The organism is Hyphomonas oceanitis (assembly GCF_036964545.1).
Taxonomy (GTDB): domain Bacteria; phylum Pseudomonadota; class Alphaproteobacteria; order Caulobacterales; family Hyphomonadaceae; genus Hyphomonas; species Hyphomonas oceanitis.
Window position 1 is genome coordinate 387,035 of the sequence record NZ_JBALTL010000003.1, and the last position, 55,504, is coordinate 442,538.

Consider the following 55,504-nt stretch of genomic DNA (forward strand, 5'->3'; position numbering starts at 1 on the left):
CCGAAGATTTCGCAATATGCGAATACCCAGAACACGGTCAATGCGGCAGACTTCTTCGCCAATCACCCTTTTCACATTCGAATGGAATCATTTTCGAGAAGACTCTGGGCTCCGGCGCCTGCCGGACAGCAGACGGAAACCAGATGGTACTACGAGCGCGTTCGAGGGCAATATGCCGAGGAACAGACGCGACTCGATGCACGGGGCAAACGGGTATTCCTGCAGCAGAATCCGAAGAGTCAGCTGCTGCGCAAGACCGATCTCGCAAAGTACGACAATATCTGGGACGATGACCCGGTTCGCGTGAATCTCGGTGCCCAGAAGAACTTCGCCCGCTATGCTGTCCGCATCGGCGAGGAATGGAAGGAACACGCTGAAAGGTTCGACGAGGACTATTTCCGGCAGGCCGTGATCAGGGCAATCATCTTCAAATCCAGTGAGCGTATTGTCTCTGCACAGTCCTGGTATGAGGGCGGATACCGCGCAAACATCGTGAACTATGCAAATGCGCTACTATCTCGCGCCCTTGATGCTGAGGACCTGACGCTAGACACCGCTGCGTTGTGGCAGAAACAGCAGATTCCCGATTCGCTGACGGCGATCCTTGTCGGCCTGTCGGAGACGGTCAATCGGAAACTGACGAGTTCGGGGCGTGGCCTATCCAACGTCAGCGAATGGGCAAAGAAGGCAGAGTGCTGGATATCCATTCTTGAACATCTGCCTCAGGCGCGCGAAAGCGTGCGCAAGTCTTCACAGGGCTGGTCGAAGCCTGTTGCGACGTCACGCGGCCTCGCTTCCGGCCTCTAAAACGAGCAGGTCGCGCCCGCTTCGGCGATCTCTATTGCCGCTGGCCAGGAGGCGCCAGACGACATCCGCGATGTTTCGGGCGAGGAACGGGGGGACTGCATTCCCGACCTGCACATATTGCTGAGTCCGGTTTCCGAGGAATACGTAATTGTCGGGAAACGTCTGGAGTCTTGCGGCTTCCCGAACCGTCAGGCTTCTGCACTGAAGCGGATCCGGATGTATGAAATAGTGCCCGTCCTTGGATATGTGGCTCGTGACCGTCGTGGAAGGGCGCGACCAGACCTGTACGCGGAACCTGTCGGAAAAGTGGCCGGAATTCCAGTTTTCATGCAGTGGCGACAGGGACTTCGGGAACTCGCCCGCTTTGGGGGAGCGCTTGTGTACCAGCGCGAAAAGCGAGGCAAAGAGATATCGACCAAGATCGGAGCGTATGTGCGTTCTGGCTTCGTGGTTGTGCGTGCGCCGCAGATCGGGATCCAGTATCCATTCCGCCAGCGCGCCAGGGCAGCGGGATGAAACGCCAGGCACACCCTGCTCGATCCGGCCGAGGGCCGCATTCCGGGAGCGAAAGGAGTCAAGCCGGTCGGCGGCCTTGTCATGGACCTTCGGGTCGGATTTCCTGGTCTCGCGCAGAATCGCCAAATAGGCGGCTTCCACAGCCGAGCGCCAGTTGTCGAGACTGTCGGCCTCCTTGCTGAGGCCCGATCTCAGGTGGGGAAGTCCCTTGAGAACGTCCCGAGACCTGGCGGGCACATGCTGCGCAAGCGCGACCTTGGCGTTCGCGTTCCATAGATCGTTTCGGATGCCGATAATGATCACGCGGTGCCTCGCCTGGGGCAGTCCCCACTCTTCGGCACGCACGACGAAATCCTTCATCGAGAGGTCTTCGGATTCTCCGAACAGGGTGTCTTTGGTGCCCAGCGATACCAATCGATAGCCGATACCCTTGGAGCCTGCATTGCGAAGGTCGTCGAGAATCTGCGATGCAATCGCCTTGCCGTTGACGTTCGAGGAAACGATCCCCTTGACGTTCTCCATCACGAACAGGGCCGGATTCACGCGTCCGAGAATCCTGATGTATTCGCGATACAGGAAGTGTCGCTGGTCCTCCTCCGGCTTGTAGTCCTTGTTGCCGCCGTTCCGGGATCGGCCCGCCAGCGAATATGCCTGGCATGGAGGGCCGCCTATGACGATGCACCGGTCGGCCGCTTGCGCGACAATGGTATCAAGCCGCGCGTCGATGGCGCGATCGGCCGCCTTTTTGCCAAGTTCGAGACATTGCGCTTCTCCCACGGCACTCGCCCATTCATCTGGATAGAGTGCCTTCCAGTCGGGTTGATCGCCCCCACCGTTCAGCCAAGTGTAGTATTCTTCCGGAAAGCTGCCCGAGAACTGGCGAAGAAACGCCCTCAGCAGGAGTGTCTTGTGAGCAGCCGGATCCTTTTCGACGGACAGCGCGATCTTGAACCGACGCGCTCCATCTTCCGAACTTGATGCGCAGAATCCTTCTGCGAGCCCCCCCGGTCCTGCAAACAGATCGATGACGTGATATGGTTCGGGCAACTTTTGCGGTCTCCAGCGTTTTGTGGAGTCTATACAATTCGGCGCGTCGCGCCAGGATGGAAATTCGTTGGTTGATGTAGTTTCTTCGAAGGTCCGGTCCCGAATGATGGCCGGAATTGGGGGGAAGGACACCCGGCCCGAACTCGAATTGCGAAAGGGACTCTTCGCCCGAGGTCTGCGTTACCGGTTGCACGACCGCAAGCTGCCCGGTCGACCAGATATCGTGCTGCCGCGATGGAATGCAGTCGTCTTTGTGCATGGTTGCTTCTGGCATCAACATCCAGGCTGCAGATATGCTTCCACGCCATCGACGCGGGCCGAGTTCTGGATGGACAAATTCGCGAAGAATGTAGAGCGTGACGGGCGCAATATTGCCGCGTTGGAGGCGCTTGGCTGGAGGGTTCGAATCGTCTGGGAATGCGATATAAAGGCTGATCTCGACGCAACGATCCTGAACGTTGAGCGATGGATACGCGACGAGCACTCCGCGTGATTTCGGTTTTACGCGAACGCCCCTCTGGCGAGGGGGCTGTTCGGAGGCTGCGCGCACATCGCCTTGCTGCTGCCGGACTGCGCCCGGCACACCTTCGGCCGGCAGACGAGCGAGACACCGACCTTTCGTCCGGCGATCACGCCCGCCTGCCTGATATGAGCACCGTCTCCGGCCCGGCTCGTCTCCGGTCACGCCGCTGTGCGGCGCGCTGCGGGGGCTCACCGGCTTATCGCCGCGCCTGCGCTTCCTCGCTGCGGGGCAGAGAGGGTCGTAGGCGCGATCCGGACGTCGGATGCGTCGTGTCCCAGGCATTGGGGTGTATTTCCGGAAAGCCGGTCCGGGGCGGACGGCGCGTATGCCAGCGCGCGGCCTGGCCGCAAGGGGGCGGGCTTTGAGGGCCGTCTGTTTCTGTGTGGCGTCCTACCTGTTCCCCTTGCAGCCAGTCCTAGTGCGCTCTGGCTGACGCGTCTTCCGCCGCCCCATCCCGTCTTGCCGGGAAAAGCGACAGGGCGGGAAGGAGGATGACATGGACACCAGCACGACACCCGCACCGACATTGCCCTGCCGGGCAGAACACCCCCGGATCTATGTGGCATGCCTTGCTGCCTATAATGGCGGGCGACTGCATGGCCGATGGATCGCTGCGACCGAGCCGGACGAGGTTCGAGCTGAGGTTCGCGCGATGCTCGCCGCCTCGCCGGAACCGGACGCCGATGAGCACGCGATTCACGACTATGAGGGGTTCGAGGGATGCACGATTTCGGAATGGGCGAGTTTCGACACGGTGTGCGAGCTTGCCGATTTCATAGAGCAGCATGGGCGCCTTGGCGCCAGGCTATATGGCCATTTCGGGAACAGCCTGGACGAGGCCCGCGCCGCATTCGACAATCATGCGGGCGAATATCGCTCCCTTGCCGACTTTGCCGAAGAGATCACACGCGAGAACGGTCCGGAGATTCCTGACGCGCTGCAATACTATATCGACTGGGAAGCCATGGGCCGCGATCTGGAACTGAATGGCGATGTGTTCACCATCACGCTTGGCTTCGATGAAGTGCACGTGCTCTGGAACCAGTGACGGCGATCGCCCGGGGCTGCCTTGTGTTCCCTTTCGCCGGGCAGCCTTTTGGCCCGTCCTGTCCCTGTCTCTTGCCGTATGACCTGGACGGCGCGGCCCGGTCCCGAAACCGGCGGGGCGAAGAATTTTCCTCTGCGCTTTTGCGCATTCACCGCGAAGCAAAATTCATCGCCCCGCCGGTGCTCCGCTTCGCTTTGCCCGTGCCGGTTCAGGGACGGGCCGCGCCGTCCTTGCGGTCCGGCGTCGACAGGGACGAGGCGTCCCTCGAAGTCGGCAGACAACGCAAACGAACAGGAGACCACAATGGCAAACGCACTCGGCTATGTCAGCGAAACCAAGACCGGCTTTTCCGGATCCCTCGCGATGATGAACCTCACCGCCCCCATCCGCATCGAGAAGAACGCAGACAAGAAAGTGCCCGCCCAGCCGGACTACCGCATCTTCACCGGCGACATCGAAACCGAGATCGGCGGCGGATGGGTGGTCCGGGCAAAGGCGAGTGGCAGGGAATACATCTCACTCACGCTCGCAGACCCGCAGATCGGGCTGCGGAAGATCTACGCGAACTTGGCGCCGGTGAAGGGCAAGAAGGGGCGGTACGTTTTGCTCTGGAATCCCAAGAAGTAAGATCGGTGGTGACGACTCCAGCCCGAGCCGTCACCAACCACTCGGTTTCTTCGCGTCGTCTCTGGGCAATGTGTCCCCTACCTCAGAACGTCCATCGAAAAATTGTATCGTTCCGGGCCGCATATCAAAGAACCCGAAACTATCGAGCCTGTTGGCTGCAAAACACCTGCGGCTTTGCATTCATTGAGCGTCGAGTTGTAGGTTGTACCTTTGATATTCACTGCGAACGACAAACGATCTCCCGCAAGATTACCTCGACCGGCAATCTGCGTTGAGTTTTTGCGGTCGAGCGCCGAATGGGAACTAACCGCCAAAAACTCGCCTGTCCCCTTTGCAAACCCAACAACCGAGACATCAATGACACCGCCGACGAAGTCCCAAACTTCATTCTTGTGTTCGGAATCTCTATCGAGCGTAACGAGGTATGATGGTTTGCTGGCGAGAAGATACTCCAAGCTTGCAGACCGCAAATTGTAGTCTGAACTCGACAAAGCTGTCTGTGCAGCGAGCCGCCTGATCGTTTGGTCTTTGGATTCAAATGCGCCTTCCAGAGTGATCAACCGCGAGACTGGATCGGGAGAATTTAGACCATCCACGATGCGTTCGAGAATGGCTGCTCGTTCCGAGCTGCTCTGAGCGGTGGCGCCCGAGTTGACGAAACAAGCCGCCAAAACAAATAATGCCAATCTGATCATGTATCGCCTCCTAACTGGTAAAAATCTGAACTTCGCGGATCACATAGTTCACTCATTGCTTCTCGACGATCGACAGCGAATTTAGCTCGGTCACGCTGCCGACCAGCACGATTTTCAATCGGCTGAGTTTCCAACTACCCAGAGAACAAGAAACGATAGTTGATGCCGCAGAAACGCGGCATGGTCGGTCAGTACCGACCGCGTTGTCTGACACATCAGTCAAGATCACCATGGATGGTGCACTATTGGCTGCAAACTCGAGGCTGACGCCATCGATCGTCTTTGCCTCACCCAGATCGACGATCAGAGCAGGATAGGTCTCTCCCTTGACGGCGCGCCAACCACATCCACGGTCGGGCTTTATGAGGTTCGATGGTCCACATTCGGATGACGGCGTGTCACCGCTGAACTCTGAAATGCTGAAGGTGACCATTTCTTCGTTCGGTGTCGCGGCTGAGCGCGGCACCAGAAGGGATTGAGCACTCGCCCGCACAACATCCATTCGGATCACGTCAACATATCCAGATTCAACGCTGCTCTGATCCGCGATCACCAGGCCAAGAGGCAACCCGGCTTCCAGAACACCGGTGCCCCGCATTCTGATCGGACTTCCACTGTCACTTTGTACGATTGCGTCTTCGCTCACGCGAAGCGGCCGTATGGTGAACGTGCTTGCGGACTCGGATATGGCAACAACCTCGACCGGAACGATGTCTGTACCGAACGCGCCGTCACCAGACGCCCCACCAACCCGCTTTTCGAGTGAGATGGTTCTTCCCTCTTGCAGAAGTTTCCGAAGTTCTGGCCGCGAATCTCGGTCCCCGAGAGACGAAGTCGGACAATGTGTGGCCAACGTTCCGACAATGCGCACGAAAGCCAGATCGAGATCCGGATGTCGCCTTATCTCAACGCCCTCGGCTTGCTGCCCCTCCCTGCCGGCAATCAAGACGCCCGCGTTATCGGAAACGACATGGCCCGCCGTTGCAACCCAGCAGGTCTTTTCCTGCGAAAATACCCATCCTTGACCTTGTGTCTGCCCCGACTGGACCAAGACCGCTTCGGCGTTTGCCGCCGCAAAGCCAAAAAATGCGCCGAAGACGGCTGCGCACCCGACGGCTCTCGATGACCAAACCGACGTCATTCCTGAATTCTTCGCTTTGGAAGCAAGCGACCAAGCAAGCCCACGATGAGAATGAGCGCCGAAATTCCTCCAAAGATCACATGCAGGTTGGGATCGTTCGCCAGCCTCGCGCCAAACGTCATCGATATTGTGTCTGCCAGAAGCGTCGGCGGTGCGCCGCCCTTGGTTTGATTTGAAAGGCGCGGTGAGGGCGCAAATATCGACAGCTCACGTGCATTCGTAGAAACATGCAGTATCATTCCTTCGCCCGGCAAGGCAGTTTCCGGCGAGACGATTTGAACGTCAGCGAAGCCGGCAAAACGCGCGGAACCGCCCTCAAGGCGAGATCCGGCCGGAATATTGTAGGCGCCTGCATTGAACAGCTTGCCTGGCTCAATGGGTGTAAAGGCGGCAAACAAGGAAAGTGGCACGAAGCCGAACACACGTTCGGTCGCGCGGCCATGAATGGTCAATCGACCCGAAAGCAGAGGACGCAACTCAGCCGGTGAAATTTCGCCGCTAGCGGTCATTCCCGCCGTCAATTCACCAACAATGGGCAGACGAAGTGTCCCCCGCCAGGCACATTGTTCACTGCTGGATGCAACAAGAAAATACGCCCCCTCGGGCTCGACGATTTGAGCGGAACTCAAATCGCTCGACCAGTTTGTTTCACCTCCTGTCGCGACGACGAGGCTACCATCGGGTTGAAGCGTCAAAAAGACTTCGGCGCCTCGTTCCACGCTTATTCGGACATTCGAGGCGCAGACGTCGCTTCCCTCCATGACGGTCGAGGCAAGTGGAATTTCCAGGATCATTTGATCCGGGTTGAGCACTCTGATCTCTGCCGACTCTGTTTCCAGTTCGCCGGAAACAAGAACGCTCGGGGAGTCGAGCGTCAACACAAGACCTACGAGTAATCCCGCAAAGCCAATAGCGAAAATGAAGCTGATCCAGCTCAGCAAACCCGGCCCCTCGAATTTGTCAGTGGCGGCGGAACGGTCAACGTCTTCTGACATTGGCTCGCTCAGGAATTGGCATCGGGCAGGTATACGGTGATCCGATCGGTTCGAGATCCCGTCCGCATTCGACGTGACAGTTCGATCTCGCCTTGACCGATCGCTTTGGCATCAACGGCAAACACGCACGTCATATCGAATGCCGTTGACCGCACATTGGAGGTGACTGATCTGGCACATGAAGCTTCGGACACTTCGCCCGACACCAGAGTGAGCCTTGCTTTCCCACTAATCGCGCGTTGCGAGTTGATCATGAGAGTGATTTGTGAATCGCTCCCCCCACTGAACCGGGCTGGAATCGCTGGTGCTTCGGGATCCATCAGGCAATCGTCACCCATTCGGATGATCAAGGCAAAATCAGACAACTGGTAGTCCACAAGTTCCTCGTCGTGTTTCCAGCCTCCTTCGGGATTGAACGCGAATGATTTGTCCCGTCCGGCCGGCAGATCGAATTTGCTTCGCGCCCAGAACTGTCCGTCGCGCGTTTTAGCGACTAGGCATCCTGTGCTGGCGTGAGACGAAAAGTTGGGAATGCGCAGTCTGTTCAGCTCGGTCGCTCCGTCAAATGTACCTTGGATCATGCCGACGAAGAGGTTGCCGGAAACGGAAACTGAGGGTGCGAAATCCTCTTCGATCGGCGCAACGATAGCGCTCTGTGCGCTGGCACGAGCTACAACGATCAACGTTGCCACCAACAACGCCAAGGTTTTCATCGACGCGCGCTCCATGATCAATTAGCTAGCGAAGGAGATCAACTTGAATATCGTATGGGATATCATCGCAGGACATCGTACCTTTCATTAGTGTACCTCCATCCTTTGCGCTCACGCTGCCGCGGCAATTATCTCCTGCAAACCCCCCTACGCTTACATCAAAGGAAATTCGATCACCCGAAATGGCTCCTAGTTTGTATACACGTTGTTTGTCGCGCGAGGTCGCATAAGGCGTCGTGCCCATGAATGTGCCGGTATCTTTGTTAAAATCCTTGATCTGGACTTCAATTGAACCACCAGTCGATTCCCAATAGTCCATTTTGCCTTCGGGACCCGCCACGAACTCAATAACGAACGAAGGTTTTTGCGAAAATGCGGCCTCAACGGCTGCGGTCCGGACGGTCTGGTCCGAACTAGCGAGGGCCGTAGAGATTGCGATTTGCTTGAGGTTCTTGTCCCCGTTTGCAAGCGCATCTTCGAGAGTCACCATCCTTGTCACTGGATCCGGAGAGTTGAGGCCGTCGACGACGCGCTGCATTTGTTGTGCCCTGTCTGCTGCTTGCGCGTTCGCTACGTGGCCGACTGCCGCACAAATCAGGGCGAGAGCGATTAGTTTGTGAGGCATGTGGGATGGCTCCATGTTGGCTGATAACCAACTTTTAACCTTCCTTGAAGGCTTTCAAAAGCGAAACTTTTGGTTGCCGACCGCGCATCTTTGATTTTTCTTCGGAAAAATGTTGTTTGAGCGTCCGGTCGCTGCGCACTCGCAACCTCCCTGAAATCAGGCTTGTAAACTGTATATGCTTCAGGGCGCGGCATTTGTGAACTCACCTCTGCGCTCACCATGACGGGTAATAGGTTCAAGTAACAAATCGAGGAGCGCTACGGAAAATTGTAGAAGTGGGTGTCACACCCCATGCACCTTCGATGCTGACAAATCGCGAGTGATTTTGTCTGAAACACCCACTGCAAAAGGGAAATTCGCCCGCTTGGCCTGTACACGAAAGGTGTACACGGCGATTACAGAGCGTGCCGGTTAGGCGCAAAGTGACCGTCGCAATTGGGCCTGCCGCCGTGTACAATGCGAAGCAGCACATTTTCAGGTTTCGCGACGGGAACGGGCGAGCTATTTAGGAGCGTGCGGAAAGCCCCCCGGCCAGCTTGGAGAATCCTCATGGAACGCGATCCCAACCTTGTCTTCTCGCCCCGGAATGGCCGGGTGACGCGCAATGGAATGACGGTGGAATTGTGCATCGTGCGTCTGGAGCACGGAGATGAATGGACTCTAGAAGTGGTGAACCAGAACGGGACTTCGATTGTGTGGGATGATCCGTTCGATAGCGACGAAGCCGCCTTCGAGGAATTCGAACGGACGATTGCCGAAGAGGGGATGGAGGCTTTTCTTGATGACGCCAGGATCATCCCGTTTCCGCGCCGCTGAGCCATCCGGCAAATCTATTCTGAGCGCAGGTAATCCCGTCTGCTATTCTGCTTCACGTTCGCGCTCAATCCGTCTCTGACGCAGGTTTACCGCGATGCCCGGCATGCCTGTTGACGCGCGCGAGACGGCGGTGATTGCGGTGAGCATTTGTCTCGCTGAAGTAAAGACGCGGCTTGCGGATTTGGTGGCATTGCCAATGCCCGGTTCGGGCGTTTGTTGTTGTTGGGGCGCTGTTTGTAATTGCTGCTGGCGCGCCTTGGCGAGATCGAAGCCGAGCGTTCTGGCCTCTGCCTGCCAGGCCTGGAACAGCGCCGTACGCTCCCGTGGGCGCTTGGCTTGCCTTGTGCGCAGCGCTGCGAGTTCCATGCCCTTGGGAGTCCGGTAGCCGTATACATCAGCCGCCTGTTCGATCGCCTGCCTGCGCTTCGAAAAGGCGCGCTCGATGACGCGGGGGATGCATTTAAGTCTGAAGGAGGTGCCATGGCGCTCGACGGCATGGCCGTCGCGTTCGAGCCGGTTGGCCAAGTGTTCGCGGTAGACTGCGCCAGCTTCCTTCTGGGCCTTGTAGAGGTCGCGGCTGACAACACTACCCCAGGTTCCGTCCCGGCGCGGGGCGGTGTTGAAGATGAACGCGTGTGTGTGGAGCTGGGGATCGAGGTCCCGGCTGGTTTCGTGGTGGAACCGGGCGATGGTGAGCCCTGCCACGGGTTCGCGGACCGAGCCGCCCTTGCCGCGCCGGGTGAACGCGTGATGATCTTCAAGATGCGTGGTGGCGGCATGAACGGCCTGGCGGTGCGCGGCTTCGATTGCCTTGCGGTCCACTGGCGACGAAAGCGCCCACATGACCGAAACCGATTTTGGGGCCGAGAACGTCATGTCCCAGCCAGGTGCGTTCGACTTTCCAATCTGAGTGAGGCGCTCGCCGGTCCTCGGGTCGATGCCGTTAAGGGCCGCCTCGAAGTCAGCCTTCGAGACCGGCCCCTCCAGGGCGAGGCGTTCCGCGCCCCGCCCGTCCCATTCGCCGTCTGCTTCCGCTTCGGCCTCGCCCTGGCCGGTATAGTATTCGTCATGGGCCATGTGCTTGAAATAACTGACAGCAGCCCCAACCGATTTCCGGGCCGAGATGGAGGCGACCATCAGTTCAAATTTCCTGGTTTCGGCTTGCGGATACGGGCGATGTCGTCTGCCGAGAGCAGGCCCGCGTTTTGCGGGCGCTGGATCGGTGAGGCAGGGCGCGCAGGCGCGGGATGGGTGCCCAGAGGTGCGTGATCTGGCCGGGTCCAGTCAGCTGGCACGTTGGCGGGACGTTGAGGCGGAAGGACAGTGATCGGCAGATCGACTTCGTGAACATTTTCACCGAAGCCCAGCACCAGCATTCGGACCTTGCGCCCTTTTCGTCCAAGGCGCGACGAAAGCTCGCTCGGCGTCATAACCGGCCGTAACGAACGTTCGACGGCGACATTGACCGAACTGTTGCCAGCCGAATGCGTCTTGCTGCGCACTTCGCGCTCCAACTCCTGCATGCCGATGGCCCGGCTGATGTCCTCGGCCCCTTCGCCCGGATTCATGCGGCCGATGATGTGGGTGCCAATCATCGACAGCCAGGCATTGGTCCGGTCGCGGCCATACTTGATACGGATCTGGGATGTGTCCTGCGCGGCCGGCACCACGCACACGCCCTTTGATCGCCCGAGGTCCAGCAGGGAAGCCAGGTCGTCCATCGCTTCGAGTTGCGGAAACTCGTCAAGGAAGAGCCAGATGCGGCGCTGGCTGCTTTCGCTGAATGCAGGACTGCAGACATGCGATGACAACAGGCTGACCAGCCCGCCGATCCAGGCATTGGTCAGCTGGGGGTAGCGGCCATCGCGTTGCAGGATGACAGGATTGGTGGCGTGGGGGTCTGTCAGCCAGTTCGCCGCGCTGAACTTGTCCTGATCCTCTGCGCTCCAGGCTTCTGCCATTGCTTCCAGCACATGGATATGTGCCTTGAATGTGGTCAGGATGGACATGGCCGTCTTGCTGGCCGGATCGCCGATCATATGCGCGGCGGCCGGATGATGGATGAGTGCCATGTCTTTCAACGCCTCAGCACTCAGCAGAGCGCGGGCATGAAGATCGCCCCACGACCAGGTGGCGGGCATTTCCCGCTGGAGGCTGACGATACAGGCAACGAGCAGCTCGCGGGCAGCCTCTGCCCACATCGGGTCGCTGCTTTTCGGGATGAACCGGGCCGCCAGCTCCCGCGCATCCTGCTTGGTGACGCAATCGGCTGAGATATCCCAGACCGCTGATCGCTTGTCCTGCGGTGCAATCAGCGTGATCTCGCCCGGCAAGCGTTCGGTCATGTCCCCCTTGGTGTCGAGGATGAGCATCTTGTCGCCCCAGCGCATGGCTTCCAGGATCATGTGCTGGATGGTCTGGGTTTTGCCGGAGCCCACAGACCCAGATATCAGGCAGTGACGCGATTCCCGGTCTCGGCTCATCGCGAGGCCGGGCGGGAAGTCGATCCCCGCGCCGGTCTGCCTGATCTCCTTTCTGCTTGTCTTTCTTATCGCGGCGTATGCTTTTCTTCCGGTCAGGCGCACGGGACCGCGTACGACTTTGGGCGCTGATTTTTCGATGCGAAGGGCGATCAGCGCGCAAGCAAAGAGCAGCAGGGACGCAAGAACCCCAGCCGCAAACACCATCCATCGCAAATGGACCGCCCCGCGAATGCCTGCTGAGCCCAGGACTTCATCACAGTATGCCTGCTGGTCTTTCGCTTCGTCCACGCCAAGACGGGCAAACAATTCTGCCTTCCCGCATCCGGTCATATAGTTGGGATGAAGCGCAATGATTTCACCGGATGGAAGCGGATAAGTCGGCGTGATCCTCAGGAATGCAAGTTCGTGGAAGCCCCATGTCGCCAAGGCCAGAATGCACCCAACACCGGCAAGCGACTTTCTGATACTAGGCATGACGTGCCTCCATAGGTTCGACCTCGCCGCCGAGCGCTTTGAGCAGCGCGTCGAACATGGCTTCAATCTGTCCGAGTGAGTGGGAATGCCCATCGGCTGCGGCCATCATTCCTCGAAGATCCTGAGACAGCACCGCCAGTCGTCGTTCGATTTTGAGGAGCCGTTGGGCCTGCGTGAACGGATCGCCGTCGGTCAGGCCGGACAGGATGAGCTCGCGAGCAACGCCGGTCGGCGTACCGGAAATGCGGCGAGCGCGTTCAGCGAGATGGTCGATGTCCTTGACTGCAAGTCGGATCGACAAGGGACGGGTTGGTTCAGTCATGGATCACCCCGTCGCGGTCGACATATGGTACCTCGCAATCCGACATCCAGGACAGGACGGCGCGGCGGCGGTAGCGCACACTCTTGCCGAGTTTCAAGAAACGTGGTCCGCCGCCTCGACTGCGCCAGGTAGTCAGGGTGCAGATGGGAACGCCCGTCAACTGACTGACGGAGGGAGTATCGATGGCCTCGTCAAGCCAGCCGGGATTGTCCTGGAGTATCTCTTCCAGATCGGGAAAGTTGTGATTGTGGCTGGACATGAACGCTACTCCTCTCGTTGCGAATAAGGAGAAGGCCAGCACGGATTTTGAAGGCAAAAAAGCGAAAGATATCGATCAATATCAAGCGCACATGCGCATATATCGACAATTGTTCGCCCGGGGCGGGGAGGTGGTGTCCGAAGACTCGCGCAATGCGAGAGGCAGCCTACGGATCATTGCGTGTCAAAGAAAATCTCTCGTCGACAATGGCCTTCGCTGTATCCCGAAGCAACTTCATTTGTCGGACAATCGTCGAGAGTGCAAGAATCTCCCGGTCAGGAAATTCATGAGCGAGTGTCGCGTGCACGGTCGAGGCGAGTTCATTGTTGTATCTATCAGGGTTGGCTTGGTGAAGCTCGATTACAAGTTCCTGGATTCGCGGCCAGAGGTCGGAATTCGGCCGCCCGCGGACCGGAAGCGGGCTTGACCCTATGAAGGGTACTGCTCGTAGTGGCTCGTTGCAGTTGGCGGCAGTCTCGTATTCGGGCATCTGGCGGCTGGCATGGTGCTCTGGCGCGGACATCAGGCCTGCGATCTCGAACCAGTGCATGAGGCGGTTCCGCTCAATCAGAACGTCATCGAGCAAGTTGCGCGCAGTTTCGCTGAATTGCTCTATTGGGAGAGTAGCCAGAGCAGCGCAGACTTCTGCGGCCGCTTCCCTGGTCAAATGCTTGGGCGTGTCCATCGGAAGCGCCCCGACTTGATGTAGCGTCAGAGCGACATCCCGGCTTGTCCCATATCTGTAGTCGAAATCGGCCATCCCGCTGGAGCGGACACAGAGCAATCTTGCATCGAACACAGACAGGTCAGGAATTGCGATTGTCTGCGCGTTTCGGAACCGCGCGTGCCCATACCGGGAATGCACAGGCTCGATATCGGGTGGATCGAACACGCCGAGAAAGAGGTCAGACACAAGAAGCTGCATCACCCTGTCGCCGCTGATTCCCACATTCAGCGATTCAAGCAATTCTGCCGGCTCTGCGAGCCGGGAAAACCGGGCTTCTTCGGAAAGTGACAGTGCGAGTTTCGGAATGGCCGACTCCATCAGTGTAGAGCCTTGCCGAAGCACGATTGATGCCAAAAGGGCCGTCTCGGCCCTTTTTTGACGGGATCAATCGTATGCGGCTGCAGGATAGTCCGCGAATGCGACTTGTACGATTTCCTCCAGTTCGGCGACTTCTGCATCGGCCATACTGGCGAAAGCGCCTGTACGTCTCGCCTTGGACAGATGGCCGTTGTTCTGCCGAACGAACATGATGAAATCCTTGGCCAGACGGTCCGGCATTTCGACACGGTTCATGATATTACGTTCGGCGTCATCATGGGCTCGAAGATAGGCGATTTCCTTTGGGAGATCGGTCTTGATGGTTCGCTGGACGCAGGCATACAAGAACTCAGCCACGTCTGTTGCGTCGAAGTAGCGATAGAGATCGCCCGTGTCATTGAGAACTTCGACATTGCGCTCAGGCGTAGCGCGCCAATCGATGAATGGCATCAACGCAGCGGAGTGGGCTTGCAGCGTTGCCCTGTATTCGTCGATCCGGTCGAGCATGACGCTGGAGACCGGAAACACCATGCCCGCAGGGGCAAATTTACGTTCGGCCAGAACATGATGGATCAGGCAGCGGTGAAGGCGCCCGTTTCCGTCTTCGAGCGGGTGTATATAGACAAAGCCGAACGCAATAACGGCCGCTTGAATGACTGCATCGACCTTCGTCACGCGTAACCGATTGTTGCAAGTATTCCATGCCAGCATCAGGTCCGTCAGATCGTCCGGTCTCGCGCCGATGAATTCGGGCAATGGGTCCTGATTGTGGTCGCGTTCACCCAGAAACACTCCGGCAGTCCGATAACCGACCGAGGTAAATCGGTCATCGCCCAGCAGAATATTGTGTAGCCGATAGATTTCCGTCTGGTTCAATGGGCGCTTGCCGGCTTCCTTGATGGCGTTCGCCCAGCGCTCAAGGCGATTGCGCGGGGGCCGTTCGCCCTCGATTGCAAAAGTCGCCTGACTGTCTGCCAGCAGCATGAAGCTGGCGGCTCGGGAAATCAGATGTGCGCCAGTCTGGCCCACGGTTTTCTGCGCCGCCTGTGCAAGGCCGCTGGCAATGAAGCCTTGCAGGGCTTCGGTTCGGCGCACGATCGGGCAGAAACCTTTGCCGCCCAGAAGATTGTCCCTGACGCGGTGGCGCTGTGAAAGATGCGGAGAATCAAGGGTAATATAGTCATCGGGATCAAGCGCATCGATCGCCGCGATGTTTGGCGCGTCGGGGATATTCAGTTTCCGGCCTGTGAACTCTTCGTAGAAGAACCAGAGCCTGCGGGCAAATACGCCTGTTGGCGTGTTTGCAATATAGGCTTCAAGGGGTTCCGGGCCGAGGGCATCGAATGCGCGCTTCAGAATCAGCAGGTCGAATGTTTCATTGCGGAGCGCAAACAGCATGTGGGCGATCGGCTTGTCGCCCGGATGATATCGCTTGTCGAATAGCCGCCAGATTCCTTCGGACCGCTGACTTCCGCTGATATGGGCTGTCGAAACGCAGGCGGGGTCACGTACAGGTGCATCAATCCCAAGGCCATGCACGAGGGCGGCCCATCCAATCAGGCGGGAGTTTTCCGGGAGCAGTTCGCCCTGGAAGCTGGCAGGAGAGTCGGAAAGGAAGGCCATGCGTCGAAAAACTCTTGTTATCGTCGAAATATACTATGAGTTTTGCAGTATCGTCGAAAAAGAATAATTACTCGATAACATCGAAAACCGCAATCGATCGTCGATAATGGCCTCATAGGAAGTTAATTCGTCGAAAAACACATAAAAATTGTGCGAATTCGAGCCAATCATTCCATGGGCCAACTCATCCTGTCGAAACACCCAATGCGGCTGCCACCATGTCCGATACATCATTGGCCGCTTGTCTTGCTGCGATGTCGGTAAGGTGTGCGTAGCGCTGAGTGGTCGATGTATTCTTGTGGCCGAGCAGGGCGCCGATGATGGGGAGTGACAGCCCGTTGGCTGCACCGAAGCTGGCAAAGCTGTGCCGCAGGTCGTGCATGCGAAAATCTTCCAGACCGGCAGCCTCGCGCACCTCGCGCCAGATCTTGGGGAGGCCCTGATAGGGGCCCGTGCCTTTTGCATCCGGAAAAACCCAGGTTTCATGAACGCGCGGCGCTTCAGACAGAAGCTTTTGAGCCGCGCCTGAGATGGGTCGGATAGACTTGCCGGATTTCGTGGCATCTAGCCGAAGGAAGCCGCGCTCGAAATCAATCTCGGACCATCTCAGTTCCATGATCTCGCCCCGGCGAGCGCCGGTCAGGGACAAGAGGCGAATGATGCGGATGGCGCTTGCCGCCTCGCCGCGCGCCTCGAACGAGGAAAGGACTTCTCCCAGCCGTTGTGCCTCAGCTTGAGTGAGATATCGCTCACGCTGCACACCGGGGGGAATGCGGACACCGTGGCAGGGGTTCTTTTCCAGGAGTTCGAGATCCAGGGCATAGGCGAAGACGCTCTTGAGCATCGCGATCGTACGACGCGCGGTGCCCATACCGCCTTTGACTTCCTGAATACCACGAGATTTCGTTTTCCGCTTCTTGGCTGTAGCGCCAGTCGCGATCCCGTCGCGCAGACGAACGATGTCGTGCTTCTTGACCTCGGTAATCGGCATCTTGCCGAGAATGGGGTTCACGTGGACCCGCAACAGCCGGATGTCGTCATTGTACCTTTGCGACTTGCGGGGTGCGCCTGTTCGGCGATTGAAAGGCGCGGCTTCCTTTCCCCACAACTCAATGAGGGCTGACACTTTCATGATGCCGAGTTCGTCGCGCCGGCGTTCGGCTTCGGGATCGAGGCCGATGCGGGCCTCGGACCGGAAGTCCTTAGCCTTGCTTCGTGCCGCTTCACACCGAAGGTCAGTCGTCTTACCGAGGGTAACCATGCGCTCGCGCGCCAGACGCCCCTGGCCGATACGATACCGGATGATGAAGGACTTCACGCCTGTTGGCATCACCCGGAGACCGAAAGCGGCGATCTCGGTGTCCCAAATGATAAAGCGCTTGTCTTCTGGTTCGACTGAGTCGATAAAATTCTGAGTGAGCTTGTGTTTTCGTGGCGACATATTACGGCTCATACCTCCCATATTTTCATCTGCATGCGGCTGTTTCGTGCTCGCACCATGTCCGCACGGGCGGCGCTTTTGTGCGCAAATGCAGTCAAACGCGCGCAGACATTAATATCTTATAACACTTTGTTTTAGTTGTAAAATATCACGCCTCCGCAGAGGTCCGCAAACTTGCGCATAGGAAAAAAAACCTATTCGTAATGCGGGGGTCAGGTGTTCAAGTCACCTTAGCGGCACCATTCCCCAAAATCCTTGGAATTCGCCCGCTCGGTTCAGGACTGGACGACGAACAGTCCGGCGATGATCAGGCAGGCGCCGATCGCATATTTCAGGGTCAGCGGTTCTTTCAGGAAAAATGCGGCCATCAGCGGGACCAGTACGAAGGTCAACGCCATGAAGGAATAGGCCATCGATAGCGGAACCATTTTCAGGACATAGACCCAGGCTAGCGTCGCAACGCCATAGAGGAAGACCGCGACAATGAAGACCGGGTTGAAAAGGATGGAATAGAAGGGCGTGTCAGGCCCTTCCGCGAGCTTTGCGCCTGTCATTTTGAAGAGAACCTGACCGAACGCAATTGTCATGGGCGTCAGAACGAGCAGACCATAGACGGGCGCTGACAGGGCCTTGATGGCGCTCATTGTGCCTTGGCCTTGCTCGTGTCAGATACGGTGTGGTGACCGGCTGGCTGACGGCGCTCGATAAGCGGCGTTGTCCCTGCGTGGTATCGTTCGCCGCGCGATGGCGCCATCGAGAGATAGTGTATGCGTTTCTGTTCAGCCCGGCCTCGGGCGACAGAGTCCAGGATAACACCCGCGATGAACGTCATCATTGAGCCCAGTAGCAGGGTCATGGCCAGCATCCAGGTCGGTATGCGGTCAACAAGTCCGGTCTCGAAATAGTCGCGGACAACCGGTGCCATCAGGAAGATCGAGGCCGCCAAAATGAAGACGGCGATATAGCTGAAGAAAAGGAACGGCCGCGTCTCCTTCATCAGCATACCCATCATACGCAAGATGCGGAAGCCATCCCGGAAGGTGGAGAGCTTGCTGTGCGAGCCTTCCATGCGGCGACCGTAATCGAATTCGACTTCGGAGACTGGCAGTCGGAGGACAGATGCGTGAACCGACATTTCGGTTTCGATTTCGAAACCGGTCGACGACGCTGGAAAACTTTTTGCGAACCGACGGGTAAAGGCGCGGTACCCTGAGAAAATGTCCGTGAACTCGTTGCCGAACAGCGCTTTGTAGGCCGCGTTGAACACACGGTTTCCAAAGGCGTGACCGCTACGTCCTGCATCCTGTTTGATATGGCGGCGCGTGCCGACGACCATGTCGGCATTGTCTTCGAGCAAGACCTGTATCATGCGCGGCGCTGCGGTGGGATCATAAGTGCCGTCGCCATCGGCCATGATGTATATGTCGGCGTCGATGTCGGCAAACATCTGGCGCACGACGTTGCCCTTGCCCTGTCGGCGTGACGGGACAACGGTGGCTCCCGCCATCGCAGCCTGCTCGGATGTGTTGTCTGAAGAATTATTGTCGTACACGTATATTCTTGCGCCCGGCAGAGCCTTGCGAAAGCCGATGACAACAGCTGCGATCGACTGCCCTTCATTATAACAGGGCAGCGTCACGGCTATACTGAGATTGTCGAAAGCACTGTCAGTCACACGCGGGCCACTTTCCGAATTTAGTCATTTCTACACAGGCAAGGGTTAAGGTCCTCTTTCACGCATGCTGCGCGGGGGACGATATGCGACGACCGGCCATCTCGATGACGCCAGACCGCTGGATCGCGGTTGGGTTTGGTGTGCTGATGGTTGCCTCACTTTTGGTGATGAGCGCCTTGTCGGGACACATGTCGGCGTCTGCCATGGAGGCTGACAATGCGATGCGGCTTGTCCAGATTCAGGATTTCCTGAAAGGGCAGGGATGGTTCGATTTGCACCAGGATCGGCTCGGTCTGGAAGGTGGCACGGCGATACACTGGTCACGGCTTGCTGACGTACCGATCCTTATTATCAAATCAGGGCTCGACATATTCCTGCCATCGCAAAAGGCCCTGGAGATCGCCTGTCTTGTCTGGCCACCCTTGAGTGTTTTGCTGGTCGTCTGGGGATTGATGAAGGGCGCGCGCTTCATGGGCGGGCGCGTGGTTCTGGCTTTTGTATGCATCATTGCCGCGACAGTCCTGTTCCGAAACGCCAACTTTCTGAGCGGCAGCATTGACCACCACAATATTCAGCTTGGTTTCCTGGCGATAGCCGCCGGATTTTCGCTGGACCCCGAGAGGCGCCCGGTGAGCCTGGCAATCGTCGGCGCGGCGCTTGCCTCTTCCACTGCCGTCGGTGCGGAAGTCTATCCGTTTGTAGGCATTTTCTGCGCCTTCCATGCGCTGGACTGGGCTTTTGCCGGAGCACCTGCGCGCCGGGGCGTCATAGCCTTCGGGGCAAGCTTTGCGGCTCTGACGGCCCTGTTCTTCGCGGCTTCCGTGGCTCCTGCCAATTACGGCATTGTGCATTGTGACGCGCTTTCGCTGGTGACCCTATCGGCAGCCGTTTCGGGCGGCGCAGGCCTTGCCATTGTGGTTGCGGTCTTGTCGGAGAAGCCTTTCGCCTGGCGTCTCGCCAGTCTCGGCGCGCTTGGTCTGGTGTGCGGACTGTTGCTGACGGCGCAGGCGCCGCAATGCCTTGCAAATCCGCTGGATGGCTTACCGCCGATTGTCCGCACACTCTGGCTGGAAAAAGTGGACGAGGCGCGACCCCTTTTTACCGTCAGGCCGAGTATGGCGCAGGAAGTACCTTTCATGGTCGGGGTGTCGCTGGTCGCCCTCATCGTATCGATATGGCGCGTATGGCGAGGGGTGCAGCGTCGCGCCCACTTGCTGTTTGTCGCTTTGCTGGCCGTGGATCTGCTGCTTACGTTACAGCAAGTGCGGTTCTATTCGTTCGGACATGTCTTCGCGATCCTGCCATTGGGGGCATGGGTGGCGGGCCTTTTCGCGACACGAGAGGACGGGGAGCGAAGCGCCGCTTACCTGCTGGCCCTCGCAGTGTCCCTGCCTTTGGTCTGGGGCGCGCCCGGCAGGATGTTTCGCACGCCGCCAGGTGAACTTGTGGATAATGGTAATGGCGCCTCGGCGTGCGCCAGTCCTGGCATGCTCGCGGCGCTGGATGAATTGCCTGTCGGCCGCGTGCTCTCAGTCGCCGATGTGGCGCCGGATATGTTGCGATACACTCGGCAGAGTGCCCTCCATGGACACTATCACCGCAACGCTGCCGGCATCGAAGCGGCACTCAATATCTTTACGTCACCGGCAGAAGAGGCGTCTGGCCTTATGCGGGAAGCAGGGGTGGATTATATTCTGGCATGTCCCGGACATGCCGAGTTGCGGATGCTTGCAGATGAATCTCCCGGCGACTTCGCTGATGGGCTTAACGCGGGGATTATTCCTGATGGCCTGAAGGTTATCCGCCGGGCCGGTGATGGCGAAACGCTCTACGCCCTTCAGCCGCTGGCTCCGAGAACATAGTCGGCTTCCGCCACATACCGGCTTGGCCCTTTACCGGAATGGCTGGAATAAAGGTGGAAACTGTCTGCCCAGAAGGCCTCACTGCAATAGGCGTGACGCGGCTGCGCCCATGCCGTCACTTCTTCCGGCGTTGCCCCGTGCAGGTAAGCCAACGTGACATGAGGCAGGAAGGGGCGGCGGTCTGGTGACAGGCCGAGGCGCCGGGCCGCCCGCTCGCACTGACCTGAAAGGGCGCGTAGCTCGTCAGTCTCTCGCACCCGTGCCCAGACAGCACTCGGCTCGCGCCGCCCGAACCAGCCAACCCCTTCTAGCCGAAGCTCCATCTCCGGCGCGCGGATTTCCCCCAGCATATCATCAAGGTCGCGGGCATGCTCGTGCGTGAGATCACCGAAGAAGCGCAATGTGATGTGAAAATTGCGCTCAGGTCTCCAGCTTGCGCCGACCAGACCTTTCTGAAGCGCTTTGAGGCCTGTTGTAATGTCCGGGGGCACAGGAAGAGCGGCGAACAAGCGATACATCGCGCCATCTCAAACAGGATTGCAGGCAAAAGAAAACCCGGCTCCACCAAGCCGGGTTCCTTTTCAGCCCCTGGTATCCCGCTTAACTGGCGAGATGGTCCAGCTTTCCGAAATGCTCGGCGAGCAAATAATAGAATGTCACGCGAGACTTGTTGCTTCCTTCTGGTTGCAACTTGTCGCAAACGGCCTTCATCGCTGCGTCGAGGTCATCCTTGGTTTGGGCCAGACCGAGCTTGCCCCGGCACCAGCGCTCTCGCACGCGGTCCAGTTCGCCGCTATCCGAGCATGAGACCAGTGAACTGTCGCGATTGCGTAGTGCAATGCCAAGATGTCCGACGATCTTCTCTGCGGCGGCTTGATTGTAGCCGCTCGCATATTTCTTGATGTTTTCGGCGTAAGCCGATGCGTCTGCCATGATATATCCCCTTAGATTTTCTGGTGCCCCAACCGTTGGAACTACACCAGATCGGCAAAATTACCCTTTGGTTAATCTGAGTCAATGCAAAAGACGAAGACCTGTCGTCTTGAAGAGGCCTCTGATTCAATCCCGTTCACTTGAGAATCCCTGCGCTCCATAAGCAATGATAAAGTAAAGACATTCTGTTCTACGATAATGCTGCAAATGGCGCGGTGTATTCGGCGGGAGGGCAAGCGTCCGCTGGAGGACAAGGCAAGGGATCATGTCCGGTTTTCCTTGCAGTCGCTGATGAGTTTCACCATATTCAAAAGTAACACGCGCGCGTTTACGCGTGGAACCAAAACAGAAGGGTATTAAACCTATGAACGAATTCAATCGGGCCTACACGCCAAGAACCGGCGCCGACTCGATGGACATGTCCGTGGATGCTGGCCTGCGTGCCTTCATGTTGGGCGTTTATCAGAAGCTTGCCCTCGGGATTGCCCTGTCGGGCGCCATTGCCTTCGTGGTTGGCTCGGGCCTGGTGCCGGGGCTGACGCAGCTCCTGCTCGGGACGCCGCTGTTCTATGTGTTCCAGTTCGGACCGCTGGCTCTGATCTTCGGCTCTGCCTTCCTGATGAAGAACCCGTCGCCGCTCGCGACCGGCATCCTTTACTGGACCATCGTTTCCATGCTCGGCGTCTGCCTGTCGATCTGGGTGCTCATGGCGATGTCAGGTAACAGCGTGACGACCCGCGGCGGCGCGTCGATGACCGTCAACTTCCTGATCATGACGAAAGCGTTCCTGCTGACGGCCTCTGCCTTCGGCGTGCTCAGCCTGTTCGGCTACATGACCAAGATGAACCTGCGCCCGATTGGCATCATCGCCGTGTTCGCGCTGTGGGGCATCATCGGCATCTCGCTGCTCAGCTTCCTGTTCCCGCCTTCGGGCATGATGGAAGTGCTGATCCAGGTCGGCGTGCTGGGCATCTCGGGTGTCCTCGTGGCCTTCCAGACCCAAGAGTTGAAGCAGAGCTATTTCGCCTTTGAAGGCGATACCCGCTCGCTGGCCGTGATGACGAATTCGGGCGCCCTGAACTTCTTCATCATGTTCTACAACATGTTCACGATCCTAATGTCGCTGCTCTCGCGCGACTGATCCGGGATCCTGAAGGATCAAGAATGGACGCCCCGCAAGCCAGCCTTGCGGGGCGTTTGCTTATCCGCCGCATTGCACGCTGGCGCCGTGTGGGCTAGGGCTCGCGCGAACCTGTTTCCAGGCCCTTTTTTCGAGGAGAAACACCATGGCCCGCAAGAAAATCGCCCTTATCGGTTCCGGCATGATCGGCGGCACGCTCGCCCACATCGCAGCGCGCGAGGAGCTCGGCGACGTGGTCATGTTCGACATCGCCGAAGGCCTGCCGCAAGGCAAGTCGCTGGACCTCGCAGAATCCACCCCCGTTTATAATTCGTCGGTCAGCCTCAAGGGCGCGAACGACTATGCCGACATCAAGGATGCCGACGTCTGCATCGTGACGGCCGGTGTGGCCCGCAAGCCCGGCATGAGCCGTGACGACCTGCTCGGCATCAACCTGAAAGTCATGAAGTCGGTCGGCGAAGGCCTCAAAGCCAACTGCCCGAACGCCTTTGTCATCTGTATCACGAACCCGCTTGACGCCATGGTCTGGGCGCTGCAGCAGTTCTCAGGCTTCGACACGAAGAAAGTTGTCGGCATGGCTGGCGTGCTGGACTCGTCGCGCTTTGCCTACTTCCTGTCCGAGAAGACCGGTGTGTCGGTGGCTGACATCCACGCCTGGACACTTGCTGGCCATGGCGATGATATGGTGCCGATGGTGCGCCACTCGACCGTTGGCGGCCTGTCGCTTCCGGAACTGGTGAAGCAGGGCTGGATGAGCCAGGCAGACCTCGATGGTATCGTCGAGCGCACCCGCAAGGGCGGCGGCGAGATTGTCGCGCTGCTGAAAACCGGTTCGGCCTATTATGCGCCTGCCGAAAGCGCCATCTCGATGGCGAAAGCCTACCTGAAAGACCAGAAGCGCGTCCTGCCTGTCGCCGCCTATTGCGACGGTCAGTACGGCCTTGACGGTATGTATGTCGGCGTGCCGACCCTGATCGGCGCCGGCGGCGCAGAGAAAGTTGTCGAGTTCGATCTTAACGATGATGAAAAGGCGATGTTCGCCAAGTCGGTTGAGTCCGTGCAGGGCCTCCTTCAGGCCTGCAAGGATATCGACGCCTCGCTCGCCTAGGAGCTGGATGATGGCCATTGGGCCAACCATAGAAACCGAACGCCTGATCCTCCGCCCCCCAAGGGCGGAGGATTTTGACTCATGGTGTGCATTTCACGCCGACGAGGACGTGATGCGCCATCTCGGTGGCGTTCAGGGGCCGGAGCTGACCTGGCGGTCGATGTGCGCCATGACGGGTGCGTGGACCATTGAAGGCTTCTCGATGTTCTCGGTTATCGAGAAGGCGACCGGCGAATGGGTTGGCCGGCTCGGCCCGTGGCGGCCTTATGGCTGGCCGGGAACGGAAGTGGGCTGGGGGCTTGTGCGGTCCGCGTGGGGCAAGGGCTATGCGAGCGAGGGCGCTGCGGCAGCGGTGGACTATGCCGTGGACATTCTCGGCTGGGATGAGGTGATCCATACAATTGATCCGGCCAATGCTGGCTCGATACGGGTTGCAGAGCGGCTCGGCAGCCGCGTGTTGCGTCAGGTCACGTTGCCAGCGCCGCTCATCCTAACGCTGGATGCCTACGGCCAGAGCGCGGATGAATGGCGGGCGCGGCGGATCAAAGGCGCGTGATCGGCGTCTGATCCGGCTCGCAGGCGACCGCCTTTGCGGCTAGCGTCTCTACAAGCGTCCCGAGGAGATTGCCGCCATGATCCGCACTTTGTCCCTTGTTTCCGTACTTGCCCTGCTGCCAGCGACCGCCTGTGGGCAGGAGCCGTCGGAAGAGGCCCTGAATGCCAAGGCTGCTGAAGCCGAAATGGCCATCGAGGCTCGGGCAGAAACGCCTCAGGTTGGCCTGCCGAACGGTGCTGAAGCGCCGGCTGTGAGCCTCGTTGATACCGCAGGCGAGACGCAAACGCTTGAAACGCTGGCGGGACCAAAAGGCACGGTGTTTGCCTTCGTGCGCTCAGCCGACTGGTGCCCCTATTGCAAGAAGCAGCTGCTGGATCTTGAGGCCGCTGCTGCGCCGCTTGCTGCGGCGGGCTGGACGCTTGTGGCAGTCTCCTATGACCCTGTCGAAACGCTTGCAGGCTATAAGGCCGATAAGGGCCTGACATATGAATTGCTCTCCGATGAAGGGTCTGCCGCGATCAAGGCCTTCAACCTGCTGAACACGGAAGTGAAGCCGGGGTCTCGCTATGAGGGCATACCGCATCCCGCCATCGTGTTCGTCAATGCAGACGGTCATGTCGTGAAGACACTGCGCGAGGAAGGCTACAAGACGCGGCCCGCTGTGGATCTGGTGATAGAGACAGCCGAAGGCCTCTAGGCGGGTTTCATTGGTCGGCGCTCTGGCATAGTTTGCCGACAGACAAGCCGGAGCTGACGCCATGAAACATATCCTGACCCCCCTCATTCTGGCGGCGGCTTTGACCGCCCTGCCGGCTATCGCAGATGACACCGCCGTGCTGGACCCCGCGATAAAGGCGCAGGCCGAGGCCCTTATGGCGGCTGGGCTCAAGGATGATGTGGGGCTGGAATTCACTGAAAGCCTGACAACGGAGATCGGCCCGCGACTGGCTGGCTCGGATGCCGAATGGCGCGCGCGGCAATGGGCGATGGTCAAGCTGAAGGACCTGAATTTCCAGCAGGCCTATATCGAGGACTTCAACATTCCCTATTGGGAGCGCGTGACCGAGACGGCTTCAGTCACCGGCGCCAATCCGCAGAATCTGGCCATCACAGCGCTGGGGGGCTCCAAATCGACAGCCAAGGGCGGTGTTGAGGCGGGGGTTGTGCGTTTCACCAGTCTTGCTGATCTGAAGGCGGCGCCTGCGGACTCGCTGAAAGGCAAGATTGCATTCATCGATGAGCGTATGGTGCGGGCGCAGGATGGGTCGGGTTATGGCTACGCTGTGGGAAAACGGAGCGGCTGTGCGCAGGCGGCGGCAGACCTTGGCGCGGTTGCGTGCCTGATCCGTTCGGCAGGCACCGACTCGCACCGCATGCCGCACACCGGCGGCATGGCGCGTGAGGGAGCCCTCGGCGCGCTGCCTGCAGCAGCGCTTGCAGCACCGGATGCTGACCAGCTGGCGCGCCTTCTGGAGCGCGGGCCAGTTGAGGTGAAGCTGAACATTCAGGTCAATACGGCTGACTCGGCGGCGTCAGGCAATGTGATTGCCGAAGTGGGAGGCTCGAGCCTGAAGGAAGAGATTGTGCTGATCGGCTGTCATCTCGATAGTTGGGACCTCGGGACAGGCGCGATTGATGATGCGGCCGGGTGCGGGATTGTGGTGGCGGCGGCGAACCTGATTCAGCAATTGCCGGGCAAGCCGAAGCGGACGATCCGGGTTGTGCTTTACGGCTCGGAAGAAGTCGGCCTGTTTGGTGGCAAGGCGTATGGAGAGGCGCATGCGGATCAGTTGGACAAGCATGTGCTTGTTGCCGAGAGCGATTTCGGCGCGGGCCGCATCTGGCGCCTGACAACGGGGTTTGGCGAGGGTGCCATGGCCTATGCCAAGGCGATGCAGGACCTTGTGGCGCCGCTGGGTGTCGTTCCGGGCGATAACAGTTCCAAGGGGGATTCAGACGTATCTGTCCTCGGGAACGCGGGGGTGCCGGCCATCTCGGCAGACCAGGACGGAACCGACTATTTTGACCTGCATCACACCCCGGATGACACGTTTGACAAGATCGATCCTGAGGCGTTCCGGCAGAATGTCGCTGTCTATGCGGCGCTGACCTATGTGGCGGCGGAAACGGGATGGGATTTCCGCAAGGCTGCGGCGCCTGCGACTGAAGACCAGTAGGCATGATCGCCGACAGGCAGGCGCGCATCGCGGCGAGCCTGGACTCGGTGCATGAGGCCCTGCGCTTTGTGCACCGTGAGCTTGACGGTGTCGCGTCAGATACCCAGCGCTGGAGATGGATTTCGGTCGGCGCGGTCATTGCCCTGCAAGGGGCGCTCGTCGCGGCTCTGAGCGGATACGAGACGGCGGAGGTGGATGATGTTGTCGATCCATCTTACCCGGAGCGCTACGCGCCCGTGACGCTTTTGCTGCGCCGCGCGCGCTCGACAGACTATCTCAATCCTCCGGAAAGACTGGACCTGACCGGGGCGGCCGCGCGCCGGATCGAGCAGGTCATCGCCTTCCGCAATGGGGTCGTCCATGGGACATCGCCGGGCATTCATGGGTATTCCGAGTCCATTCACGGACCATTCCGGGAGACTTTCTCGGCCATTCGGCACGTATTGCTGGTCCATCCCGCGTTCGATCGGGGGCCGCATGGGCTTGTGACTGCCCTGATCGCCGATCAGTTGGCTGCGATCTCGCGCAGGCTTCTCCCCGATGGTTAATGTCCGGGTCATGGTCGCGTGGCATGAATGGCATTCATGCGACCAATCCTTCGCCCCCTCGTGCTTTCGTGCGCCGCCTTTGCCCTGATCGCGGCGGCGCCGGCGACCTTCACGCGCGAGGAGCTTGATGCGCTTGAGGCTGAGCGGCAGGCGGCGATCACGCGTCTCGAGGCCTTGCAGACGGCGGGGCAGGAAACCGAGACGGACCTCCGGCAAATCGACAGCAAGCTGATCTCTGCCGCGATGGAGGCGCGCCGCCGGGAAGAGCAGGCGGCTGCCTCCGAGAAGGCGCTGATCGATCTGGGCACGCGCCGGGTGGTTGCGCAGTCGGCCTTGCTGGAAGACCGGCAGGCGCTGGAAGACCTTCTGGCAGCGCTCGCAGCGGCAAACCGTCGGCGGCCTCCGGCGCTGATCGTGTCGCCGGGCAAAGCGAATATGGCGATCCGGCGGGCGATCCTGATGAGTGAGACAACGCCGCGACTGGCGGCGCGTTCTGATGCGCTCTCGGCCGAGATAGACGAGCTGAACCAGCTGGAGCGTCAGATACGCGGCGAGCGCGCGCAGCTTGAGACGGCCGAAGCGACGCTGGCGCTGAAGCGGGTCGAGATCGAACAATTGGCGGCAGCCAAGCGCGGCAGCTTCGAGGACATAACCGGCGACATAAACGTGTTGAAGCAGCGGGCCGATACACTTGGCCGCCAGGCGGAGACGCTGCGCGACTTGCTGTCGGCGCTGGAATCCAGTGCGCCTTCGGCGCCGGGCGTGAAGCCGGCAATGCGTCCGACTTTGGCTTCGGCGTCCAAGACTGTGTCCCGGCCCAAGGCGCCTTCGCCTGCGCCGCAAAGCAGCCCCGTATCGCGCCCGCTTGGCAAAGCTGCATTGGGCGGACTTACCCAGCCGACAGCCGGTAACGTGCTCTATGGTTTTGGTGACAAGATGCCGACGGGCGGCAAGACGGAATGGATCACGTTTTCGACAAGACAGGCCGCCCAGGTGGTCGCGCCGACCGACGGAAAGGTCGAATATGCGCGTCCATTTCGCAGCTATGGATCAATGTTAATTTTGCGCACAAGTGACGGATACCATGTTATTCTTACAGGTATGAGCCGGATCTATGTCACCGAAGGCCAAACAGTGTCAGCGAACGAGCCAGTCGGGCGTATGCCCGACCGGGCAGATCCGCCGCCTGAGCTGAATATGGAATTAAGGCTTGGCGACAAGGTGATGAATCCGGCACAGTGGTTGCCGAGTGACAGATGAGGTCACGCATGACGGAGGATTGGAATATGCGTTCACTGCTGACGGGTGCCGCGCTTGGCATCGTTCTGGGTGGGTCGGCGGTCGGATTCTCCGCACTGGCCTGGCCACAGGAAAAGCCTGCCGATTCGCGCATGGTGACCTACCAGCAGCTTGAACTCTTCGCTGAAATTCTCGCCCGTGCCCGTCAGGACTATGTGGTCGAGGTTGACGAGAAGGCAGCGATGGAATCGGCCATCAATGGCATGCTCACCTCACTGGACCCGCATTCCGGCTATCTCAATCCGGACGACTTCCGCTCGATGCAGGTGCAGACCTCCGGCGAGTATGGCGGCCTTGGCATCGAAGTGACGATGGAAGATGGCTTCGTCAAAGTCATCTCCCCGATGGACGGCACCCCTGCAGCGCGCGCCGGCATCCAGCCGGGCGACCTTATCACCGCAATCAATGGAAAGCCGATCATCGGCCAGACCCTGAACGATGCCGTCAAGGAAATGCGCGGCGAGAAGGGGACGGACATCCTGATCACCATCCTGCGCGCGGGTGAAGACCCGTTCGACGTGACGCTGACGCGTGAAGTGATCGAACAGAAATCCGTTACCTGGGAAATGGAAAAGAACGATGTCGGCTATTTGCGGATTTCGAGCTTCAACGAGCGCACCACGCTGCTGCTCGAAGAAGGCATCGAAGGTATTTCGAAAGCCACTGGCGGCCGACCCAAGGGCCTGATCATCGACCTGCGCAACAATGGCGGCGGCCTGCTCGACCAGGCTGTGTCGGTGTCCGACATGTTCCTGTCGGGCGGCGAAGTCGTCTCGACGCAGGGCCGCCGGGCCTCTGACGTGGAGCGTTACAATGCGCGCACGGGTGAAGTGTTCAAGGGCGTGCCTATTGTCGTGCTGATCAATGGCGGCTCGGCTTCTGCCTCTGAAATCGTTGCCGGCGCGCTCAAGGATCGTGGACGGGCGACCATTGTCGGCACGACCAGCTTCGGCAAGGGCTCGGTCCAGACGGTGATCCCGCTGGGCGCAGATCGTGGTGCGATCCGCCTGACGACAGCGCGCTATTACACGCCGTCCGGCCGGTCGATCCAGGCATTGGGCATCGATCCCGATATCGAGATCACCAATACGCGCCTGACCGAAGAAGAACTGGCGAAGATCAAGCGCTGGTCTGAAGCCGACCTGCCGCATGCGCTGGCCAATGAAGACGGCGAAACCCGGCACCAAATGGAGATGCCGGACGAGCAGCCGCCGGAAGACTACAAGGGCGAAGACTTCCAGCTTGAACGCGCCGTGCAGATGCTGAAAGAAGGCACTGTAACGGCAAGTGCATTTCAGCGGGCTGGTTAACGAATATTTGTAAATCGTTAACCAGATTACGGCATCTATGGTCGTTCAGGATTCCATTTGTTGATTACATGAGGTCGCCCCATGCCTTATCGGAGAGACGCTGATCCGTCTCCTCTGCGTACCGGACTTGTCCATGCGGGGTTGAGCCTGCTGGTGTTCGGCGGACTTGCTGGCGCCCTTGGTGCCGGTATCCAGTTTTCAGGTGACCCCTCTGCGGCAGGCCCGCGCCAACAGCTTGCCTTGTTCGAAGTGATCGACGAGGGGAAACCGGAACTGAAAACCCGCCTCAAGACGGACGGAACCGAGATGGCGATGCTGCCGCAGGTCGATACCGATGGTTATGCGGAAGTCGAAAGTGGCGACGAACCGAGCCTTGACGTGGCCTATGCCGAGGGCGCCGAAGCGACCGGCACCGGTGGGCCTTCGGATGATGTGATGGCCGATGGCGAGGGTGTTGGTGTTCGCATCAATGGCAAGCTCGTGAAGCCCGGCGAATCCTATGGCGAAGTCACCAAGATCGCGTCGCTGGATGACGCGCCGATTTCAGGCATGACCGAAACGCTGAACGGTGTGCGTCTGCCGCGTATCGCGCCCGATGGCCGGACGCCTTCCGAAGTCTACGCACGCCCGTTTGCCAATCCGAGCCAGAAGCCTGTTGTGGCGCTGGTCGTCGGTGGGCTGGGCATCAATGCCACGCATACGAAATCGGCCATCGAGGAATTGCCGCCCGAAGTAACGCTCTCGTTCGCGCCGGATGCAAACCGTCTCCAGTACTGGATCGACCGGGCCCGCGCTGCCGGGCACGAGGTGCTGATCGAGCTGCCGATGGAAAACTACGATTATGGCCGCATGAAAATGCATCCGCAGACACTGCTGGCCGGCAAAGGCGCCGATGTGAACGTGCCGCGCCTCAATACGCTGCTCGGTCGGGCCTCGGGCTATTTCGGCGTGATCAATTACCAGGGCGCGAAATTCGCCGAGGATGCGGCCGCTGTGCGTCCGGTTCTCGATGTGCTCGGCAAGCGCGGCGTGGCGCTGGTCGAGGATGGCAGCCTTGAGGAGGCCAGCCTCGACAAGGTGGCTGACCAGACGCATGTGCGTTACGCCAAGGCCGCCTCGCCCATCGACACAAAGCTGACGGCGGACGACATCAATCTGGAGCTGATGGAGCTTGAGACCATCGCCAAGGAGAAGGGCGCCGCCATGGGCGCAGGCTATGCTTTCCCGATCACGATCGAGATGGCGAAGATCTGGGCCAGCGAGCTTGGGCCAAAGGGCATCATTCTGGCGCCTGTCTCTGCGCTTGTCGGCACGACGCCTGCAGAATTGGTCGACGCAGAGCGTGTTGCCACTGGCAGCAAGGCGCCGGCTCCTGTAAACCCTGCCGGGTGAAAACATCTATTATTGACCCTGAACGCTATCGCCCGAATGTCGGGCTCGCCCTTTTCTCGAAGGCGGGTCACGTCTTCGTCGGCCGCAGGATAAACGGTCGCGGCGCTTTCCAGTGGCAGATGCCGCAAGGCGGCGTCGACAAGGGCGAATCACCACGCGATGGTGCCCTGCGAGAGCTTGAAGAAGAGATCGGCGTTCCCGAAAAGCTCGTCGATGTGCTCGAAGAGACCGACGACTGGCTTTATTACGATTTCCCGCCGGACCTGAAGAAGCGCCTGCCGGGCCCCTATATCGGCCAGCGTCAGAAGTGGTTTGCCTTTCGCTTCAAGGGATCTGACAGCGATGTGCGGCTCGACCGCCACACGCCGGAATTCGATGCCTGGCGCTGGGCCCCGCTGGAAGAAACCCCGGGCCTGGTTGTGCCGTTCAAGCGTCTCGTCTATTCCGAAGTAGCCGAGCGGTTCAAACCCTGGGCCGAACCTGTGCATGGCGGCAAGATCGCCCAAGGCTGAGGGAGCGATGCATGCCGAAATCCCTGTTGATGATCCATGGAATTGGTTGCGGCGGCGACGCCTGGGACCATATGCGTCCGGGATTCGAAGCGGCGGGATGGACCTGCGAAGCGCCGACGCTTTTTCCGGATCAGCGCACATTGGAGAACCCGCCCGCAAGCCTGCCGGACCTCGGCTTTGATGACTATGTCACGGCCATGCTTGAGGCCGCGCGGAAGATTGAACGCGATACGGGCAGTAAGCCTGCCGTTATCGGACATTCGATGGGCGGCCTTATTGCGCAGTGCCTGGCTGAAAAGGGCGCCGTGTCACAGGCCGTGTTCCTGACGCCGGCGCAGCCCAAGGAATGCGCCAAGATCGGATTGTCCGTCGTCTACACGTTCCTCAATATTATCCTGACGCGTAATCGCCAGAAGGCCTACAAGGTGTGGCGTTCGGGCTTCCGCTTTGGGGTGCTGAATTGTGTGCCGAGGCGGCGTCATGACGCGATCTATGCGCTGGCGCGCTACGATTCCGGGCAGGTCTATGGTGATATCACTGACGGGATCGAGGTGGACGAAGGACTGGTGACAGTCCCGACGCTGACCATTGCCGCATCGCAGGACCGGGCAACGCCGGCGAGCGCCGTGCGCAAGGTGGGCGAGAAATATGCGCGCTCGCCCGTGCCGGGAGACTTCTTCGAGTACCCGGACAATGCACACTGGATCGTTGATGAGCCGGGCACGGATGCTGTCGTGGCTGACATCGTGGAATGGCTGGACGAACCGTTTCCGGCGCGCGGCTGAGCGACCAATCGCTGCTTTCGGACATGAAAAAAGGCGCTCGCGATTAACGAGCGCCTTTTGAATTTTACGCCTGAGCGCGGCGAAGCCTATTGATTGGCGGCGCGCAGGAAGCGGTTGCGAAGGTCTGCATCCGATTTGAAAACGCCCGTGAACTGGGTCGTGATCGTAGTGACATCCTTGTGGTGCACGCCGCGTGTCGACATGCACTCGTGAACGGCTTCGATCAGGACGGCCGTGCCCATTGGCGCGAGGCTGTCCGTGATGGCGTCGCAGATTTGCGCGGTCATCGTTTCCTGCGTCTGGAGGCGTTTGGCAAAGATTTCGACGACGCGGGCGAGTTTTGAGATGCCGACAACGGCGTCCGACGGCTTGTAGGCCACATAGGCCTTGCCGATGAAGGGCGCCATGTGGTGCTCGCAATGGCTCTCGACGTCGATATTGCGCAGGATGACGATGTCGTCATAGCCCTGAACATCTTCGAACGTGCGCGAGAGATATTTGACCGGGTCTTCGTCGTAGCCTGAGAACCATTCCTTGTAGGCATTCACGACACGCTTGGGCGTATCGATGAGGCCTTCACGGCGGGGATCGTCTCCGGCCCAGGCGATGAGCGTGCGAACGGCTTCTTCAGCTTCCTGCACGGTCGGGCGAACGAGAGGTTCCCCCCGCGACTTGTCATTCTTGGGCGTAATGGCGTCCATGGCCATGTTTAAGTGTCCTTCGACTGAGGGACGGAGGTCGAGCCGAGGCTTGGTCTGGGAAACCGGATGGCCCCCTGCCCGGACTTAACGCCCGCCCGAGTTGATACCCTCAGGGCGATGCATGATTAGATAGGCTGGCAATTCAGGCGTTTCCAGAAAATTCTTCCGTGACGCAGAGTAAATCCTTGACTGGAATCGCATTGCCCGCAGCGGTAGCCAGTGGTATCTGCCCCCTCATGAAGCTGTTTCGGACCCTGCTCGCATTGCCAAAAGGCTGTTGCTGTTAAGGCAACTAGTGCCCATTAGGGCATCCGGCCCTGCTGCAGGGCGCTGATTTTACCCCTTTTTCCGTTCGAGCCCGAAATTCCATGACTCTTCGCATTTACGATACCGCTGCCCGCGCAAAGCGCGTTTTTGAACCGCAGGATCCGGCCCGGGTGACGCTCTACGTGTGCGGTCCGACGGTGTATAATTATGCGCATATCGGTAATGCGCGGCCGCCTATCGTGTTTGACGTGCTGCGCCGGGTGGTGGCCAGCCAGTATGGCGCCAAGGCCATCGTCTATGCGCGCAATATCACAGACATCGAGGACAAGATCATTGCGGCGTCGCTTGAAACAGGCGAGCCGATCGAGACGATCACGCACAAGTTTGCGAAAATCTATAATGAAGATGTCGCTGCCCTGAACGTGATGGCGCCCACGATTGAGCCTTGGGCGACGGGCCATGTGCCGGAAATGATCGAGATCATCGAGAAGCTGGTGCGGACGAAATATGCCTATGTTGGCACGCAGGGTGTCTGGTTCGCGGTGGGCTCAATGCCTGATTATGGCAAGCTGTCGGGCCGCAAGCCGGAAGACAATGAAGCCGGTGCCCGCGTCGAGGTCGAGACTGACAAGCGCGATCCGGCCGATTTCGCACTCTGGAAGTTCGCCAAGCCGGGCGAGCCGGAAGACGCGATCTGGGATAGCCCGTGGGGCCGTGGGCGGCCGGGCTGGCATATCGAATGCTCGGCCATGGCGGCCAAGCACCTTGGCAAGACAATTGATATTCATGGCGGCGGAATTGATCTCCAGTTCCCGCACCATGAAAACGAGATTGCCCAGTCGGAATGCGCGCATGGGCAGGTGATGGCCAATTACTGGATGCATAATGGCTTCCTCGACATGGGCGGGGAGAAGATGTCCAAGTCGCTCGGCAATGTCGTGCTGATCCATGACCTGCTGAAGACATGGCCGGGCGAAGTGCTGCGCTTCGCCATGCTGAGCGGACATTACCGCGCTGCGCTCGACTGGAACGAGGACCTGCTGAAACAGGCCAAGACGACGCTTGACCGCGTGTATGGCGCACTGCGCCGCGTATGGGACGAGGAAGGTGGCAGCGCGCGCGACAAGGGCGTGCTGAAGGCCCTGTCGGATGACCTGAATACGCCCGAGGCGCTTGCTGAACTGTCGCGTCTTGCAAGCGAGGCCAATACGGCCGCCGACCACAAGGACCGCGACGCGATGGCGGATGCGCGGGCGAACCTATTGGCGGCCGGCGCACTGCTGGGCCTGTTGACCCATACGCCGAAGGATTGGGAGCAGGGCGGCGACAGCGACGGCAATGCCCGTATCGACGGCCTCGTTCAGGCGCGGATCGATGCGCGGGCGGCGAAGGACTGGGCTGAGGCTGACCGGATCCGGAATGAGCTGGCGGCTGAAGGCGTGGAAATCATGGACGGCGCGGGCGGATCGACCTGGCGGCGCGTTTAGGGCGCGCGTAAATTTCATCGAAATTCGCGCGGCGAACTGAACGCGGCGTTGGTGTGGCCGGTGTATGGTGCCTCATCACCAGTATTTCGAGGGGCCCATGCAAAGGGGCACTGGCCCGTCGTTTACCTCTCAACTAGGGTCTTCCGGTCACTCGGGAGACCCTTTTTTATGTTCCGGATTTTCGTTGTCTGCGCGGCCATGCTCCTTCTGCCCGGATGCGTGGCGACAAAAGTTGCCAAGACGGCTGTTACCGTTCCCGTGAAGGTCGCATGGGCCGGCGGTAAAATGGCGGGGAAGGGCGTCTATCATGCCGGCAAGGGCGTGCTGAACCTTGCGCATGACAATTATGAAGTTGCCGGGGCGCCCGTGGGCTTTACTGACGCGGCCCAGACGCAGAAATCGGATTTCCTGATGCTGCGGGCGGAATTCATTGATCATGACGGGCGCACGCGCGTGCTGGAGCGAAAGGTGCCTGCTGAGTCGCTTGAGGCCGAACTCGCGGCGCTGGAGCGCAAGCTGGATGGCGCGCCCATGGTGGCCGAGGTCGTATCAATCACAGTTGATGTCGTCTGAGAGCGGTATCCTGACGGATCGTTAAATTGACCATAGTGGGCGGCGCGTGGGACGAATGGGTCTCGGGCCTAGAACCCCCGTTTCAATGCACCCAATTCTTTAAAGGTCGTCCTCTTCACACCTGTTGAGGGCGGCCTCTTTTTATCGGCCTCTGGCAGCGCTGCTTGTCATCAGAGCCGCCCAAGGCCATCTGTATGCGTGATGAGCGAACTCTATCACAATCGTATCCTGGAGCTGGCAGCGAACATTCCGCATGTCGGCACGCTTGAAGGCGCCGAGGCCTCTGTGCTGAAGGTGTCCCGTGTGTGCGGGTCGACGGTGAATGTCGAGATCATGCTGGACGAGCGCGGCGATCATGTCGTGGCCATTGCTGTCGACCCGAAAGCCTGCGCCTTGGGGCAGGCGTCGACGGCGATCCTGTCGGAATATGCCCTCGGCGCGCATGTGGATGAGGTTGTCGCTGCGCGCGATGCGCTGAAGGCGATGCTGAAGGACAAGGGCCCGCCGCCGGAAGGCCGGTTCTGGGAATTGCGGCACCTGCAGGCCGTTGCCGACTATCCCCCGCGCCATACAAGCACGCTGCTTGCCTTTGAAGCCGCTGTGGCGGCGATTGAGCAGGCGCGGGCAGCACGCGGCCTTGCGCCCGTCGAGGCGTCTCAGGGATGAGTGGGCTGCGCCGCAAGACGGCCTATGTGCTGCTGCGGGTCTACAAGGCCAGTTTCTCGCTGGTCTTCTACGCGGCGGGCGCGCGCTGCCAGCACAAGCCAACGTGTAGCGAGTATGGCGCTGAATGTGTGGCGCGTCATGGCTGGTGGCCGGGGGGCTGGATGGCGATTGCGCGGTTCATCCGCTGCCGTCCCGGCGGTAGTTTCGGCTATGATCCGGCGCCCGAGACAAAACCTGATGTGCCTGCGTGGCTGCCCTGGCGCTATGGCGACTGGACATCGGGCGGCAGGCACTTCCCGAACCAGACAATTGAAAACCCGCCGGAAGCATGAGATAAGCCCGCCCAATGACATGTTCGAACCGTCTCCTGCTGCCCAGCGGCCTGACCACGCGAACCCGCCGGGGTGCATGATCCCCGCGAGGCTGCGCCGCAGTGCGCGCTTCACGTCTCATGTACCCGGTAAACTCCCTCAGAACCCCGGCACGCCAGCCTGATGTAATCGCCACCTTGAATGGGGTGGGATTTTTAGCGAACTCGCGCTAAGCACACCGCCGCAGGCAGGCCTTTCGGAACAAGACTTTGCCGCGCCCCGTGCGCCAGACCGCTGAAGAAGACTGAAACATGATCAAAGTATCCCTGCCCGATGGATCGGTGCGTGAGTTTGAAGAGGGCGCGAGCCCGTTCGATGTCGCAAGTTCCATCTCGAATTCCCTTGCCAAGAAGGCGATTGCCGCCCGTGTCGATGGCGAATTGCGTGACCTGATGCGCCCGCTGGACGGCGATGCGCGCGTTGAAATCGTGACGCCAAATGACGCTGAGGGCCTCGAGTTGATCCGCCATGATGCCGCGCACGTGCTCGCGCAGGCCGTGCAGGCGCTCTATCCCGACACGCAGGTCACGATCGGCCCGGTGATCGATGACGGCTTTTACTATGACTTTGCCCGCGAGACGCCGTTCTCGACGGAGGATTTCGAGAAGATCGAAGCCAAGATGCGCGACATTGTCGACGCCGACTATCCGATCATCCGCGAAGTCTGGGACAAGGACGAGGCGATCGCGATGTTCCGGAAGATCGGCGAAGACTACAAGGCGCAGATCATCGACGACATCATTCCGCCGGGCGAAGCGATCACGCTTTATCGTCAGGGCGACTGGTTTGACCTTTGCCGCGGGCCGCACCTGCCATCGACGGGCAAACTGCCGAAGGCTTTCAAGCTGATGAAGCTGGCCGGCGCCTATTGGCGCGGCGACTCGAAGAACGAGATGCTGCAGCGCATGTACGGTACGGCCTGGGGCAATGAGAAGGACCTGAAGGCCCATCTCGTACGCCTTGAAGAGGCCGAGAAGCGCGACCACCGCAAGGTCGGTGCGGCGCTGGACCTGTTCCACTTCCAGCCCGAAGCGCAAGGCTCGGTCTTCTGGCACCCGAAAGGCTTCATGATCTGGCGCCAGCTGGAGGCCTATATCCGCCGCCAGCAGGACGCCGATGGCTATGTCGAGGTGAAGACACCGCAGCTGCTGAACTCGGTGTTCTGGGAGCAGTCGGGCCACTGGTCTAAATTCCGCGAGAACATGTTCGTGGTGCCGGACGAGATCCCGTCGACGGAGGATGACGCGCCGATCCTGACGGGCGAAGGCGACCTCATGGCGCTGAAGCCGATGAACTGCCCCGCGCACGTTCAGATCTTCAAAAACGGGCAGCGCTCGTATCGTGATCTGCCGATCCGCATGGCGGAGTTCGGTTGCTGTCACCGCAACGAGGCGCACGGCGCGCTGCATGGCCTTATGCGCGTGCGCCAGATGACGCAGGACGATGCGCACATTTTCTGCCGTGAAGACCAGATTGCCGACGAGACGCTGCGCTTCCTGAAACTGTTCGAGCGCGTCTACGGCGATTTCGGCCTGTCGGAGATTTCCTACAAGCTGGCCACACGGCCCGAGCTGCGTGCCGGTACGGACGAAACATGGGATCGCGCCGAGAAGGCCCTGTCGGACGCCCTGACGGCGGCTGGCATGGAATTCGAGATCGCCGAGGGCGAAGGCGCCTTCTATGGCCCTAAACTCGAATTCCACCTGACGGACGCGATCGGCCGGACATGGCAATGCGGCACCTTCCAGCTCGACTATGTGCTGCCGGAACGCCTTGATGCGGAATACACAGGGTCGGATGGCGCCAAGCACCGTCCGGTCATGCTTCACCGCGCCGTGTTCGGCACGTTTGAGCGATTCATGGGCATTCTGATCGAAAACTATGCGGGCGCGTTTCCGCTCTGGCTCTCGCCGGTTCAGATCGTCGTCGCGGCCATTACGGACGCGGCGAACGATTATGCGCTTGAGGCGGCGGCTGCGCTGCGCAAGGCAGGGCTGCGGGTCGAGACAGATCTTCGCAACGAGAAGATCAATTACAAGGTCCGTGAGCATTCGGTGCAAAAGGTGCCGATCATTGCCGTCGTGGGCGGCCGGGAAGCAGAGGAGCGCACGTTGGCGCTGCGGCGCCTCGGTAGCCAGGGCCAGCAGATGATCAGCCTTGATGAGGCCATTGTCAGCCTCGCGCAGGAATCGCTTGCGCCTGATCTGAAGCGGGACGTGTGATCAAGGACTCGTGACAAGTCAGGGCGTTGGCGACAGAGTGAACGGCATGTCATATGCGCCCATTCTTGCAGCCGCCTTTGTGCTCTGGCCTGTCATGGGCCTGCTTGGCGCGCAGGGTTATGGCCCGCTGCTGGCAGTTGCTGCGGTTCCTGTGCTGGCCATAGCACGCCCGAAAACACCGCCCGCAATCTATGCCCTCATGGCGCTTGTTTTTGTCGGCTGGGCAGCCTTGAGCGATATGTGGTCGCCTGCTTCTCGCGGGTTTGTCTCGGGCAACCTGCTGGAAGGCGACTTCGCGATCCGCGCTTCAGGAGTGCGGATCGTTTTGACGGCCGTTTTCGGCATGCTGGCGGTCGCAGGCGCGCTTCAGATCAAGCAGGGCAATGCGCAGCGCTCTGCGCGCGTTATGCTGGGCGCATTCGCCGTGCAGGGCCTGCTGGTCGCGCTGAGCGCCGTGATTGGTGGTGCGGTCGTGGCGATGATCTATGGCGCAGACCCTATGGAACAGGCCAAAGGCGCGCAGAACATATCGCGCAATGCCAACGCCTTCATGATCGTGCTGCCGATATTACTGGCTTATCTCGTCGCGCGCCCCGGGTGGAAGTGGCGGGCCGTTGCAGCCGGACTTGTGGTCGCCAGTATTGTAAGCGTGATCTTCGACGACACGGATTCCGGCCTGATCGGCATCGTCTTCATGCTTGCTGCGGCTGCTGTCGTGACGCTGGCCCCCAAGACAGGATATCGCTGGCTGCTGTGCACGGTGGCAGCCTATATTGCCTCAGCGCCATTGCTGATCGGCGCCGGCGTGAAACTCATTTCACAATTGGGCATCTCGCTTCCTGGCTCGTTCCAGTCGCGCGTGTATTCATGGCAGCTGGTCATCAGCAAGTCTGTGGAAGAACCGATCATCGGTCATGGCATCGCGGCCTCAAAGACCTGGCGCGACACCTATGCTGACCATCCGGCGTGGCTCGCGCAATTGCCGGCTTCATGGGCCGAGTATCCGGTCATTCCCGGCCATCCCCATAACATGGCATTGCAGATATGGGCCGAGACAGGCGTTATGGGTGCCGTCGTGGCGGCCCTGACACTTGTTGTCATAGGGTTTCGCCTGCCGGCACCTTCCACACTGCGGACGGACATTCGCTATGCGATTGCCGGGCTTGTGGGTGTCGTCGTCAGCCTGTTCAGTTTCTCCTATAATGTCTGGAACGATTCCTTCTGGGCGAGCATCATACTGGCCGTGTGCGGGATCATCCTGCTGTCGCGGCGGGAACGTCTCTCACTGTGAGCGCACTGCCAACGACCTCCGCCATTGTCGTAAGCTATCATACCGGGCCACGGCTGCAGGAATGTCTCTACGCACTGAAGTCAGACCCTGATATTTCCGAGATCATCCTCGTGGATAATGGCAACACGCCTGAAGCCGAAGCGTGGATCGACAGTTTCATTGCGCGCACGGAGACGGCGCGTCTCATCCGGGCGGGCGACAATCCGGGGTTTGGGACCGCAGTCAATCGCGGGGCAGCCAGCGCCCTTGGGGAGCTGCTTCTTGTGATCAATCCGGATGCCATCATCAGGCGCGGGTCTGTCGGTCCTCTCTTTGCAGCGATGTCGGGACAACCGGACCCGGTTCTGGTCGGCGGCAAAATCTTTGATCTGCACGGGCGGGAGGAGCGCGGATGCCGCCGTAATACGCTGACGCTCGCGCGTGCGCTGGGACTTGGGCAGTGGACACTGGACCATGAACCGGCTCCCCCCGGACCTATCGCCGTAGGCGCTGTTTCAGGGGCGTTCTTCCTGATGCGTCGGGATGGCTTTGATGCGCTCGGCGGATTTGACGAGGATTATTTCCTCCATGTCGAGGATGTCGACCTCTGCCGGCGTGTGATCGAGGCGGGTGGCGCGGTGATCTACCAGCCGCTGGCGGGCGCCCTGCACTATGGGGCGACATCGGATGCGCCGTCCGGTGTGGTGCAGGCTCACAAGGCCCGAAGCCTTGCGCGTTATTTCCGCAAGTTCGCAAAAGGCCCGTTTGAGCGGGCGCTGGTGGCCGCGATTAAACCGCTCTTCGCTGTGGCGCTTAAGCTGCGCGCCTAGAGGATCGCTGGGATCACGCGGTCCGGTGGACGGTGACCATCGGCGAACGTCTTGATGTTAATGATGACTTTCTCGCCCATCTCAGTGCGGCCTTCGATTGTGGCTGAGCCCATATGAGGCAGGAGCAGCACATTGGGCAGGCCAATCAGGTCTTCACTGACGGCAGGCTCGCGTTCGAATACGTCAAGGCCAGCGCCGGCAATCTTGCCCGACTTGAGCGCCCTTGCGAGGGCGGCCTCGTCAATTACCTCACCGCGCGCCGTATTGATGAGATAGGCTTCCGGCTTCATGAGGTCGAGGCGGCGGGAATTCATCAGGTGGAATGTCGCCGGGGTGTGCGGGCAATTGATCGACACGATGTCCATGCGCGAGAGCATCTGGTCGAGGCTGTCCCAATAGGTTGCCTCAAGCAGCTCCTCGGTGCGCGGGCTGACCGGCTTGCGGTTATGGTAGTGGATCTGCAGGCCAAAGGCCTTGGCGCGGCGGGCAACCGCCTGACCGATACGGCCCATGCCGACGATCCCGAGTCGTTTGCCAGCGAGGCGGCGACCCATCATCCAGGTGGGTGTCCAGCCATCAAACGTGCCGTTTTCCATTACCATGGCGCCCTCGTGGAGGCGGCGCGGCACGGCGAGGATCAGCGCCATGGCGACATCGGCTGTGTCGTCTGTCAGCACGCCGGGCGTGTTGGTCACGGTGATGCCGCGCTGCACGGCGCTTTGCACGTCAATATTGTCAACGCCGGCCCCGAACTGGGCGATCAGGCGCAGCTGGTCACCGGCGCGGGCGAGCACCTTGCTGTCGATCCGGTCGGTGACTGTGGGCACGAGGACGTCGGCCGTCTGGACGGCGGCGACAAGTTCCTCGTGAGTGAAAGCGTGGTCGTCCTGGTTCAGGCTTGTGTCGAACAATTCCTTCATGCGCAGCTCGACGGGGGCGGGCAGCTTCCGGGTTACGACGATCTTCAGTTTCTTGGCTGGCATCTGGCCCCCTCGTAATTCTTTCCTCGGGCTTAGCAGAGCGATCCCGGAACGCCAACGCCTGTTGTTTTACACGTGATTCATCTGGGTGTGAGAGTGTGAGGGTCTCAACAGCGAGTTTGGCTTCTTGCGCATGAAATGGGCACCCTTTTTAGCATCGGGAATCTTCCTGTTCAGCGGCTTTGCGGCGGCTGAAGGCCCGCAGGTTACGCGCATCAGCCAGTTCTCCGGCAAGGCCGTTCCGCGCTTTGAAGTGTTAAAATTTGCCGCAGTGAACGGTCGCAAGGGACCGAGCCGGGATCAGGAAATCCTCTGGCGCTACGAGCGCAAAGGGTTGCCCATGTTGATCATCAAGGAGAGCCGCGACTGGCGGCGGGTGCGCGACCCATCTGGCGACGAGGTTTGGGTGCATGCGCGCATGCTGGAGCCGGGCGCGGCGGCGATGGTGCAGTCGGCGACCGTGATACATGAGACGGCCGATGCGGCGAGCGCGGAAGTCGCGTCACTGGAAGCTGGCGTACTGGTGCGGCTGGGCGATTGCGAAGTGAAATGGTGCGCGGTGGAGGTGCAGAATTTCAATGGTTGGGCGCTGCGCGAAGCGCTGTGGGGCGCTGACACAGGTGAGGCAGGTCTGTAATTCCGGGTGGCTCGGACGGTTGACAAGCCGGGCCGGTCACTGTGGTTAGGCGGTTACGCTAAATTCCAGGAGAATCCGCGATGTCCGGTCCGCACGATTATCACACGCCGAAGTCCAGCTATACGAAGGCTGACCTGCTCGAGTCGGGCAAGGGCGGGTATTTCGGGCCCGGCAATGCGCAGCTGCCTGCGCCGCCAATGCTGATGATGGACCGGATTACCGAGATCAGCATGGATGGCGGTGTGTACGGCAAGGGCCATGTCATTGGCGAGCTGGATATCGATCCGAGCCTCTGGTTCTTTGCATGCCACTTTCCGGGCGATCCGGTGATGCCGGGCTGTCTCGGTCTCGATGCGATGTGGCAGGCTGTCGGCTATTGGCTCGGTTGGTCCGGCAGCCCGGGCAAGGGCCGTGCGCTGGGTGTTGGCGAGGTCAAATTTACCGGCGAGATCACGCCGGATTGCAAGCTGGTGCGCTACGAGATCGACATTCACCGCGTGCGCCGCGGCAAGCTGGTTCTGGGCATTGCGGACGGCAAGGTGTTCGTCGACGAGCGCCACGTCTACACGGCCAATGACATGAAGGTTGGCCTGACCGTTCCGGGCCAGGCAACGCCGGTCTAGGACCCGCAAGAGCCATTCTGAACCTTTGAGTGCAGGCCACACCCATGGGCCGGTTGAGCGGCGGGACGCTTGACGGTTTGACCGTGTCCGCCTAGCCCCTAAGGCAGAAAAACAGCCAATGAGGAGGCCCGCATGGCCGAAGAATGGAACCTGCCGTCCGGTGACCTGATGAAGGGCAAGCGCGGCATCGTCATGGGCGTTGCCAACCAGAACTCGATTGCCTGGGGCATTTCCAAACAGCTGGCTGCCCAAGGCGCCGAGATTGCCTTCACGTATCAGGGCGAAACGCTGGAGCGCCGTGTGCGCCCGCTCGTCGAGAGCATCGGCATGGACATGATGATCCCGGCTGACGTGACCGATGATGCGAGCATGGACGCCGCGTTCGCCGAGATCAAAGCCAAGTGGGGCAAGATCGACTTCCTGGTCCACTCCATTGCCTTTGCCGGCAAGGACGAGCTGCAGGGCTCGATGGTCGCCAACACCACGCGCGAAGGCTTTCGCCGCGCGATGGACATCTCGGTCTATTCCTTTATCGACTGCGCCCGTCGCGGGGCCGAACTGATGCCGGATGGTGGCTCGATCATGTGCATGACCTATCTCGGCGCAGAGCGCACCGTTCCGTCCTATAACGTGATGGGCGTCGCCAAGGCGGCGCTTGAGGCCTCGACGCGCTATGCGGCGCGCGACCTCGGGCCTCAGGGTATTCGCGTCAACGCGATCTCGGCAGGCGCCATGCGCACGCTGTCGCTGGCGGGCATCAAGGGCGGCAAGAGCCTGATGGGCACGGGCCGCGACTGGTCGCTGCTGAAGGAAGACACGAGCATGGAAGGCGTCGCTGGCTGCGCGCTCTACCTGCTCTCACCGCTCGGCCGCTCGATTGCCGGCGAAGTGATCCATGTCGACGCTGGTTTCCACGTCGTCGGCGTGCCGGATGTGCCGGAGGAATAGGCCTCAGTTCACGATCGTGACGGATGGTCCTGCCAGCCGGATTGAATAGATCATGCCTTTCTTTTCGCCCATCTGGATGCTGAAGGCGGCGAGGTCTACGTCGCCCTTGAGGCCATCAGGCACGATGGCGCCGCGCGGGGTCTGCCGGAACGGCGTGTAGGCGTGTCCCGGTGTTTCGGCTTCGAAGTGGCGGAAGGTCCAGTCATTGAGCGAGGGCTCTGCGGTGAGGCTCTGGCCCGCCGCCATGCGCAGCGGCACGTCTTCGCTGAGCGTACCGGAAAGGCCTGCAAAGACCTGCGTGGCCCAGACGCCTTGCCTGGTAACGAGGACGCCAATGGCGACATGTGTGAAGTCCGGATTCAGGATATTGGCGCGGTGGCTGGGGCTGTTCATCAGGTTCGCGTGAAGCTGCGGCAGGCTCTTCGCGAAATTGTAACGGCCCTTGACGATTTCGAGCATGGCGAGGTTTTCGGCTGAGCGCTGCAGGAGCGCGCGCCGGTCGAGCGCCGTCAGCCGGTCACCCGGAGTGCGCCCATCGGGCCCGATATGATCGAAGAAATGATTGGCGGCCATGTCCAGGCTCTGGAAGCGGGCCGGGGCGAGCAGTTCCCGGCGTAGCTGTAGGGGCGGGAGGTCATGGGCAGCGCGCGCTTCGTTTATGCGCGTCAGGAAGCCAGCCTCCATTTTCAAGTCAAACCTGTAGCCGGGAGGCAGTTGCGCAAGGCACGGGCGCACCGTCTCCACATAGTCGGCTGTGCTCTGGCCACGCGCGCCAAGGCGCAGGTCGCAGGCCTGTGCGGCGCTGGCCATGAGAATGCCGGCGCCTGCGAGTGCCAGCCATTTGGACAGGGTTCGCCTCATGGGTGAAAGCCTAGCGGCGCCCAAGGGCGTGGCCCAGCTTTTTGTGCAGCCGGAACATTCCCCTTTGAGGCCGGTTTACCCGGAAGGATAAGACGGATGGGAGGTGTGGCATGTTGATGATGGTGATTGTGGTGGCGGTTGTGTCCGGGGCCTTGGTCGCCGGCGCGGCATGGGGTCTCTACGGCAAACTGCCCAAGCCATTGGAGGGTTTTCTCGTGGCGCTTGCGGGCGGCGCGCTGATCCTCTCTGTCGTGACAGAGCTGATTGAACCGTCGATTGAGACTTCCACCCTTTGGCTCTCCATGCTGATGACTGCTGTGGGCGCGGCCGTGTTCACGGGCGTCGATTATCTGATCGATGAAAAATGGAATAGCGATAGTGGCGGCGGCCTGCTGGCGGCGATCACGCTGGATGGCGTGCCGGAGAACCTTGCGCTGGGCGTTGCGCTGATTGGCGCGGAGCCCATGGCTGTCGCGGCCCTTGCCGGATCAATTCTGCTGTCGAACTTGCCCGAGGCTGCGGGTGGAGCAAAGGAGATGGCCGATAACGGCACCTCGAAAACGAAGGCGCTGATGATGTGGCTCGCTGCGGCGGCCCTGCTGTCAGCGGCGGCTGTTCTCGGCAATCTCCTGCTTGAAGGGGCAAGCCCGCATTTGCTGGCGGGGATCCGCTGCCTGGCAGCCGGCGCCGTGATTGCTTCACTGGCGACCGAAGTCTTTCCGCAGGCCTATAAAGAGGATTCCCACATGGCGGGGATTGCAACGGCGCTGGGTTTCATCCTGGCACTTGTGCTCAGCGAAATTGGCTAGAGCTTTGCCCTGTCAGCGAGGACACCCAGGGAGCGCAGACGTTCGAGCACGGGTGCAACCATGCGCTCAATCGCCTCGGCATTCGGACGGACATTGCCATAGGCGGGCAGGCCCTCGTCAGCGATGACGAGATCGGCCTCGAACTTGGCCGGATGGGTCCAGCGATAATGCGCGGCGCGGACAGTGGACATGTATTGCTCAAGCACATTGTCGACGTCGCGGCCGCGATCGATCACGTCGCGCCGGATGCGGCGGGCGAGCCGCAAATCGTCCGGCGTATCGACATAGACGGAGAGGTCGATCAGGGACCGGATCTTGGGCATGGAGAGGGCGTGGATGCCTTCGAGCAGCAGGATTGGCGCCGGCTCGATACGGCGGGTCTTTTCGCTACGGTCGTGGCGCTCGTAATCATAGATCGGTTGGTCAACGCCGTGGCCGGATTTGAGGGCTTTCAGGTCGCGGACAAGGTGGTCGACTTCCTTGGAGATCGGGTCGTCATAGTTGACGCCGGCGATGATGGCCTGTCGCTCTTCCTCGGTTATGTAATCACCATAGTGGCGCATCGGGTGGTAGTAGGCGTCTTCCCCGAACATGACAGCCTGCCCGGGGCCGAGGTGTTCGAGCAGCGCTTCGGCGAGCGTTGACTTGCCAGAGCCGGAGCCGCCGGACATGGCGATGAGGAAGGCGGATTTGCGTTTGGTCATGAGGGCTGCTTAGCGCCAAACCGGGGCATTTTCCAATAGTTCCGGTCTGTTCAGCTGTGCGGACATGAAAAGCCCGGCCCCTGTGCAGGGCCGGGCGGGGGACGCATGATAAAGGCGTGTCTACCGGCCGACGACGAGCGGGCCGCGCAGGGCGTATTCCTGGGTGTTGCGGGCCATGTCGAAGGTGACATAGGCCTGCTGGCCGGGCGCAAGCGTGCCTGTCATGTTGGCGCCATAGCCGCGCGCAACGGTTTCACCTTCGGGTGTTGTCAGGCGCCAGCCGACGGGTTGCACGCCTTTCTCGTCAAATGTCGCCTTGATATCTGCCGGGCCGGATACCTGGATGGGGAGGGGAGATTCAAGGTGGCCATCGACGCGCGCGAAGAGCTGGACGATATAAGTGCGGCCATTGGCTTTGGCGATGCCGATGCCTGTATGGGTGAAGGCATCGCGCGTCATGTTGCTCGCATTGACCGGGTCTGCCCGTAGCGCTTTGAACACCGCATCAGCATCCCCTTCGCCTTCGAGGATGGCGATGTTGGCACCTGCTGCGCCGATCAGCACTGAACGGTCCAGCATGCGGACGCGCTCCAGATGGCCACGGCCTTCCTTGTCCATGTGGCCGGCATAGTTGCGGGCGGCCATGTCCATGGCGTGGATGCGCGCGGCTTCTTCAAGTGAGGCAAGGGGAATGAGGGCGGGCTCATTGTTTGTAGCCCGGACGGCATCCGTTGCCTGAATGAGCGATTTCTCGAGCCTGGCATCCTTGGCGATGCTTGTCGGCGTGCTGTAGCAGGCCGCGACTTCCTGATTGTAGGCGACGGGATCGAGCGGCAGGCCGTCTGCGAGTTCGCAGGTCGACACGGCCGACGCGGGAAATGCGAGCGCCGCAAAGGCTAGCGCCGACACTGACATATATTTGTAATGTAACTGTAACATAAGTGTCACATTAGTTTCATGACACTTCCGTGTCAATGAAAATTCATCCGGGTACAGAAAGATGTAGTATTTGCGGCAGGCCGGATTGGACACTGACGCAAAGAAAAAGGGCCACCCCGAAGGGCGGCCCTGATCTGCTGCTTACAAGAAACTGTAAGTCTATTCTTCGCCTTCGGCGCCTTCGAACTGCTTGCCGGTCGCTTGATCGACAACTTTCATCGACAGGCGAACCTTGCCGCGATCGTCAAAGCCCATGAGCTTGACCCAGACCTTGTCGCCTTCTTTGACCAGTTCCTTCGGATGGCCGATGCGCTCTTTCGCCATTTGCGAAACGTGCACGAGACCGTCCTTCGGGCCGAAGAAGTTCACGAAGATACCGAAGTCTTTCAGGCCAACCACGGTGCCTTGGTAGATTTCGCCGACTTCGGCTTCTGCGGTGATTTCCTTGATCATCTTCATGGCTTTTTCGATCGCCGGGCGGTCGAGCGCAGAGATCTGCACTGTGCCGTCGTCGTCGATATTCACTTTGGCGCCGGATTCTTCGACGATGCCACGGATGACCTTGCCGCCGGAACCGATGACGTCACGGATCTTGTCGGTTGGCACTTTCATGATTTCCATCTGAGGTGCGTTTTCCGACAGGCTGTCACGCGACGTGTCGAGGGCTTTTGCCATCTCGGCGAGGATGTGCATGCGCCCACCCTTTGCCTGCTCGAGCGCCGTTTTCATGATGTCTTTCGTGATACCGGCGATCTTGATGTCCATTTGCAGGGACGTCAGACCTTTTTCGGTACCGGCAACCTTGAAGTCCATGTCGCCGAGGTGGTCTTCGTCGCCGAGAATGTCGGAGAGGACGGCCACGCCGTTTGGTTCCTTGATCAGGCCCATGGCGATACCCGAGACAGGACGGGTAACCGGCACGCCGGCATCCATCATGGCAAGCGAGCAACCGCAAACCGTTGCCATCGAGGACGAGCCGTTGGACTCGGTGATCTCGGAGACGAGGCGGATCGTGTACGGGAACTCGGCGTGGTCAGGCAGGACAGCCTGAAGCGCGCGCCATGCGAGTTTGCCGTGACCGATTTCGCGACGGCCTGCGCCACCCATGCGGCCTGTCTCACCGACCGAATAGGGCGGGAAGTTGTAGTGCAGCATGAACTTGGACTTGGACGTGCCGTCGAGACCGTCGATGAATTGCTCATCATCGCTGGTGCCGAGCGTTGCGACGCAGATCGCCTGCGTTTCACCGCGGGTGAACAGCGAGGAGCCGTGCGTGCGTGGCAGGAAGCCGGCAATGGCTTCGATGGAGCGAACCTGATCAAGGGCACGGCCGTCGATACGTTTGCCGGTCTTGATGATGTCACCACGGACGACCGAAGCTTCAGCTTCCTTGAACGAGGCCTTGAAGGCGTCGCCGGTCATCTCGCCGGGTGCTTCTTCGGTGCCGACAAGGGCCGCTTTGGCTTTGTCGCGGGCAGCGCCCACAGCAGCCTGACGCTCAAGCTTGTCGGTGATCGAGTAAGCAGCCGACAGGTCCTTGCCGACCAGTTTCTGGATGGCTTCGAGGGCAGCGGAGTTGTCGTCAGGTTCGAAGTCGAATGGTTCCTTGGCAGCTTTTTCGGCGAGATCGATGATCGCGTCGATGATGGGCTGCATGGATTCGTGACCGGCCATGACAGCGCCGAGCATGACATCTTCGGAAAGCTCATAGGCTTCCGATTCAACCATCATCACTGCGTCGGCGGTGCCGGCGACAACGAGATCAAGGTCGGAGTCTTCGAGTTCGGCGATGGTTGGGTTGATGACGTACTCGCCATCGATATAGCCAACGCGTGCCGCGCCGATCGGGCCCATGAATGGGGCGCCGGACAGGACGAGGGCAGCCGAAGCGCCGATCATGCCGAGGATGTCGGCATCGTTCTCGAGGTCATAGGACATGCAGGTCAGAACGACCTGGACTTCGTTCTTGAAGCCTTTGACGAAAAGCGGGCGGATCGGGCGGTCGATGAGGCGCGATGTCAGCGTCTCTTTGTCTGTTGGGCGGCCTTCACGTTTGAAGAAGCCACCTGGGATGCGGCCCGATGCGTAGTATTTTTCCATATAGTTGACGGTCAGGGGGAAGAAGTCCTGGCCTGGCTTGGCCGACTTGGCGAAGCATGCGGTCGCGAGAACCTGGGTATCCCCGTAGGTTACCATGACGGCGCCGTCTGCCTGACGTGCCACTTGGCCCGTTTCAATTGTCAGCGTGCGTCCCGCCCATTCCAGCGACACGGATTGTTTGTTGAACATTTCGATTGTCTTTCTTTTCACATACGAAAAGCCCGCCGCGGCCCTATTGCCCGGCGGGCTTGTTTTTCGGACCTAGCGGCGGATGCCGAGTTCCGTGATGAGCGTCGTGTAACGCGCTTCATCTTTGCCTTTGACATAGTCAAGGAGCTTCCGGCGCGTGGCGACCATGGTCAGCAAGCCGCGGCGGGAGTGGTTGTCTTTTTTATTGGTCTTGAAGTGGTCGGTCAGGTTGTTGATGCGTTCCGTAAGAATCGCGACCTGAACTTCCGGGGAACCTGTATCACCATCCTTGATGGCGAATTTCTTGATCAGTTCCTGCTTTTTTTCTGCCGTAATCGACATCGGGTCTCTTTCTATAAAATCGCCAAAAGGCGAATGTTTGCAGTGTATTGCGGCCTAATGGACGCGGGGGTTTTGAGAGAATTCGGGGCCTGGTGTCCGCAGCCGGGATGTCGTCCAGCGAGGGATTCAGGGCGATATTCGCCTCAAGGGGCGGCTTATGACGGATTTAGGCCCGTTTGGGAAGGGGGCGGGGTGATATGGCCGGTCGTCTGGCGCTGTGCGTTTTGAGGGCGTCAGGCTGTCCAAATCCCTATTCGAGTGGATGTGGTTTCAGATCGCTGGAAGCGATATGCCAGCGCAGCTGCTCTTCCGTGGCGCCAGGCACGTCGTTGACCCGTTTAATCGTGACCGGGCCGACCATGCGGAAGGGCTGCCCATCCGTCATCTCACCCGTCATGGTGACTTCCGGCTCATAGTAGAGCGAGCCGGCTGCGCCCTCGGCCTGAACGTCCGTGTATTCGATATGGATGGACTTGTACTGCTGATAGGCGGCCGCGAATTCGGCTTCCGAGAGGCCACTCTGGGCCCCTTCGTCTCCCCATTGGGCCCGCGCTGTGGACCAATCGCCCGCTTCAAGCGCGCTGGCCCAGGTTTGCAAGACGCTTTCGGGTGTGGACGCGGTGACCGGCGCCTCAGGGGCAGGATTGGTCTGTTCCGGTGCAACGGCGCCCGGCTCTGCCATCGTGGCCGGCTCCGGGGCGGGCACTTCGGTTTCAGGTGGCTGGCAGGCGGCAGCGAGGAGCGCGAGTGTGCAGATGGCGATACGGTTCATCCTTTTACTCCTTTCAAGAGTGTCGGGACATCAATCGCCAGGGTGCTGACTCGTTCCGCGATCAGGCGCTTTGGGTCTCGCGAATATTGAAAACGCGGACGGGTTCGAAATGGCCTGCGCGCACATCGCCCAGGGCGACGGCTGTTCCGTTGCAGGTGGCGAGCGCGACCCGGTCTTCCTCGTCGGCCGGATTGCGGGCATCGCGCCAGGCCTCGAGAATGTGCGGCATCAGCATGATCGTGCGGCCCTGGCGCAGGCTGGCAGCATCGCCCGGGCTGACGGCCAGATCGGGAATGCCGGTGAGGACCGATTGCAGAGGCTTCAGCGCGGCGAGCAGGTCTGCCTTTTCAGTCATGCCCTGAAGGGCCTCAACCGAAATGGCGTCCGGCGCCGAGAAGGCGCCGACGCGCGTACGGCGCAGCTGGCTGATATGGCCTTCGCACTCAAGATCGAAGGCAAGGTCCCGGGCCATCGCGCGGACATAGAAGCCCTTTCCCGAGGTAACGTGCACAACCGTATGGTCGGCATCCGGCATGCCGATCACCTTGGCCGAATGGACCATGACTTCGCGGGATTTCAGCTCGAAATCCTCGCCTTCACGGGCAAGATCATAGGCGCGCTGCCCGTCGACCTTGATTGCGGAGAATTTGGGCGGGACCTGTTCGATGAGGCCGAGATAATTGGCGAGCACCGCCTCGACGGCTTCGCGGGTGGGGCGGGCGTCGGATGTGGCCGTGATTTCGCCTTCGGCGTCCTGGCTGGCGGTGGAGACGCCCCAGCGGATGGTGAAGACATATTCCTTCTCGGAATCCATCGCCCACTGGACCGTCTTGGTGGCCTCGCCAAAGGCAATCGGCAGGATGCCATCGGCCAGCGGGTCCAGCGTGCCGCCATGACCGACTTTCTCGGCATTGTAGAGGCGTTTCAGGATGGCGACCGCTTGCGTGGATGTCATTTCAACGGGTTTGAAGAGGTTGAGCCATCCGCTGACCGGATCACCCTTACGTTTTCTTTGACGGGCCAAATTTTTTGTCTCCTGCGGACCCGTGGCGGTTCGAACGCCGACGATCCGTCTCTTGCGGGCATATTCAAAATGAAGGCGCGGCCTTAGGCCGGGCGGCGGCTGGCGTCAACCGCAGAGGTTCAGGATGCGCTCTTGAGCTGGGCGGCGGCTACCGCCTCTTCCTCATCGGCATCGAACAGGATTTCCGGGTCGTCTGATCCTGGCGCCAGTTCAGGCCGGGCAGGGGACCTTGCCGCGGGCTGGGCCGCCCTCGGAAGTTTCAGGTCGACAATATCGAGGTTGAGGTCGAATTCACCGACGGTTTCAGTGTCGCCCGTATCCATCTTGTGGCGGACAATGTCGCGGATCTTGATGAGCACGTCGCGATTGTCGTCGACAATGGGAATCTGCCGGGCATCGGATGCGCCGATGGTAAGGCGGTAATAGGGTTCGCGCCTGCGAATTTTCGCTGCGATCATGGCGGCGCGAATGCCGAGGAAGATGCCAAGCAGCAGAAGTACGCCAGCGATGAACAGGGCGACCGTGCTGGAGGGCTGGTTGGGCACAAGGCCCCACCAGGCGAGCGCAGCCAGTGCAAAGAAGAGATTGGCGACGCAAAGCGTGGCGTGCAGGCGCTGGCTCTGGCGGTTACGGGGCATGTCCCACGGCGCAAATTCCATGGATTCGACACACATGGTGGCGATGCGGCGAATGGCGATCGTGTCATCGCCCAACTGTAGCGATGCCGCCGATATTTCGCCGTGGCGGGCGCCTTCCATATCGAGTGTCTGGCGGTCCATAAGGCCCGTCCCCCTGTCACAAGTCCATTAACGGTCTCAACAGATGGCCGGGATGTCAAATGACAATGCGGATAAGACGCCTGTGAGGCGAAGCTCAGTCTTCGAGATCGCGTTTGACGCGCGGATCGGCCAGAAGACGGTCAATATGCGTGGCTTCGTCATAGGATTTGTCGGCGATGAAGTGCAGCTGTGGCGTGAACTTCATGTCGATCTCGCGGCCCAGTTTGCCGCGCAGGAAGGCGGCTGCCCGGGTGAGGGCCTCGGCGAGCTTGTCGCGGCCTTCCTGTGTGTCATCGCCCAGCGGCGTGACGAAGATATTGGCGTGGCGCAGGTCGGGTGAGCAGCGCACCTCGCCCACGGTGATGATGACACTGGCGAGATCGGGATCGCGAAGGTCTTCCCGCGTGAGGATGTCAGCGAGGGCGTGACGGATGATCTCGCCGGCGCGGAGCTGGCGCTGGGAGGGCATGCCGGCGGAGGCGGGTTTACGAGCCATCAATTAGGAGCCTTTTCCTGCAGGCGTGTGGTGAACGCGGCGCGGGCCGCCTTGTCCTTGCCGAACCATGCGTCCGGAATGATCAGCGCATCCGCACCGTTAATAAGCACAGATACATGACTGCGCGATGTGCGGACTGCTTCAACACAGGCCCAATCTATCCGGGTTTCGATACCGCCGCGCTTTACAAGAATGGCTGCGTCATCAAGTGAAATGGCCGTTTCAAGCGTCATTTCCGTGCCCCGTCCGAATTTGTGCCGGTAGGACCAGCGGATGAAGATGAGATACCAGCTGATCCCGGCAAATGCCGCCACAAGCGCCGCAATGAACCATTGCCAGTATTCCGACAGCCCGGCCATGCGCATGGCTTCGCGTACCATGACAGACATGCTGGCCGAAATGACCGGCGCGGTAACCCCGGCATAATAGACGGCCGTGGGGCCGACCGAGCCGCCGCGCGTGAGACGGGTAAGGCGTCTCACATCTTTCTCCCGGAGGAGGCCGGATATGCGCAGCGGCTTTGTCATACTGCCTGTCTTTAGGCGAGCGTCCTTGCGATTTCCTCAACCTGGAAGCACTCGATCTTGTCGCCGACGCGGATGTCTTCATAGCGTTCGAAGGCCATGCCGCATTCCATGCCGCTGGAAACTTCGTTCACTTCATCCTTGAAGCGCTTGAGCGTTTTCAGCTTGCCTTCGTGGATCACGACATCGTCGCGCAGGAGGCGGACGCCGCAACCGCGGACAACCTTGCCCTCGGAGATGCGGCAACCAGCAACCTTGCCGGTCTTCGTGATGTTGAAGACTTCGAGAATGTCGGCGTAGCCGAGGAAGGTTTCGCGCTTCTCCGGCGCCAGCATGCCCGACAGCGTGGATTTCACGTCGTCGATCAGGTCGTAGATCACCGAATAATACCGGATTTCGACGCCTTCTTTTTCGGCCAGGTCGCGGGCCTGCTTGTTGGCGCGGACGTTGAACGCAAAGATCGGCGCATTCGACGAGCGGGCGAGCAGGACGTCGCTTTCGGAGATACCGCCGACAGCGCCATGGATGACGCGGGCGCGGACTTCTTCGGTCGAGATCTTGTCGAGCGACATGGAGATGGCTTCGACGGAGCCCTGAACATCGCCTTTGACGACGACAGGGAGTTCCGAGGTTTCCACCGTGCCGTCCTTGAGGCGGCTGAGCAGCTGGTCGAGCGAAGCACGCGCGGCGGCGCCTGCCTTACCGGAGACCTGACGCTTGTTGCGGACACGGTATTCCGTGATTTCGCGGGCGCGGGCTTCGGTATCGACCACAACGAAGGGTTCGCCCGGATCCGGGGCCCCATCAAGGCCAAGCACTTCGACGGGCAGCGACGGGCCGGCATCAGCGAGTTGCTGGCCGCGTTCGTCCGTAATGGCGCGAACCTTGCCCCATTGGGCGCCGGCCACGACGATATCACCGCGTTTCAGTGTGCCGCGATTGACCAGTATGGTTGCAACAGGGCCGCGGCCCTTGTCGAGCTGGCTTTCGATCACGACACCATCAGCGGCGCGGTCAGGGTTGGCAGCGAGTTCGAGCAGTTCTGCCTGAAGTGTAATCGCGTCAGTCAGCTCATCGAGACCGATGCGCGACTTGGCGGACACTTGAACGGCCTGCGTCGAGCCACCCATGGATTCAACCTGGATGTCATGCTGCAGGAGGTCGGTAAGGACCTTTTCCGGCTGCGCATCGTGCAGGTCGATCTTGTTGACGGCGATGATGAGCGGAACGCCGGCGGCCTTGGCGTGATTGATGGACTCAATCGTCTGCGGCATCACCGAGTCGTCAGCGGCGACGACAAGGATGGCAATGTCAGTCGCATTGGCGCCGCGTGCGCGCATGGCGGTAAAGGCAGAGTGGCCCGGCGTGTCGAGGAAGGTGATCTTCTGCCCGGACTTCAGCTGAACCTGGTAGGCGCCGATATGTTGCGTAATGCCGCCGGCTTCGCCTGCCACAACGTCGGTAGAGCGCAGGGCATCCAGAAGGGATGTCTTGCCGTGGTCGACATGGCCCATGATCGTGACGATCGGTGGGCGTGGCTTCATCAAGGCCGGATCATCGGCTTCGCCCTCAAGGCCGATTTCAACATCGGATTCGGCAACGCGCTTGACCGTGTGGCCAAATTCTTCGGCAATCAGTTCCGCCGTGTCGGCATCGATGATGTCATTGCCGCGCAGCATTTCGCCCTGGTTGATCATGAATTTGACGACGTCGGCGACGCGCTCGTTCATGCGGCCTGCGAGATCCTGCAGGGTGATGGTTTCCGGCAGTGTGACTTCGACGGAGACTTTCTCGCGCTGTTCGCCACCGCCGAAACGGCGTTCGCGTTCGCGATCACGGGCCCGCTTGAGCGAAGCAAGTGAGCGTTGGCGGTCAGCGTCGTCGCCGAGCGC

At 60.1% G+C, this 55,504-nt stretch carries 58 protein-coding genes (2 of these 58 cut by a window edge); 28 read left to right on the forward strand and 30 right to left on the reverse strand.

Annotated features, from left to right (window positions below; translation table 11 throughout):
- On the forward strand, nucleotides 1-807 hold the end of the coding sequence (locus V7651_RS11105; protein ID WP_335613218.1) for an AIPR family protein. Its footprint begins 1,029 nt before the window's first position; 807 of the gene's 1,836 nt are visible here — the last part of the coding sequence; its start codon lies beyond the left edge, outside the window; the stop codon is at nucleotides 805-807.
- On the opposite strand, the gene V7651_RS11110 is transcribed toward V7651_RS11105, so the two are convergent.
- Nucleotides 781-2,370: a DNA cytosine methyltransferase gene (locus tag V7651_RS11110; RefSeq protein WP_335613219.1), complete on the reverse strand. Its 1,590-nt coding sequence runs from the start codon at nucleotides 2,368-2,370 to the stop codon at nucleotides 781-783. The two genes, V7651_RS11105 and V7651_RS11110, sit on opposite strands and share 27 nt — an antisense overlap.
- Nucleotides 2,371-2,392: 22 nt before the next feature.
- On the opposite strand from V7651_RS11110, the gene V7651_RS11115 reads away from it, so the two are divergent.
- The 3 genes from V7651_RS11115 (at nucleotide 2,393) to V7651_RS11125 (ending at nucleotide 4,568) form a co-directional block, all read left to right on the forward strand.
- Nucleotides 2,393-2,863 (forward strand): very short patch repair endonuclease, encoded by a 471-nt coding sequence (locus V7651_RS11115; protein WP_335613220.1) that lies wholly within the window; start codon nucleotides 2,393-2,395, stop codon nucleotides 2,861-2,863.
- A gap of 526 nt (nucleotides 2,864-3,389) precedes the next feature.
- Entirely contained in the window at nucleotides 3,390-3,941 is a 552-nt protein-coding gene (locus V7651_RS11120) for an antirestriction protein ArdA (RefSeq protein WP_335613221.1), read from the forward strand.
- A 303-nt stretch (nucleotides 3,942-4,244) separates the two neighbouring features.
- Nucleotides 4,245-4,568, forward strand: a complete 324-nt coding sequence (locus tag V7651_RS11125; protein ID WP_335613222.1) for a DUF736 domain-containing protein — start codon at nucleotides 4,245-4,247, stop codon at nucleotides 4,566-4,568.
- A gap of 77 nt (nucleotides 4,569-4,645) precedes the next feature.
- On the opposite strand, the gene V7651_RS11130 is transcribed toward V7651_RS11125, so the two are convergent.
- From V7651_RS11130 to V7651_RS11150, 5 genes are read right to left on the reverse strand one after another with little or no spacing between them, the layout of a single operon-like run.
- Nucleotides 4,646-5,263, reverse strand: coding sequence for a hypothetical protein (locus V7651_RS11130; protein WP_335613223.1), 618 nt, complete (start codon nucleotides 5,261-5,263; stop codon nucleotides 4,646-4,648).
- A 52-nt stretch (nucleotides 5,264-5,315) separates the two neighbouring features.
- The gene (locus tag V7651_RS11135) at nucleotides 5,316-6,404 is read right to left on the reverse strand and encodes a trypsin-like peptidase domain-containing protein (protein ID WP_335613224.1); all 1,089 of its coding nucleotides are present in this window, start codon (nucleotides 6,402-6,404) and stop codon (nucleotides 5,316-5,318) included.
- Nucleotides 6,401-7,399 carry a hypothetical protein gene (locus V7651_RS11140; protein WP_335613225.1) on the reverse strand — a complete coding sequence of 333 codons (999 nt, stop codon included), beginning with the start codon at nucleotides 7,397-7,399 and terminating at the stop codon, nucleotides 6,401-6,403. Before V7651_RS11140 ends, V7651_RS11135 begins: the two co-directional genes overlap by 4 nt.
- 8 nt (nucleotides 7,400-7,407) lie before the next feature.
- Nucleotides 7,408-8,112, reverse strand: a complete 705-nt coding sequence (locus V7651_RS11145) for a hypothetical protein (RefSeq protein ID WP_335613226.1) — start codon at nucleotides 8,110-8,112, stop codon at nucleotides 7,408-7,410.
- A gap of 25 nt (nucleotides 8,113-8,137) precedes the next feature.
- Nucleotides 8,138-8,737 carry a hypothetical protein gene (locus V7651_RS11150; RefSeq protein ID WP_335613227.1) on the reverse strand — a complete coding sequence of 200 codons (600 nt, stop codon included), beginning with the start codon at nucleotides 8,735-8,737 and terminating at the stop codon, nucleotides 8,138-8,140.
- 549 nt (nucleotides 8,738-9,286) lie between these two features.
- Between V7651_RS11150 and V7651_RS11155 the strand changes: the two genes are divergently transcribed.
- Nucleotides 9,287-9,553, forward strand: coding sequence for a hypothetical protein (locus V7651_RS11155; protein WP_335613228.1), 267 nt, complete (start codon nucleotides 9,287-9,289; stop codon nucleotides 9,551-9,553).
- A gap of 42 nt (nucleotides 9,554-9,595) precedes the next feature.
- Here the strand turns inward: V7651_RS11155 and mobF are convergent, their stop codons facing one another.
- From mobF to V7651_RS11200, 9 genes are all read right to left on the reverse strand, one after another.
- Entirely contained in the window at nucleotides 9,596-10,690 is a 1,095-nt protein-coding gene (gene mobF, locus V7651_RS11160; RefSeq protein ID WP_335613229.1) for a MobF family relaxase, read from the reverse strand.
- Nucleotides 10,690-12,510, reverse strand: a complete 1,821-nt coding sequence (locus tag V7651_RS11165) for a type IV secretion system DNA-binding domain-containing protein (protein WP_335613230.1) — start codon at nucleotides 12,508-12,510, stop codon at nucleotides 10,690-10,692. Before V7651_RS11165 ends, mobF begins: the two co-directional genes overlap by 1 nt.
- Nucleotides 12,503-12,832 carry a hypothetical protein gene (locus tag V7651_RS11170; RefSeq protein ID WP_335613231.1) on the reverse strand — a complete coding sequence of 110 codons (330 nt, stop codon included), beginning with the start codon at nucleotides 12,830-12,832 and terminating at the stop codon, nucleotides 12,503-12,505. Before V7651_RS11170 ends, V7651_RS11165 begins: the two co-directional genes overlap by 8 nt.
- Nucleotides 12,825-13,091, reverse strand: a complete 267-nt coding sequence (locus V7651_RS11175) for a helix-turn-helix transcriptional regulator (protein WP_335613232.1) — start codon at nucleotides 13,089-13,091, stop codon at nucleotides 12,825-12,827. The genes V7651_RS11170 and V7651_RS11175 overlap by 8 nt, the downstream gene beginning before the upstream one ends.
- Before the next feature lie 166 nt (nucleotides 13,092-13,257).
- Complete coding sequence (locus V7651_RS11180; RefSeq protein WP_335613233.1) at nucleotides 13,258-14,136, reverse strand: hypothetical protein; 879 nt, start codon at nucleotides 14,134-14,136, stop codon at nucleotides 13,258-13,260.
- A gap of 66 nt (nucleotides 14,137-14,202) precedes the next feature.
- Nucleotides 14,203-15,759 (reverse strand): Fic family protein, encoded by a 1,557-nt coding sequence (locus tag V7651_RS11185; protein ID WP_335613234.1) that lies wholly within the window; start codon nucleotides 15,757-15,759, stop codon nucleotides 14,203-14,205.
- A gap of 184 nt (nucleotides 15,760-15,943) precedes the next feature.
- The gene (locus tag V7651_RS11190; protein ID WP_335613235.1) at nucleotides 15,944-17,200 is read right to left on the reverse strand and encodes a site-specific integrase; all 1,257 of its coding nucleotides are present in this window, start codon (nucleotides 17,198-17,200) and stop codon (nucleotides 15,944-15,946) included.
- Nucleotides 17,201-17,475: 275 nt separating this feature from the next.
- Nucleotides 17,476-17,844, reverse strand: a complete 369-nt coding sequence (locus V7651_RS11195; protein ID WP_084146346.1) for an EamA family transporter — start codon at nucleotides 17,842-17,844, stop codon at nucleotides 17,476-17,478.
- The gene (locus tag V7651_RS11200) at nucleotides 17,841-18,875 is read right to left on the reverse strand and encodes a glycosyltransferase (protein ID WP_335613236.1); all 1,035 of its coding nucleotides are present in this window, start codon (nucleotides 18,873-18,875) and stop codon (nucleotides 17,841-17,843) included. Before V7651_RS11200 ends, V7651_RS11195 begins: the two co-directional genes overlap by 4 nt.
- An 83-nt stretch (nucleotides 18,876-18,958) precedes the next feature.
- On the opposite strand from V7651_RS11200, the gene V7651_RS11205 reads away from it, so the two are divergent.
- Nucleotides 18,959-20,737, forward strand: coding sequence for a hypothetical protein (locus V7651_RS11205; protein WP_335613237.1), 1,779 nt, complete (start codon nucleotides 18,959-18,961; stop codon nucleotides 20,735-20,737).
- Here the strand turns inward: V7651_RS11205 and thpR are convergent.
- Together thpR and V7651_RS11215 are read right to left on the reverse strand one after the other, a co-directional pair.
- The gene (gene thpR, locus V7651_RS11210; RefSeq protein ID WP_035539850.1) at nucleotides 20,713-21,255 is read right to left on the reverse strand and encodes an RNA 2',3'-cyclic phosphodiesterase; all 543 of its coding nucleotides are present in this window, start codon (nucleotides 21,253-21,255) and stop codon (nucleotides 20,713-20,715) included. The two genes, V7651_RS11205 and thpR, sit on opposite strands and share 25 nt — an antisense overlap.
- An 82-nt stretch (nucleotides 21,256-21,337) precedes the next feature.
- On the reverse strand, nucleotides 21,338-21,670 hold the full coding sequence (locus V7651_RS11215; protein ID WP_035539848.1) for a DUF2853 family protein: 333 nt from the start codon (nucleotides 21,668-21,670) through the stop codon (nucleotides 21,338-21,340).
- Nucleotides 21,671-22,034: 364 nt separating this feature from the next.
- Between V7651_RS11215 and V7651_RS11220 the strand changes: the two genes are divergently transcribed.
- From V7651_RS11220 to V7651_RS11270, 11 genes are all read left to right on the forward strand, one after another.
- Nucleotides 22,035-22,811: a Bax inhibitor-1/YccA family protein gene (locus tag V7651_RS11220; RefSeq protein WP_335613238.1), complete on the forward strand. Its 777-nt coding sequence runs from the start codon at nucleotides 22,035-22,037 to the stop codon at nucleotides 22,809-22,811.
- 145 nt (nucleotides 22,812-22,956) lie between these two features.
- Entirely contained in the window at nucleotides 22,957-23,919 is a 963-nt protein-coding gene (gene mdh, locus V7651_RS11225; RefSeq protein WP_035539844.1) for a malate dehydrogenase, read from the forward strand.
- Nucleotides 23,920-23,926: 7 nt separating this feature from the next.
- A complete protein-coding gene (locus V7651_RS11230; RefSeq protein ID WP_335613239.1) occupies nucleotides 23,927-24,475 on the forward strand; it encodes a GNAT family N-acetyltransferase in 549 nt (182 codons plus the stop codon).
- Between the two features lie 76 nt (nucleotides 24,476-24,551).
- Nucleotides 24,552-25,172, forward strand: coding sequence for a peroxiredoxin family protein (locus V7651_RS11235; protein WP_335613240.1), 621 nt, complete (start codon nucleotides 24,552-24,554; stop codon nucleotides 25,170-25,172).
- A gap of 61 nt (nucleotides 25,173-25,233) precedes the next feature.
- Nucleotides 25,234-26,652, forward strand: coding sequence for a M28 family peptidase (locus V7651_RS11240; RefSeq protein WP_335613241.1), 1,419 nt, complete (start codon nucleotides 25,234-25,236; stop codon nucleotides 26,650-26,652).
- Between the two features lie 2 nt (nucleotides 26,653-26,654).
- Nucleotides 26,655-27,200: a hypothetical protein gene (locus tag V7651_RS11245; protein WP_335613242.1), complete on the forward strand. Its 546-nt coding sequence runs from the start codon at nucleotides 26,655-26,657 to the stop codon at nucleotides 27,198-27,200.
- A 36-nt stretch (nucleotides 27,201-27,236) separates the two neighbouring features.
- Nucleotides 27,237-28,460 carry a murein hydrolase activator EnvC family protein gene (locus tag V7651_RS11250; RefSeq protein WP_335613243.1) on the forward strand — a complete coding sequence of 408 codons (1,224 nt, stop codon included), beginning with the start codon at nucleotides 27,237-27,239 and terminating at the stop codon, nucleotides 28,458-28,460.
- Between the two features lie 26 nt (nucleotides 28,461-28,486).
- Entirely contained in the window at nucleotides 28,487-29,809 is a 1,323-nt protein-coding gene (locus V7651_RS11255; RefSeq protein WP_335613244.1) for a S41 family peptidase, read from the forward strand.
- An 81-nt stretch (nucleotides 29,810-29,890) separates the two neighbouring features.
- Complete coding sequence (locus V7651_RS11260; RefSeq protein ID WP_335613245.1) at nucleotides 29,891-31,201, forward strand: divergent polysaccharide deacetylase family protein; 1,311 nt, start codon at nucleotides 29,891-29,893, stop codon at nucleotides 31,199-31,201.
- A complete protein-coding gene (locus V7651_RS11265) occupies nucleotides 31,198-31,713 on the forward strand; it encodes an RNA pyrophosphohydrolase (protein WP_035539837.1) in 516 nt (171 codons plus the stop codon). The genes V7651_RS11260 and V7651_RS11265 overlap by 4 nt, the downstream gene beginning before the upstream one ends.
- An 11-nt stretch (nucleotides 31,714-31,724) precedes the next feature.
- Nucleotides 31,725-32,498 (forward strand): alpha/beta hydrolase, encoded by a 774-nt coding sequence (locus tag V7651_RS11270; RefSeq protein WP_035539834.1) that lies wholly within the window; start codon nucleotides 31,725-31,727, stop codon nucleotides 32,496-32,498.
- An 86-nt stretch (nucleotides 32,499-32,584) separates the two neighbouring features.
- On the opposite strand, the gene folE is transcribed toward V7651_RS11270, so the two are convergent.
- Nucleotides 32,585-33,199, reverse strand: coding sequence for a GTP cyclohydrolase I FolE (folE, locus tag V7651_RS11275; protein WP_035539897.1), 615 nt, complete (start codon nucleotides 33,197-33,199; stop codon nucleotides 32,585-32,587).
- A gap of 368 nt (nucleotides 33,200-33,567) precedes the next feature.
- On the opposite strand from folE, the gene cysS reads away from it, so the two are divergent.
- From cysS to V7651_RS11310, 7 genes are all read left to right on the forward strand, one after another.
- Nucleotides 33,568-34,953 carry a cysteine--tRNA ligase gene (gene cysS, locus V7651_RS11280; protein ID WP_335613246.1) on the forward strand — a complete coding sequence of 462 codons (1,386 nt, stop codon included), beginning with the start codon at nucleotides 33,568-33,570 and terminating at the stop codon, nucleotides 34,951-34,953.
- A gap of 168 nt (nucleotides 34,954-35,121) precedes the next feature.
- Nucleotides 35,122-35,526: a hypothetical protein gene (locus tag V7651_RS11285; RefSeq protein ID WP_035539830.1), complete on the forward strand. Its 405-nt coding sequence runs from the start codon at nucleotides 35,122-35,124 to the stop codon at nucleotides 35,524-35,526.
- A gap of 201 nt (nucleotides 35,527-35,727) precedes the next feature.
- Entirely contained in the window at nucleotides 35,728-36,192 is a 465-nt protein-coding gene (locus V7651_RS11290; protein WP_335613247.1) for an iron-sulfur cluster assembly scaffold protein, read from the forward strand.
- A complete protein-coding gene (yidD, locus tag V7651_RS11295) occupies nucleotides 36,189-36,524 on the forward strand; it encodes a membrane protein insertion efficiency factor YidD (RefSeq protein WP_335613248.1) in 336 nt (111 codons plus the stop codon). The genes V7651_RS11290 and yidD overlap by 4 nt, the downstream gene beginning before the upstream one ends.
- A gap of 290 nt (nucleotides 36,525-36,814) precedes the next feature.
- On the forward strand, nucleotides 36,815-38,785 hold the full coding sequence (gene thrS, locus V7651_RS11300; RefSeq protein ID WP_335613249.1) for a threonine--tRNA ligase: 1,971 nt from the start codon (nucleotides 36,815-36,817) through the stop codon (nucleotides 38,783-38,785).
- Between the two features lie 46 nt (nucleotides 38,786-38,831).
- Nucleotides 38,832-40,076 (forward strand): O-antigen ligase family protein, encoded by a 1,245-nt coding sequence (locus V7651_RS11305; RefSeq protein WP_035539822.1) that lies wholly within the window; start codon nucleotides 38,832-38,834, stop codon nucleotides 40,074-40,076.
- Complete coding sequence (locus tag V7651_RS11310; RefSeq protein WP_335613250.1) at nucleotides 40,073-40,885, forward strand: glycosyltransferase family 2 protein; 813 nt, start codon at nucleotides 40,073-40,075, stop codon at nucleotides 40,883-40,885. The genes V7651_RS11305 and V7651_RS11310 overlap by 4 nt, the downstream gene beginning before the upstream one ends.
- Here the strand turns inward: V7651_RS11310 and V7651_RS11315 are convergent.
- The gene (locus V7651_RS11315; RefSeq protein WP_035539821.1) at nucleotides 40,882-41,868 is read right to left on the reverse strand and encodes a 2-hydroxyacid dehydrogenase; all 987 of its coding nucleotides are present in this window, start codon (nucleotides 41,866-41,868) and stop codon (nucleotides 40,882-40,884) included. The two genes, V7651_RS11310 and V7651_RS11315, sit on opposite strands and share 4 nt — an antisense overlap.
- A gap of 130 nt (nucleotides 41,869-41,998) precedes the next feature.
- Between V7651_RS11315 and V7651_RS11320 the strand changes: the two genes are divergently transcribed.
- From V7651_RS11320 to V7651_RS11330, 3 genes are all read left to right on the forward strand, one after another.
- A complete protein-coding gene (locus tag V7651_RS11320) occupies nucleotides 41,999-42,502 on the forward strand; it encodes an SH3 domain-containing protein (protein ID WP_335613251.1) in 504 nt (167 codons plus the stop codon).
- An 80-nt stretch (nucleotides 42,503-42,582) separates the two neighbouring features.
- Nucleotides 42,583-43,125 (forward strand): bifunctional 3-hydroxydecanoyl-ACP dehydratase/trans-2-decenoyl-ACP isomerase, encoded by a 543-nt coding sequence (fabA, locus tag V7651_RS11325; RefSeq protein WP_034736430.1) that lies wholly within the window; start codon nucleotides 42,583-42,585, stop codon nucleotides 43,123-43,125.
- 132 nt (nucleotides 43,126-43,257) lie between these two features.
- Nucleotides 43,258-44,073, forward strand: a complete 816-nt coding sequence (locus tag V7651_RS11330) for an enoyl-ACP reductase FabI (protein ID WP_035539819.1) — start codon at nucleotides 43,258-43,260, stop codon at nucleotides 44,071-44,073.
- A 3-nt stretch (nucleotides 44,074-44,076) separates the two neighbouring features.
- Here the strand turns inward: V7651_RS11330 and V7651_RS11335 are convergent, their stop codons facing one another.
- Entirely contained in the window at nucleotides 44,077-44,934 is an 858-nt protein-coding gene (locus V7651_RS11335; RefSeq protein WP_051624924.1) for a CAP domain-containing protein, read from the reverse strand.
- 110 nt (nucleotides 44,935-45,044) lie between these two features.
- Between V7651_RS11335 and V7651_RS11340 the strand changes: the two genes are divergently transcribed.
- Complete coding sequence (locus V7651_RS11340) at nucleotides 45,045-45,743, forward strand: ZIP family metal transporter (RefSeq protein WP_335613252.1); 699 nt, start codon at nucleotides 45,045-45,047, stop codon at nucleotides 45,741-45,743.
- Here V7651_RS11340 and udk read toward each other — a convergent pair.
- From udk to infB, 10 genes are all read right to left on the reverse strand, one after another.
- A complete protein-coding gene (udk, locus tag V7651_RS11345) occupies nucleotides 45,740-46,447 on the reverse strand; it encodes a uridine kinase (RefSeq protein WP_335613253.1) in 708 nt (235 codons plus the stop codon). The two genes, V7651_RS11340 and udk, sit on opposite strands and share 4 nt — an antisense overlap.
- Before the next feature lie 120 nt (nucleotides 46,448-46,567).
- Nucleotides 46,568-47,386, reverse strand: coding sequence for a CAP domain-containing protein (locus V7651_RS11350; RefSeq protein ID WP_335613254.1), 819 nt, complete (start codon nucleotides 47,384-47,386; stop codon nucleotides 46,568-46,570).
- Between the two features lie 159 nt (nucleotides 47,387-47,545).
- Nucleotides 47,546-49,675 carry a polyribonucleotide nucleotidyltransferase gene (pnp, locus tag V7651_RS11355; protein WP_335613255.1) on the reverse strand — a complete coding sequence of 710 codons (2,130 nt, stop codon included), beginning with the start codon at nucleotides 49,673-49,675 and terminating at the stop codon, nucleotides 47,546-47,548.
- Nucleotides 49,676-49,747: 72 nt separating this feature from the next.
- Entirely contained in the window at nucleotides 49,748-50,017 is a 270-nt protein-coding gene (gene rpsO, locus V7651_RS11360; protein WP_034736417.1) for a 30S ribosomal protein S15, read from the reverse strand.
- A gap of 250 nt (nucleotides 50,018-50,267) precedes the next feature.
- Nucleotides 50,268-50,789: a hypothetical protein gene (locus tag V7651_RS11365; protein WP_335613256.1), complete on the reverse strand. Its 522-nt coding sequence runs from the start codon at nucleotides 50,787-50,789 to the stop codon at nucleotides 50,268-50,270.
- Nucleotides 50,790-50,850: 61 nt separating this feature from the next.
- On the reverse strand, nucleotides 50,851-51,813 hold the full coding sequence (gene truB, locus V7651_RS11370; protein WP_335613257.1) for a tRNA pseudouridine(55) synthase TruB: 963 nt from the start codon (nucleotides 51,811-51,813) through the stop codon (nucleotides 50,851-50,853).
- A 119-nt stretch (nucleotides 51,814-51,932) separates the two neighbouring features.
- The gene (locus V7651_RS11375; protein ID WP_335613258.1) at nucleotides 51,933-52,592 is read right to left on the reverse strand and encodes a hypothetical protein; all 660 of its coding nucleotides are present in this window, start codon (nucleotides 52,590-52,592) and stop codon (nucleotides 51,933-51,935) included.
- A gap of 94 nt (nucleotides 52,593-52,686) precedes the next feature.
- Nucleotides 52,687-53,088 carry a 30S ribosome-binding factor RbfA gene (gene rbfA, locus V7651_RS11380; protein WP_035539802.1) on the reverse strand — a complete coding sequence of 134 codons (402 nt, stop codon included), beginning with the start codon at nucleotides 53,086-53,088 and terminating at the stop codon, nucleotides 52,687-52,689.
- Nucleotides 53,088-53,570, reverse strand: coding sequence for a YcxB family protein (locus tag V7651_RS11385; protein WP_335590092.1), 483 nt, complete (start codon nucleotides 53,568-53,570; stop codon nucleotides 53,088-53,090). The genes rbfA and V7651_RS11385 overlap by 1 nt, the downstream gene beginning before the upstream one ends.
- A gap of 56 nt (nucleotides 53,571-53,626) precedes the next feature.
- A protein-coding gene (infB, locus tag V7651_RS11390) for a translation initiation factor IF-2 (RefSeq protein WP_335590091.1) crosses the window boundary here: on the reverse strand, nucleotides 53,627-55,504 show its 3' portion. 693 nt of this gene lie beyond the right edge of the window; the window shows 1,878 of its 2,571 coding nt (coding positions 694-2,571); its start codon lies off the right edge, out of view; its stop codon occupies nucleotides 53,627-53,629.

Excerpts from the sequence above, each read along its gene's own strand:
- V7651_RS11130 (WP_335613223.1), bottom strand. The coding sequence starts at position 5,263 with ATGATCAGATTGGCATTATTTGTTTTGGCGGCTTGTTTCGTCAACTCG.
- V7651_RS11170 (WP_335613231.1), bottom strand. The coding sequence starts at position 12,832 with ATGACTGAACCAACCCGTCCCTTGTCGATCCGACTTGCAGTCAAGGAC.
- mobF (WP_335613229.1), bottom strand. The coding sequence starts at position 10,690 with ATGGTCGCCTCCATCTCGGCCCGGAAATCGGTTGGGGCTGCTGTCAGT.
- V7651_RS11315 (WP_035539821.1), bottom strand. The coding sequence starts at position 41,868 with ATGCCAGCCAAGAAACTGAAGATCGTCGTAACCCGGAAGCTGCCCGCC.
- V7651_RS11375 (WP_335613258.1), bottom strand. The coding sequence starts at position 52,592 with ATGGACCGCCAGACACTCGATATGGAAGGCGCCCGCCACGGCGAAATA.
- udk (WP_335613253.1), bottom strand. The coding sequence starts at position 46,447 with ATGACCAAACGCAAATCCGCCTTCCTCATCGCCATGTCCGGCGGCTCC.
- V7651_RS11125 (WP_335613222.1), top strand. The coding sequence starts at position 4,245 with ATGGCAAACGCACTCGGCTATGTCAGCGAAACCAAGACCGGCTTTTCC.
- V7651_RS11175 (WP_335613232.1), bottom strand. The coding sequence starts at position 13,091 with ATGTCCAGCCACAATCACAACTTTCCCGATCTGGAAGAGATACTCCAG.
- V7651_RS11190 (WP_335613235.1), bottom strand. The coding sequence starts at position 17,200 with ATGTCGCCACGAAAACACAAGCTCACTCAGAATTTTATCGACTCAGTC.
- V7651_RS11335 (WP_051624924.1), bottom strand. The coding sequence starts at position 44,934 with ATGAGGCGAACCCTGTCCAAATGGCTGGCACTCGCAGGCGCCGGCATT.
- V7651_RS11255 (WP_335613244.1), top strand. The coding sequence starts at position 28,487 with ATGCGTTCACTGCTGACGGGTGCCGCGCTTGGCATCGTTCTGGGTGGG.
- V7651_RS11150 (WP_335613227.1), bottom strand. The coding sequence starts at position 8,737 with ATGCCTCACAAACTAATCGCTCTCGCCCTGATTTGTGCGGCAGTCGGC.
- rbfA (WP_035539802.1), bottom strand. The coding sequence starts at position 53,088 with ATGGCTCGTAAACCCGCCTCCGCCGGCATGCCCTCCCAGCGCCAGCTC.
- V7651_RS11250 (WP_335613243.1), top strand. The coding sequence starts at position 27,237 with ATGCGACCAATCCTTCGCCCCCTCGTGCTTTCGTGCGCCGCCTTTGCC.
- V7651_RS11195 (WP_084146346.1), bottom strand. The coding sequence starts at position 17,844 with ATGAGCGCCATCAAGGCCCTGTCAGCGCCCGTCTATGGTCTGCTCGTT.
- V7651_RS11155 (WP_335613228.1), top strand. The coding sequence starts at position 9,287 with ATGGAACGCGATCCCAACCTTGTCTTCTCGCCCCGGAATGGCCGGGTG.
- fabA (WP_034736430.1), top strand. The coding sequence starts at position 42,583 with ATGTCCGGTCCGCACGATTATCACACGCCGAAGTCCAGCTATACGAAG.
- V7651_RS11320 (WP_335613251.1), top strand. The coding sequence starts at position 41,999 with ATGAAATGGGCACCCTTTTTAGCATCGGGAATCTTCCTGTTCAGCGGC.
- V7651_RS11240 (WP_335613241.1), top strand. The coding sequence starts at position 25,234 with ATGAAACATATCCTGACCCCCCTCATTCTGGCGGCGGCTTTGACCGCC.
- V7651_RS11165 (WP_335613230.1), bottom strand. The coding sequence starts at position 12,510 with ATGCCTAGTATCAGAAAGTCGCTTGCCGGTGTTGGGTGCATTCTGGCC.
- thpR (WP_035539850.1), bottom strand. The coding sequence starts at position 21,255 with ATGTATCGCTTGTTCGCCGCTCTTCCTGTGCCCCCGGACATTACAACA.
- V7651_RS11220 (WP_335613238.1), top strand. The coding sequence starts at position 22,035 with ATGAACGAATTCAATCGGGCCTACACGCCAAGAACCGGCGCCGACTCG.
- V7651_RS11365 (WP_335613256.1), bottom strand. The coding sequence starts at position 50,789 with ATGAACCGTATCGCCATCTGCACACTCGCGCTCCTCGCTGCCGCCTGC.
- V7651_RS11205 (WP_335613237.1), top strand. The coding sequence starts at position 18,959 with ATGCGACGACCGGCCATCTCGATGACGCCAGACCGCTGGATCGCGGTT.
- V7651_RS11230 (WP_335613239.1), top strand. The coding sequence starts at position 23,927 with ATGATGGCCATTGGGCCAACCATAGAAACCGAACGCCTGATCCTCCGC.
- V7651_RS11235 (WP_335613240.1), top strand. The coding sequence starts at position 24,552 with ATGATCCGCACTTTGTCCCTTGTTTCCGTACTTGCCCTGCTGCCAGCG.
- V7651_RS11340 (WP_335613252.1), top strand. The coding sequence starts at position 45,045 with ATGTTGATGATGGTGATTGTGGTGGCGGTTGTGTCCGGGGCCTTGGTC.
- V7651_RS11185 (WP_335613234.1), bottom strand. The coding sequence starts at position 15,759 with ATGGCCTTCCTTTCCGACTCTCCTGCCAGCTTCCAGGGCGAACTGCTC.
- pnp (WP_335613255.1), bottom strand. The coding sequence starts at position 49,675 with ATGTTCAACAAACAATCCGTGTCGCTGGAATGGGCGGGACGCACGCTG.
- rpsO (WP_034736417.1), bottom strand. The coding sequence starts at position 50,017 with ATGTCGATTACGGCAGAAAAAAAGCAGGAACTGATCAAGAAATTCGCC.
- V7651_RS11290 (WP_335613247.1), top strand. The coding sequence starts at position 35,728 with ATGAGCGAACTCTATCACAATCGTATCCTGGAGCTGGCAGCGAACATT.
- mdh (WP_035539844.1), top strand. The coding sequence starts at position 22,957 with ATGGCCCGCAAGAAAATCGCCCTTATCGGTTCCGGCATGATCGGCGGC.
- V7651_RS11180 (WP_335613233.1), bottom strand. The coding sequence starts at position 14,136 with ATGGAGTCGGCCATTCCGAAACTCGCACTGTCACTTTCCGAAGAAGCC.
- V7651_RS11135 (WP_335613224.1), bottom strand. The coding sequence starts at position 6,404 with ATGACGTCGGTTTGGTCATCGAGAGCCGTCGGGTGCGCAGCCGTCTTC.
- V7651_RS11270 (WP_035539834.1), top strand. The coding sequence starts at position 31,725 with ATGCCGAAATCCCTGTTGATGATCCATGGAATTGGTTGCGGCGGCGAC.
- V7651_RS11260 (WP_335613245.1), top strand. The coding sequence starts at position 29,891 with ATGCCTTATCGGAGAGACGCTGATCCGTCTCCTCTGCGTACCGGACTT.
- V7651_RS11330 (WP_035539819.1), top strand. The coding sequence starts at position 43,258 with ATGGCCGAAGAATGGAACCTGCCGTCCGGTGACCTGATGAAGGGCAAG.
- V7651_RS11285 (WP_035539830.1), top strand. The coding sequence starts at position 35,122 with ATGTTCCGGATTTTCGTTGTCTGCGCGGCCATGCTCCTTCTGCCCGGA.
- V7651_RS11245 (WP_335613242.1), top strand. The coding sequence starts at position 26,655 with ATGATCGCCGACAGGCAGGCGCGCATCGCGGCGAGCCTGGACTCGGTG.
- folE (WP_035539897.1), bottom strand. The coding sequence starts at position 33,199 with ATGGACGCCATTACGCCCAAGAATGACAAGTCGCGGGGGGAACCTCTC.
- V7651_RS11140 (WP_335613225.1), bottom strand. The coding sequence starts at position 7,399 with ATGTCAGAAGACGTTGACCGTTCCGCCGCCACTGACAAATTCGAGGGG.
- V7651_RS11350 (WP_335613254.1), bottom strand. The coding sequence starts at position 47,386 with ATGTTACAGTTACATTACAAATATATGTCAGTGTCGGCGCTAGCCTTT.
- cysS (WP_335613246.1), top strand. The coding sequence starts at position 33,568 with ATGACTCTTCGCATTTACGATACCGCTGCCCGCGCAAAGCGCGTTTTT.
- V7651_RS11305 (WP_035539822.1), top strand. The coding sequence starts at position 38,832 with ATGTCATATGCGCCCATTCTTGCAGCCGCCTTTGTGCTCTGGCCTGTC.
- V7651_RS11215 (WP_035539848.1), bottom strand. The coding sequence starts at position 21,670 with ATGGCAGACGCATCGGCTTACGCCGAAAACATCAAGAAATATGCGAGC.
- V7651_RS11120 (WP_335613221.1), top strand. The coding sequence starts at position 3,390 with ATGGACACCAGCACGACACCCGCACCGACATTGCCCTGCCGGGCAGAA.
- thrS (WP_335613249.1), top strand. The coding sequence starts at position 36,815 with ATGATCAAAGTATCCCTGCCCGATGGATCGGTGCGTGAGTTTGAAGAG.
- yidD (WP_335613248.1), top strand. The coding sequence starts at position 36,189 with ATGAGTGGGCTGCGCCGCAAGACGGCCTATGTGCTGCTGCGGGTCTAC.
- V7651_RS11145 (WP_335613226.1), bottom strand. The coding sequence starts at position 8,112 with ATGAAAACCTTGGCGTTGTTGGTGGCAACGTTGATCGTTGTAGCTCGT.